Annotated in this window: 60 protein-coding genes and 2 pseudogenes (1 of these 62 running past the window's edge); 12 read left to right on the top strand and 50 right to left on the bottom strand. The window is 40.5% G+C overall.

Annotated features, from left to right (window positions below; genetic code table 11):
* The 3 genes from ACFWE9_RS02700 to ACFWE9_RS02690 form a co-directional block, all read right to left on the bottom strand.
* A protein-coding gene (locus ACFWE9_RS02700) for an AraC family transcriptional regulator (protein ID WP_230154574.1) crosses the window boundary here: on the bottom strand, positions 1 to 305 show its start. It extends 565 nt beyond the left edge of the window; 305 of the gene's 870 nt are visible here — the first part of the coding sequence; the start codon lies at positions 303 to 305; its stop codon lies off the left edge, out of view.
* A 161-nt stretch (positions 306 to 466) separates the two neighbouring features.
* A complete protein-coding gene (locus ACFWE9_RS02695; protein WP_230154568.1) occupies positions 467 to 979 on the bottom strand; it encodes a DUF84 family protein in 513 nt (170 codons plus the stop codon).
* 83 nt (positions 980 to 1,062) lie between these two features.
* Positions 1,063 to 2,136 carry a M42 family metallopeptidase gene (locus ACFWE9_RS02690; RefSeq protein WP_230154559.1) on the bottom strand — a complete coding sequence of 358 codons (1,074 nt, stop codon included), beginning with the start codon at positions 2,134 to 2,136 and terminating at the stop codon, positions 1,063 to 1,065.
* A 176-nt stretch (positions 2,137 to 2,312) separates the two neighbouring features.
* Here ACFWE9_RS02690 and ACFWE9_RS02685 point away from each other — a divergent pair, with 176 nt between their 5' ends.
* Positions 2,313 to 2,630, top strand: coding sequence for a PepSY domain-containing protein (locus tag ACFWE9_RS02685; RefSeq protein ID WP_230154556.1), 318 nt, complete (start codon positions 2,313 to 2,315; stop codon positions 2,628 to 2,630).
* Between the two features lie 47 nt (positions 2,631 to 2,677).
* On the opposite strand, the gene ACFWE9_RS02680 is transcribed toward ACFWE9_RS02685, so the two are convergent.
* Both ACFWE9_RS02680 and trmB read right to left on the bottom strand, forming a co-directional pair.
* Positions 2,678 to 3,523: a YtnP family quorum-quenching lactonase gene (locus ACFWE9_RS02680; protein WP_230154547.1), complete on the bottom strand. Its 846-nt coding sequence runs from the start codon at positions 3,521 to 3,523 to the stop codon at positions 2,678 to 2,680.
* Positions 3,524 to 3,864: 341 nt separating this feature from the next.
* Entirely contained in the window at positions 3,865 to 4,503 is a 639-nt protein-coding gene (gene trmB / locus ACFWE9_RS02675) for a tRNA (guanosine(46)-N7)-methyltransferase TrmB (protein ID WP_230154539.1), read from the bottom strand.
* Between the two features lie 254 nt (positions 4,504 to 4,757).
* Here trmB and ACFWE9_RS02670 point away from each other — a divergent pair, with 254 nt between their 5' ends.
* Positions 4,758 to 5,048 (top strand): YtzH-like family protein, encoded by a 291-nt coding sequence (locus ACFWE9_RS02670; RefSeq protein ID WP_230154537.1) that lies wholly within the window; start codon positions 4,758 to 4,760, stop codon positions 5,046 to 5,048.
* On the opposite strand, the gene ACFWE9_RS02665 is transcribed toward ACFWE9_RS02670, so the two are convergent.
* The 8 genes from ACFWE9_RS02665 to ACFWE9_RS02630 form a co-directional block, all read right to left on the bottom strand.
* On the bottom strand, positions 5,034 to 5,816 hold the full coding sequence (locus ACFWE9_RS02665) for a phosphotransferase family protein (protein ID WP_230154535.1): 783 nt from the start codon (positions 5,814 to 5,816) through the stop codon (positions 5,034 to 5,036). The genes ACFWE9_RS02670 and ACFWE9_RS02665 overlap by 15 nt on opposite strands.
* A gap of 310 nt (positions 5,817 to 6,126) precedes the next feature.
* On the bottom strand, positions 6,127 to 7,065 hold the full coding sequence (locus ACFWE9_RS02660; RefSeq protein WP_230154533.1) for a diacylglycerol/lipid kinase family protein: 939 nt from the start codon (positions 7,063 to 7,065) through the stop codon (positions 6,127 to 6,129).
* Positions 7,052 to 8,062 (bottom strand): NERD domain-containing protein, encoded by a 1,011-nt coding sequence (locus ACFWE9_RS02655; RefSeq protein WP_230154531.1) that lies wholly within the window; start codon positions 8,060 to 8,062, stop codon positions 7,052 to 7,054. Before ACFWE9_RS02655 ends, ACFWE9_RS02660 begins: the two co-directional genes overlap by 14 nt.
* Before the next feature lie 28 nt (positions 8,063 to 8,090).
* A complete protein-coding gene (thpR, locus tag ACFWE9_RS02650; protein WP_377355465.1) occupies positions 8,091 to 8,645 on the bottom strand; it encodes an RNA 2',3'-cyclic phosphodiesterase in 555 nt (184 codons plus the stop codon).
* Positions 8,646 to 9,087: 442 nt separating this feature from the next.
* Positions 9,088 to 10,326 carry an Nramp family divalent metal transporter gene (locus ACFWE9_RS02645; protein ID WP_290370496.1) on the bottom strand — a complete coding sequence of 413 codons (1,239 nt, stop codon included), beginning with the start codon at positions 10,324 to 10,326 and terminating at the stop codon, positions 9,088 to 9,090.
* 277 nt (positions 10,327 to 10,603) lie between these two features.
* A complete protein-coding gene (gene dat, locus ACFWE9_RS02640) occupies positions 10,604 to 11,458 on the bottom strand; it encodes a D-amino-acid transaminase (RefSeq protein ID WP_230154529.1) in 855 nt (284 codons plus the stop codon).
* 21 nt (positions 11,459 to 11,479) lie between these two features.
* Positions 11,480 to 12,892: a dipeptidase PepV gene (pepV, locus tag ACFWE9_RS02635; protein WP_230154527.1), complete on the bottom strand. Its 1,413-nt coding sequence runs from the start codon at positions 12,890 to 12,892 to the stop codon at positions 11,480 to 11,482.
* Positions 12,893 to 13,038: 146 nt separating this feature from the next.
* Positions 13,039 to 14,376: an MATE family efflux transporter gene (locus ACFWE9_RS02630; protein ID WP_230154526.1), complete on the bottom strand. Its 1,338-nt coding sequence runs from the start codon at positions 14,374 to 14,376 to the stop codon at positions 13,039 to 13,041.
* A gap of 506 nt (positions 14,377 to 14,882) precedes the next feature.
* Here ACFWE9_RS02630 and ACFWE9_RS02625 point away from each other — a divergent pair.
* Positions 14,883 to 15,617 carry an SDR family NAD(P)-dependent oxidoreductase gene (locus ACFWE9_RS02625; protein ID WP_377355443.1) on the top strand — a complete coding sequence of 245 codons (735 nt, stop codon included), beginning with the start codon at positions 14,883 to 14,885 and terminating at the stop codon, positions 15,615 to 15,617.
* An 81-nt stretch (positions 15,618 to 15,698) separates the two neighbouring features.
* Here ACFWE9_RS02625 and ACFWE9_RS02620 read toward each other — a convergent pair whose 3' ends face one another.
* The 14 genes from ACFWE9_RS02620 to ACFWE9_RS02555 form a co-directional block, all read right to left on the bottom strand.
* Positions 15,699 to 16,184, bottom strand: a complete 486-nt coding sequence (locus ACFWE9_RS02620; RefSeq protein ID WP_230154524.1) for a DedA family protein — start codon at positions 16,182 to 16,184, stop codon at positions 15,699 to 15,701.
* Between the two features lie 235 nt (positions 16,185 to 16,419).
* Positions 16,420 to 16,998 carry a signal peptidase I gene (gene lepB, locus ACFWE9_RS02615; RefSeq protein WP_230154523.1) on the bottom strand — a complete coding sequence of 193 codons (579 nt, stop codon included), beginning with the start codon at positions 16,996 to 16,998 and terminating at the stop codon, positions 16,420 to 16,422.
* 64 nt (positions 16,999 to 17,062) lie between these two features.
* A complete protein-coding gene (locus tag ACFWE9_RS02610) occupies positions 17,063 to 17,446 on the bottom strand; it encodes a DnaJ family domain-containing protein (RefSeq protein WP_230154521.1) in 384 nt (127 codons plus the stop codon).
* Between the two features lie 187 nt (positions 17,447 to 17,633).
* Positions 17,634 to 19,298: an immunoglobulin-like domain-containing protein gene (locus tag ACFWE9_RS02605; RefSeq protein ID WP_230154519.1), complete on the bottom strand. Its 1,665-nt coding sequence runs from the start codon at positions 19,296 to 19,298 to the stop codon at positions 17,634 to 17,636.
* Positions 19,299 to 19,490: 192 nt separating this feature from the next.
* Complete coding sequence (locus ACFWE9_RS02600; protein WP_230154516.1) at positions 19,491 to 19,901, bottom strand: DUF4064 domain-containing protein; 411 nt, start codon at positions 19,899 to 19,901, stop codon at positions 19,491 to 19,493.
* Between the two features lie 261 nt (positions 19,902 to 20,162).
* Entirely contained in the window at positions 20,163 to 21,611 is a 1,449-nt protein-coding gene (cobA, locus tag ACFWE9_RS02595; RefSeq protein ID WP_230154514.1) for a uroporphyrinogen-III C-methyltransferase, read from the bottom strand.
* A 13-nt stretch (positions 21,612 to 21,624) separates the two neighbouring features.
* Positions 21,625 to 22,440 (bottom strand): uroporphyrinogen-III synthase, encoded by an 816-nt coding sequence (locus ACFWE9_RS02590; protein WP_230154513.1) that lies wholly within the window; start codon positions 22,438 to 22,440, stop codon positions 21,625 to 21,627.
* 179 nt (positions 22,441 to 22,619) lie between these two features.
* Positions 22,620 to 23,162: a hypothetical protein gene (locus ACFWE9_RS02585; protein ID WP_230154512.1), complete on the bottom strand. Its 543-nt coding sequence runs from the start codon at positions 23,160 to 23,162 to the stop codon at positions 22,620 to 22,622.
* 126 nt (positions 23,163 to 23,288) lie between these two features.
* Positions 23,289 to 23,570: a hypothetical protein gene (locus ACFWE9_RS02580; protein ID WP_230154511.1), complete on the bottom strand. Its 282-nt coding sequence runs from the start codon at positions 23,568 to 23,570 to the stop codon at positions 23,289 to 23,291.
* A 164-nt stretch (positions 23,571 to 23,734) separates the two neighbouring features.
* Entirely contained in the window at positions 23,735 to 24,445 is a 711-nt protein-coding gene (locus ACFWE9_RS02575; RefSeq protein ID WP_230154510.1) for a DsbA family oxidoreductase, read from the bottom strand.
* Positions 24,446 to 24,519: 74 nt separating this feature from the next.
* On the bottom strand, positions 24,520 to 24,975 hold the full coding sequence (locus ACFWE9_RS02570) for an RrF2 family transcriptional regulator (RefSeq protein ID WP_377355439.1): 456 nt from the start codon (positions 24,973 to 24,975) through the stop codon (positions 24,520 to 24,522).
* 225 nt (positions 24,976 to 25,200) lie between these two features.
* Positions 25,201 to 25,959 carry a TIGR03943 family putative permease subunit gene (locus ACFWE9_RS02565; RefSeq protein WP_377355437.1) on the bottom strand — a complete coding sequence of 253 codons (759 nt, stop codon included), beginning with the start codon at positions 25,957 to 25,959 and terminating at the stop codon, positions 25,201 to 25,203.
* Positions 25,959 to 26,969 carry a permease gene (locus ACFWE9_RS02560; protein WP_230154507.1) on the bottom strand — a complete coding sequence of 337 codons (1,011 nt, stop codon included), beginning with the start codon at positions 26,967 to 26,969 and terminating at the stop codon, positions 25,959 to 25,961. The genes ACFWE9_RS02565 and ACFWE9_RS02560 overlap by 1 nt, the downstream gene beginning before the upstream one ends.
* A 120-nt stretch (positions 26,970 to 27,089) precedes the next feature.
* Positions 27,090 to 27,758, bottom strand: a complete 669-nt coding sequence (locus tag ACFWE9_RS02555) for a YdeI/OmpD-associated family protein (protein ID WP_230154505.1) — start codon at positions 27,756 to 27,758, stop codon at positions 27,090 to 27,092.
* 784 nt (positions 27,759 to 28,542) lie between these two features.
* On the opposite strand from ACFWE9_RS02555, the gene ACFWE9_RS02550 reads away from it, so the two are divergent.
* A complete protein-coding gene (locus tag ACFWE9_RS02550) occupies positions 28,543 to 29,046 on the top strand; it encodes a DinB family protein (protein WP_230154503.1) in 504 nt (167 codons plus the stop codon).
* A 226-nt stretch (positions 29,047 to 29,272) separates the two neighbouring features.
* On the opposite strand, the gene ACFWE9_RS02545 is transcribed toward ACFWE9_RS02550, so the two are convergent.
* From ACFWE9_RS02545 to phnG, 11 genes are all read right to left on the bottom strand, one after another.
* Positions 29,273 to 30,145 (bottom strand): PhnE/PtxC family ABC transporter permease, encoded by an 873-nt coding sequence (locus ACFWE9_RS02545; RefSeq protein WP_377355434.1) that lies wholly within the window; start codon positions 30,143 to 30,145, stop codon positions 29,273 to 29,275.
* Complete coding sequence (locus tag ACFWE9_RS02540; protein WP_230154501.1) at positions 30,145 to 30,930, bottom strand: PhnE/PtxC family ABC transporter permease; 786 nt, start codon at positions 30,928 to 30,930, stop codon at positions 30,145 to 30,147. The genes ACFWE9_RS02545 and ACFWE9_RS02540 overlap by 1 nt, the downstream gene beginning before the upstream one ends.
* Complete coding sequence (phnC, locus tag ACFWE9_RS02535; protein ID WP_098369895.1) at positions 30,920 to 31,708, bottom strand: phosphonate ABC transporter ATP-binding protein; 789 nt, start codon at positions 31,706 to 31,708, stop codon at positions 30,920 to 30,922. Before phnC ends, ACFWE9_RS02540 begins: the two co-directional genes overlap by 11 nt.
* Before the next feature lie 27 nt (positions 31,709 to 31,735).
* Positions 31,736 to 32,770 (bottom strand): phosphate/phosphite/phosphonate ABC transporter substrate-binding protein, encoded by a 1,035-nt coding sequence (phnD, locus tag ACFWE9_RS02530; protein ID WP_230154499.1) that lies wholly within the window; start codon positions 32,768 to 32,770, stop codon positions 31,736 to 31,738.
* Between the two features lie 134 nt (positions 32,771 to 32,904).
* The gene (locus ACFWE9_RS02525) at positions 32,905 to 33,612 is read right to left on the bottom strand and encodes a phosphonate C-P lyase system protein PhnL (RefSeq protein WP_230154490.1); all 708 of its coding nucleotides are present in this window, start codon (positions 33,610 to 33,612) and stop codon (positions 32,905 to 32,907) included.
* Between the two features lie 22 nt (positions 33,613 to 33,634).
* Complete coding sequence (gene phnM, locus ACFWE9_RS02520) at positions 33,635 to 34,813, bottom strand: phosphonate metabolism protein PhnM (RefSeq protein WP_230154488.1); 1,179 nt, start codon at positions 34,811 to 34,813, stop codon at positions 33,635 to 33,637.
* 31 nt (positions 34,814 to 34,844) lie between these two features.
* Positions 34,845 to 35,690 carry an ATP-binding cassette domain-containing protein gene (locus ACFWE9_RS02515; RefSeq protein WP_230154486.1) on the bottom strand — a complete coding sequence of 282 codons (846 nt, stop codon included), beginning with the start codon at positions 35,688 to 35,690 and terminating at the stop codon, positions 34,845 to 34,847.
* A complete protein-coding gene (locus tag ACFWE9_RS02510; protein ID WP_230154484.1) occupies positions 35,691 to 36,545 on the bottom strand; it encodes an alpha-D-ribose 1-methylphosphonate 5-phosphate C-P-lyase PhnJ in 855 nt (284 codons plus the stop codon).
* Positions 36,538 to 37,674: a carbon-phosphorus lyase complex subunit PhnI gene (locus tag ACFWE9_RS02505; protein ID WP_230154482.1), complete on the bottom strand. Its 1,137-nt coding sequence runs from the start codon at positions 37,672 to 37,674 to the stop codon at positions 36,538 to 36,540. The genes ACFWE9_RS02510 and ACFWE9_RS02505 overlap by 8 nt, the downstream gene beginning before the upstream one ends.
* On the bottom strand, positions 37,656 to 38,273 hold the full coding sequence (gene phnH / locus ACFWE9_RS02500) for a phosphonate C-P lyase system protein PhnH (RefSeq protein ID WP_230154480.1): 618 nt from the start codon (positions 38,271 to 38,273) through the stop codon (positions 37,656 to 37,658). The genes ACFWE9_RS02505 and phnH overlap by 19 nt, the downstream gene beginning before the upstream one ends.
* Positions 38,274 to 38,285: 12 nt before the next feature.
* On the bottom strand, positions 38,286 to 38,711 hold the full coding sequence (phnG, locus tag ACFWE9_RS02495; protein ID WP_230154479.1) for a phosphonate C-P lyase system protein PhnG: 426 nt from the start codon (positions 38,709 to 38,711) through the stop codon (positions 38,286 to 38,288).
* A 164-nt stretch (positions 38,712 to 38,875) separates the two neighbouring features.
* Here phnG and ACFWE9_RS02490 point away from each other — a divergent pair, with 164 nt between their 5' ends.
* Positions 38,876 to 39,025 carry a hypothetical protein gene (locus ACFWE9_RS02490; protein WP_230154478.1) on the top strand — a complete coding sequence of 50 codons (150 nt, stop codon included), beginning with the start codon at positions 38,876 to 38,878 and terminating at the stop codon, positions 39,023 to 39,025.
* On the opposite strand, the gene ACFWE9_RS02485 is transcribed toward ACFWE9_RS02490, so the two are convergent.
* Both ACFWE9_RS02485 and ACFWE9_RS02480 read right to left on the bottom strand, forming a co-directional pair.
* Entirely contained in the window at positions 38,992 to 39,693 is a 702-nt protein-coding gene (locus ACFWE9_RS02485; protein ID WP_230154477.1) for a GntR family transcriptional regulator, read from the bottom strand. The two genes, ACFWE9_RS02490 and ACFWE9_RS02485, sit on opposite strands and share 34 nt — an antisense overlap.
* A 247-nt stretch (positions 39,694 to 39,940) precedes the next feature.
* Positions 39,941 to 40,798: a PHP domain-containing protein gene (locus ACFWE9_RS02480; protein ID WP_377355430.1), complete on the bottom strand. Its 858-nt coding sequence runs from the start codon at positions 40,796 to 40,798 to the stop codon at positions 39,941 to 39,943.
* A 739-nt stretch (positions 40,799 to 41,537) separates the two neighbouring features.
* Between ACFWE9_RS02480 and guaC the strand changes: the two genes are divergently transcribed.
* A complete protein-coding gene (gene guaC, locus ACFWE9_RS02475; RefSeq protein WP_230154475.1) occupies positions 41,538 to 42,521 on the top strand; it encodes a GMP reductase in 984 nt (327 codons plus the stop codon).
* Positions 42,522 to 42,588: 67 nt separating this feature from the next.
* Here guaC and ACFWE9_RS02470 read toward each other — a convergent pair whose 3' ends face one another.
* The gene (locus tag ACFWE9_RS02470; protein WP_230154474.1) at positions 42,589 to 42,927 is read right to left on the bottom strand and encodes a zinc ribbon domain-containing protein YjdM; all 339 of its coding nucleotides are present in this window, start codon (positions 42,925 to 42,927) and stop codon (positions 42,589 to 42,591) included.
* Between the two features lie 186 nt (positions 42,928 to 43,113).
* Here ACFWE9_RS02470 and ACFWE9_RS02465 point away from each other — a divergent pair, with 186 nt between their 5' ends.
* From ACFWE9_RS02465 to ACFWE9_RS02450, 4 genes are all read left to right on the top strand, one after another.
* Positions 43,114 to 43,803 carry a response regulator transcription factor gene (locus ACFWE9_RS02465; protein ID WP_230155327.1) on the top strand — a complete coding sequence of 230 codons (690 nt, stop codon included), beginning with the start codon at positions 43,114 to 43,116 and terminating at the stop codon, positions 43,801 to 43,803.
* The gene (locus ACFWE9_RS02460; RefSeq protein ID WP_377355427.1) at positions 43,800 to 44,804 is read left to right on the top strand and encodes a sensor histidine kinase; all 1,005 of its coding nucleotides are present in this window, start codon (positions 43,800 to 43,802) and stop codon (positions 44,802 to 44,804) included. The genes ACFWE9_RS02465 and ACFWE9_RS02460 overlap by 4 nt, the downstream gene beginning before the upstream one ends.
* A gap of 100 nt (positions 44,805 to 44,904) precedes the next feature.
* The gene (locus ACFWE9_RS02455) at positions 44,905 to 45,666 is read left to right on the top strand and encodes an ABC transporter ATP-binding protein (protein WP_377355425.1); all 762 of its coding nucleotides are present in this window, start codon (positions 44,905 to 44,907) and stop codon (positions 45,664 to 45,666) included.
* Entirely contained in the window at positions 45,656 to 47,602 is a 1,947-nt protein-coding gene (locus ACFWE9_RS02450) for an FtsX-like permease family protein (protein WP_230154462.1), read from the top strand. The genes ACFWE9_RS02455 and ACFWE9_RS02450 overlap by 11 nt, the downstream gene beginning before the upstream one ends.
* 60 nt (positions 47,603 to 47,662) lie before the next feature.
* On the opposite strand, the gene ACFWE9_RS02445 is transcribed toward ACFWE9_RS02450, so the two are convergent.
* Positions 47,663 to 48,727, bottom strand: a complete 1,065-nt coding sequence (locus ACFWE9_RS02445; protein WP_377355423.1) for an NAD(P)/FAD-dependent oxidoreductase — start codon at positions 48,725 to 48,727, stop codon at positions 47,663 to 47,665.
* Between the two features lie 306 nt (positions 48,728 to 49,033).
* The gene (locus ACFWE9_RS02440; protein WP_377355421.1) at positions 49,034 to 50,674 is read right to left on the bottom strand and encodes a PucR family transcriptional regulator; all 1,641 of its coding nucleotides are present in this window, start codon (positions 50,672 to 50,674) and stop codon (positions 49,034 to 49,036) included.
* 436 nt (positions 50,675 to 51,110) lie between these two features.
* Between ACFWE9_RS02440 and ACFWE9_RS02435 the strand changes: the two genes are divergently transcribed.
* Both ACFWE9_RS02435 and ACFWE9_RS02430 read left to right on the top strand, forming a co-directional pair.
* Positions 51,111 to 52,232: an alanine dehydrogenase gene (locus tag ACFWE9_RS02435; RefSeq protein WP_230154450.1), complete on the top strand. Its 1,122-nt coding sequence runs from the start codon at positions 51,111 to 51,113 to the stop codon at positions 52,230 to 52,232.
* Between the two features lie 350 nt (positions 52,233 to 52,582).
* Positions 52,583 to 53,938: an APC family permease gene (locus tag ACFWE9_RS02430; protein WP_377355419.1), complete on the top strand. Its 1,356-nt coding sequence runs from the start codon at positions 52,583 to 52,585 to the stop codon at positions 53,936 to 53,938.
* A 199-nt stretch (positions 53,939 to 54,137) separates the two neighbouring features.
* Here ACFWE9_RS02430 and phnX read toward each other — a convergent pair.
* The 7 genes and pseudogenes from phnX to ACFWE9_RS02395 form a co-directional block, all read right to left on the bottom strand.
* Positions 54,138 to 54,950: pseudogene (phnX, locus tag ACFWE9_RS02425) on the bottom strand (phosphonoacetaldehyde hydrolase).
* Complete coding sequence (locus tag ACFWE9_RS02420; protein WP_253074190.1) at positions 54,947 to 55,150, bottom strand: hypothetical protein; 204 nt, start codon at positions 55,148 to 55,150, stop codon at positions 54,947 to 54,949. The pseudogene phnX and the gene ACFWE9_RS02420 overlap by 4 nt, the downstream one beginning before the upstream one ends.
* A 104-nt stretch (positions 55,151 to 55,254) precedes the next feature.
* The gene (locus ACFWE9_RS02415) at positions 55,255 to 55,725 is read right to left on the bottom strand and encodes a methylated-DNA--[protein]-cysteine S-methyltransferase (protein WP_230154447.1); all 471 of its coding nucleotides are present in this window, start codon (positions 55,723 to 55,725) and stop codon (positions 55,255 to 55,257) included.
* Positions 55,726 to 55,784: 59 nt separating this feature from the next.
* Positions 55,785 to 56,019: pseudogene (locus ACFWE9_RS02410) on the bottom strand (Ada metal-binding domain-containing protein); the annotation flags it as partial.
* Between the two features lie 22 nt (positions 56,020 to 56,041).
* Positions 56,042 to 56,809: an isocitrate lyase/PEP mutase family protein gene (locus tag ACFWE9_RS02405; RefSeq protein WP_377355417.1), complete on the bottom strand. Its 768-nt coding sequence runs from the start codon at positions 56,807 to 56,809 to the stop codon at positions 56,042 to 56,044.
* A gap of 177 nt (positions 56,810 to 56,986) precedes the next feature.
* Complete coding sequence (locus ACFWE9_RS02400; RefSeq protein ID WP_098372038.1) at positions 56,987 to 57,337, bottom strand: hypothetical protein; 351 nt, start codon at positions 57,335 to 57,337, stop codon at positions 56,987 to 56,989.
* A gap of 146 nt (positions 57,338 to 57,483) precedes the next feature.
* The coding region (locus ACFWE9_RS02395) for a hypothetical protein (RefSeq protein WP_377355415.1) at positions 57,484 to 57,671 on the bottom strand (188 nt) is incomplete at its 5' end.

Raw genomic sequence — 57,671 nt, 5'->3', positions numbered from 1 at the left:
TCACTTGGAGATACTCCATGCTGCCTTCGAAAAGCTTTTGAGAAGGCCTCGGGAGTGTCGTAGCCATACTTGTAGGCTAAATCAATAACCTTGCCATTTGTGCTTGATATCTCCTGCGCCGCCAAGGTCAATCTTCGGCGCCGGATATATTCACCAACGGATATATCCGTTAAGATGGTGAACGTCCGTTGAAAGTGAAAAGCGGAGGCATTCGCTTCCCAGGAAATATTCTCGATTGTCAGGTCATCCAATAAGTGCTCCTCGATATAGTCAAGGGCCTTTTGGATCGATTCAATCCACCCCATCCCACTCACTCCTTGTCATCTATACTAGCAACCCGACAAATTTAAATCCTGTCAAATCTTGCTCTGTTGTGGCAGTATTCCATTAAATCGCTCGTAGAATTGATATCGTACTGCTGAAATATCAAAATGAAGCATACACTCATGCCAGTAATTCAAACATTCTACTTTTTCATTTTCAGCTTATACTCGTGTTGACCTGCAAGCATCCTCATGATATGAAGGAACATATCTCCTCTGGTGATTCGCTCATTAGTAAACACGCCAATCGCTCCTTCTTTTTTGCTTATATTCTCTTGCTTTGTGAAGTTGTCCATCACCGGTCCCAGTTCTTCGCCGCCCAGCAGCCTCTCAGCTACAATTTCGGGGAGTGGAACTCTCGCACCGCCTGCAACATAGACCGCGCCGTCTCTCGTTGCCATCGCACCCCAATTACACAGAAATAGGCCTTGCTCCATTTTCACGACGCCGCCTTCAAGTCCAATACCGATTTCGGCATCACTGTGAATCAAGCAGTTCAGGGCACGCGTCTTTGCCCCATCCATCGTTTCTTCATCTGAAAATGGCTGTTCCGAAACCCCGCTTTCCACTTGGAGTGATATGATATCAGCTTTTTCATATACGCCCAGCACAGCCTTTACCTTCGCCGGATTTTTACTGCCCACTGCTATTTTCATAATAGTTACCTTCCTTCTATGCAAAAAAAAAGCTGCTGGAAAAGGATATCTGACTGTATCCCTTTCCATTTCAGCTTCCTCTATCAGCCGTTATTTATCAATGTTTCAAATGTCGTTTTATCACAGGAACGAACCAATTTTCCAATCAATTCACGTGCAGCGGCATAATCATCAATATGAATCATGGATGCATGTGTATGAATATAGCGTGAACAAATACCAATCACACCACTTGGAATGCCCTCATTTGCAATATGGACCTTGCCTGCATCCGTGCCGCCTTGGGATACGAAATATTGATACGGAATATCATTAGACTCTGCTGTATCAAGGATGAACTCCCTCATGCCGCGATGTGTAACCATCGAACGATCAAGAATGCGGAGCAGTGCCCCTTTCCCAAGCTGGCCAAATTCACTTTTACTGCCTGACATATCGTTTGCCGGGCTTGCATCCAAAGCGAAGAAAATATCCGGTTTGATCATATGAGCCGCCGTTTGCGCCCCCCGTAATCCCACTTCCTCCTGCACGGTTGCTCCGGAATATAAGACATTCGGTAATGTTTCATCTTTCAGATCTTTTAACAACTCGATTGCCAGTCCGCAGCCGTAGCGATTATCCCAGGCTTTTGCGAGAATCTTTTTCTCATTGGCCATTGGCGTGAATGGACAAATCGGCACAATCTGCTGACCAGGCTTAATACCGATTCTCTTCACATCTTCCTTATCATCCGCACCAATATCAATAAGCATATTTTTGATATCCATTGGTTTTGAGCGTTGTGATTCATCAAGTAAATGAGGCGGAATCGAACCGATGACACCAATGACAGGACCATTATCGGTAATGATTTCCACTCTTTGTGCCAAAAGCACCTGACTCCACCAGCCTCCTAGAGTCTGAAAGCGAATCATTCCATTTTCCGTTACGGAGGTGACCATGAAGCCTACTTCATCCATATGACCGGCAACAAGTATCGTGGGTCCTTCTTCATACCCTCTTTTTACGCCAAAAATTCCACCAAGCCGGTCTTGGACGATTTCATCTGAATATTTTTCAAGCTCACTCCTCATGAAACTCCGAACTGCATGTTCATTTCCCGAGGCACCTGGTAATTCCGTCAATGTCTTAAAAAGTTCTAAAGTCTCATGATTCATCTTTTTACCCCTAACCTATGTATTGTTTCTTACTATTTTACAGAACTTAGCATCATATTACACTAGATAGTTCTAATTTATCAGTTAATGGTTAAAATTTCAAATTGTTAGTCAAATAAAGCGTTCTTCTGTATACTAGAAGAAGTGATTGAAAAAAAGCAATGGAGGAGAAATCAATGAATTGGAAAACGTTTTTACTAGGTACTGTAGCCGGATTCGCTGCTGGCTATGCGACAAAACAAATATTGGATCAATCTAGCAGACCTTCTCCGGATAAAGTGTTAGCCCAAGTTAAGGAAACAGTCAAAAAAGATGGAAATATATATGGCTCATGGATCTTGATGAAGCCGGAAATCTATACAAAAAATGATTTGGACTATGAAGTGTATAAAGGCGGGATCACTAGAAACACAGAGGGAAAACGCGAGCAATTCGAATTTGTTGCAGATGCCTCTACAGGAACGATCTTGGAGCTAAATGCGCAAAATGATTGAAACAAGAGGAGGACCGTCAAAATGACGTCCTCCTTTCGCTATCCCACTTACCGCTTCCGTTTCAATTCGGCTATTATCCCCTTACCTGTTGCATCCCATTTGATTGCACGGTAATGGGCATCATGGTAAAAGCTATACCAAGACCCATTTTCCAGTCCGGATTTCATCCACTTTTCCTTCGCCTCGATGGAAGTCATCGGATAATCATCATAAGCGAGTACCCAGAGGACATTCGCATGTGCATGCGTCGGCATGATATCTGCCATATGGATCAACCTATCCTCACCATCCTCAAGGATAATGATTGCATGTCCGTCACTATGCCCACCTGTATGGATCATTTTAATACCGTCCGTAATTTCTTTCTCTCCTTCAAAAGGACGCACAAGAGAAGCTACCGCTTCCCAGTTTTCAGACCAATATGTACTTTTTGAACGAATATTGGGGTTTTGCATTTCTTTCCATTCAGTTTGTGTCGTAATAATTTCTGCACGCTCGAAAACAGGCACCCAAGCATCACCTTCACGTTTCGTCAAGCCACATGCATGGTCGAAATGCAGATGGGTCATTAAAATGTAATCGATTTCATTTGGCCCTATCCCAAGACTGTCAAGATCCTCGACAAGATTGGATTCCTCCGCCACCCCAAAATTCCGTCTTTGCTTATCATTCATCTTCCCATTACCAATCCCTGAATCGATTAGCATGTTCAACCCATTTGCCTGCACTAAAATTGGATCCGTACGTAACTCGATCTGGTTATTTTCGTTAACAGGATACTTCTTGGACCAGAGCGGTTTCGGTACAACACCAAACATTGCACCACCATCCAAGTGAGTCACACCGCCATTCAGCCATGTTAATTTAATTTCCCCGATTTGCAAAGTTTCCATTTTACCCCTCCTCTCCCTTTAGTTTAACATCCACTTCCAATTATTGAAATTGATAACGGTCATCACGTTCGTAGGAATAAAAAAACACACTTATTTATCCTTTACGATTTACCCAATGAAAATCTTTCGTATCGGCTTAAGGTTTTATAATATCTCATCCATAACTTAGTATTCTGAAAATACCCGTCATCAAGTATCGACCATTGAAGTATGTTTTGCTTTGATAAAGTTTTATTGAGAGGTTCACGGCAGCCTTATTGCTTCTGCGCGCAAAGAGCGCATTGATCTATTCTTAAACCACATAAAAACCAGATGCAGTGCACCTGGTTTCTAATCGAACATTATTGGAACATTGCTTCCAATCGGTATATCCGGTTTCCTTTACTCGAGAACTTCTCTTCATATTCAGTCATGATATTACCTTCAAAGCTGCTGTTATGCAGATCAAGGCTTACATATTTCAAGAGCAGGCCGTATTCGGATATACTCTTCAATGAAGATTCGAATAATCCTTGGTTATCCGTCTTGAAGTGAATCTCTCCCTGGTCTGGCAGGATGCCTTCATAAACTTCAAGGAAGGTCTTATACGTTAACCGACGTTTAGCATGACGTGATTTCGGCCATGGATCAGAGAAATTCAAGTAGACGCGATCAACGTCACCTTTTTCAAAATATTCCCCTAAGTTCGCAGCATCGACATTCAACAGCTTTAAATTTGGCACTTCCGCCTCAATCAGCAAGTCCAGTGCAGCTACAATGACGCTTCTATATACTTCTATTCCAATGAAATTCACATCAGGATGGGCCTTCGCCATTTCTGTAATGAAACGGCCTTTCCCTGTACCCACTTCAATATATAACGGATTATCGTTACCGAAAACTTCATGCCATTTACCTTTATGGCTCACTGGTTGCTGAATTACATATTGTGGAAAATCATTCAAACGGTCTTCAGCCCAAGGTTTATTTCTTAAACGCATGATGACACCCCTATTTATAAATATAATCGTTCAAACCATAACACGAGTGGATGGATTCCTGCAAGTTGATTTTTTCAGGAAAAGCCTGCATGTACCCACTGAATCAACAAAAAAACCACCGTCCATCCAGGCGGCAGTCTCTGTAGTTTTCATGTATAAAACTTTCCGCAAAACACACCATAAATAAGTGAAGGGCAGGCGAAAACAACCTGAGAATCCCTTAGATCCATATTTAAGAAAGGAGAGAAATTATAATGCCACTTTCCCATGAACATCAAATGTCACTATTGAAAGATATATTAACCAATCATCAATCAGACTGCTGCGGATCCGTTTCTGAATGTGAGCAGGTTGAAAGGCTCGTCAAATCCTTAATGGTCAATATGGATATTGATAGCAATGTGAAAACGATACTGACAGAGATTTACGAATACAGTCAGACAGGCATCGGTGCCGCTGATTTAGATGCACATATTACAACCCACCAGAACGACTTATCCCAGTGGGTGGATGACATGGATCAATACGGATCAGTCAACCGTTAATAATGCTTCAAGTTTTTGCAGTAAATCATTTCTTTCCTCGTACCGCTTTCTACGATGATGCCATTGGATGGAAAGCACAAGTTGTGAAACCGTGTGCCATTTCATCCTCATCTCCAGGCCTGCGTCAAGCTTCTTGCCATATCGGGCAAGCCACTGCTTCCATTCATTCCTTGGGACGTAAGAATACAGAAGTATGCCGAGGTCAATGGCCGGATCGCCAATGACCGCTCCGTCCCAATCAATTAGGAACAATCCGTCGGTTTCCGTCATAAGCCAATTATTATGGTTCACATCACAATGACAGACGACTTTTTCGTCACATTCAATCAACAGGAGATTGTTCTGTAAAAAATGAATGGCTTGCTTGATAATCGGGATTTCCGTAACATCCGAAGTTAACCCGGTTTCTATGTCTGTAAGTATACTTTCAGGTCGTAAAGGGGATTTCCCAAGCCTTTTGAGCATGCTTAACAAAGGATCGGATTGATGAATTTTTTGAAGCAGCTTTGCGACTCTTATATTGTTCATTTCCTGCTGAGATAGCTCCCTGCCTTCCATCCAATGCTGGGCCGTAATTACATCCCCATTTTCCAGGCGTTTTGTCCACATTAACTTTGGAACAATGCCCTCAGCTGATAGAACAGCTAAAAATGGCGATGAATTTCGTTTAAGGAAGAGCTTCTGCCCATCTTTTTCGGCAATAAAGGCTTCTCCCGTAGCTCCTCCAGCAGGGGATATATCCCACTCCTGACCTAATAAATGTTCCAACTGGTTCACCTTCGATTTCCTCGCTTAATCATACAAATGTGGGTACGTTCACCTAGTGTATGTATTACCACTACTTTGAGTCCATGTTTAATAAAAAATCCGCCTGCTGGCGAAGCTGCATATATACGTGCATCGGGATGACACCCGCAATTAAAAACATCCTCATTTTTGAGAAATAAAAAAATAGCTATTGAGCAATTTAACAATAGCCATAAATTAAATTTTAGTTGAAAAACGGTTTCTTCGTCAAGTACTATAAAACGATTATACGCATAAAACAAAAACAAATAAATCATTTCATATTTTTGTATCAACTATCATCCTTGAACATGACGCGGATTTTCTCCTTCAGAACCTCTACAGCTACTTCATCCATTCCAACAATTTCTCCATCCGATTGGATTTTTACTGACCCGTAATTCTTCATTTTCATCGTTTCTCCAGAAAAAGCATCAACGTTTTTAATGTGCAGGTGACCGCCCCATAAAACGGTGATGAATACGCTCAATAATTTCAACCATGAAATATCATGGACCGCAATCACATTCAACCTGCCATCATCCGGCTTTGACATCGGTGAAATCTTCATTCCGCCGCCAAAGTACGGCTGATTCGCAATGACGATGAACCAAACCTTTTTCAATAGATGCCGATTTCCATCAACGATCAATTCCATGCAGCTAGGCTCATATTTGAATAACTTTTTTAAAAATATGAACAGATAAATTAATTTACCCGCTTTGACAAAATTAAACCATTTTTTCAAAAGCGAACGGTCGGATTCAAAGGAAATTTCCGCATCAATCCCCATACCCAGGCTATTCATAAAATAACCAACCCTACCATCCGTCTCAAACTGTCCAATGTCAACGAACCTGCAGGCGTTCTCCTGAAATAAAGAAAGGGCTTCTTCCACACTCTTTGTTTTTTGAACGCCCCTTACATAATCATTGCCAGATCCAGCCGCAAGTGCTCCGATGATTGCATGAGGAAAACGAATGGCGCCATTTACCATTTCATTTATCGTACCATCTCCCCCGACAGCGATCACCCTTGTTTCCTGATTCGTCCCTGATAGGATTTCCTTCGTCAATCTTAATGCATGCCCCTTTTCTCTCGTAAAAAACACTTCATAAGGAACACCTTGTGATTTCAACATTTCCTCGGCTTTTTTCCAAACCTTCATACTTTCTTCATTTCCAGCCATTGGATTGACAATGAAATACAGTGTTTCGTTAAGGTGCGGCATGCTCATTTCCCTCTGTTTGGTTATTATATTCCGAATCCCATTCCGGTCGCAGGCTGGATGTAGTTTGGCAATATTCCAGCAATGCCTGAGCTCCTTTTAATTGCTGTGCCTTAAGCGGAGATGAAATGGAACGCATTTTTTCAAACCATTCCGGGAAGGTCCGCTTATCCAATATGGTCATATCATATGGAGTTTCAAGATAATCCACATAACCATTTCGCGATAGAATCACCTTTTTTATCGGCACATTCACTTCATATAGCTCAAATAACTGGGAGACGATGTTCCCCATCCGATTTGCACCCAATAAAGGATTGAGCACTTTTTTATCAGGATGCTTATGATGCCTGCGGACCCAGAACCGATCGCTTGAACCGATGAAAGCTGCATCTTCTTCCGCTTCCAGAAAAGTGATGCACCAAGCGTCAATAGGGGTCAATAAAATGACATCGACTTCAACAGGGGCGTTTTTCAATAGAAAGATAGGTTTATATAATACGAGAAACGTATCCGGAAAACGCTGCAGAAAAAAGCGGAGCCTTTCATCCAAAAAGAATGTTTGGTCCACAAATGACTTTTCACGAAGCGTCGAACTCCCCCATTTCATTTGAAAGCGGAGCAATTGATTTAAAAAATTCTGCTTTAATTCATCCACACTAGCTGGACGGTTCGGAAATCTCAATGAAAATATATTGGGATTTTCAACCTGGTTCGATATTAGCAACTCTTCTGCCTCTGCCTCCTGTTTATCCGTTCGGTGAAATATGCCTTTCACTTTTTTGAATAAGCCCTTTGACTCTTCGTGAGGCGCGTCAATTTTGACCTCGATTTCACCCGCGTCATATTCGCTATACAATCGATCTAGCTCGCCCGCATCATATGCAGCCTTCAATTTATCCCATTGCTGCTTTTTCAGTCGTGCAAATTGTGTTGGATATCGATAAATATCCTGCTCATACCGGGAAATATAATCCTGCATCTTTATGAGCTGTGCCATTCGACCACCACCCATCTTTCTTTCTCTATTATTGAAAGTTTATCGTGAATATCTTTTCGTATGAAGGGAAAGCTCCGAGATGTGTTTGATAAAGCGCAACCTGGACTGCTTCAAAATGCTCACCCTCCAAATTGGCTATCTGTCGGACGCCCTCCAGCGAAAAGGGACTTTCCCCCTCGTATTTTCTTGCTAGCGTTATATGGGGCTTAAACGGCTTTTTATCAAGTTCAAAACCCGCCTCTACACATGAGTCATAGATTTTCTTTTGAATGGTAAAAAGCCTTTCTTGCTTTTGGACACCTGCCCAAAGAATTCTTGGACTTTCATTCTTGCCAAAACCACCGATACCGTCAAGTTTCAGCTCGAATGAGGTCTCATCGGCAAGCTCCCTTTCGACACGCTCCAAAGCATCCTTTTTCAATGAATCGGGAGCATTACCCAAAAACGCCATCGTAATATGATAATCGGCTGGATGCAGCCATTTCTTAAATGGAAACTCTGACTTCAGTTGTTCCGTTACAGCATATAAGTATGCCTTTATATCATCAGGTAACACTAAAGCAAAGAAAAAATGAGTATTCATGGTCACGAACATTCCTTCCTGTTTTCCCTATAATTTTACCATAATTCCCATTGGATATACCCCCACTCGTACTTGTCTTCATGATATTCCGACTGGGAAAATCAATCCGTAAACAAGGGTTTAGAAGGGCCGAATTGTTCATGTTCTAGGTCGGATTTTCATCGTTGACGGACGATTTGTTCATGCATTAGGTCGGATTTCCCCGGTGACGGACGATTTGTTCATGCATTAGGTCGGATCCCCGCTGAGAAGGACGATTTGTTCATGCATTAGGTCGGATCCCCGCTGAGAAGGACGATTTGTTCATGCATTAGGTCGGATTTTCCGCATTGACGGACGATTTGCTCATGCATTAGGTCGGATTTCCCCGGTGACGGACGATCTATTCAAAGAACAAATGATAAGCAAAGAAAAAAGGACCAAAAATTGGTCCTTCTCCCCTTTAGCTGAACAGTGTTTCATAAAGCAGGAATAAGTTCAGCCCGATGATAAGTATTGCAATAAGCCAGGCAACGCTCGTGGTGATTTTATGATTAACCAGGTTGCCCATGATGTTTTTATTGCTAGTAAACATGATCAATGGCACTAAGGCAAACGCGATTCCAAACGAGAGTATCACTTGACTCATCACAAGAGCTTTAGATGGATTCACTCCCCATAATATGATGATCAGTGGTGGAACGGTTGTAATGACCCTTCTCAAATAAATCGGTATATGCCTTTTAATGAATCCCTGCATGACTACGTCACCGGTCATTACACCAACGGAAGAGCTTGATAAACCGGCAAATAATAATCCTATTCCAAAAAACATCGCGACAGATGGTCCAAGCATGGCACCAAATTGGTGGTAAGCCACATCCAAGTCTTCTACAAGTATTCCGTTCTTATGAAATAGGGCAGCTGAAACAATGACCATGGCAGCATTGATACCACCTGCAATCAACATGGCAATGACAATATCAATTAGTTCAAAACGGAAAATCCGCTTTCTTTCCAAATCATTTTTACCGACTATTCTCTTCTGAGTTAAAGAGGAATGAAGGTAAATTGCATGTGGCATAACGGTCGCTCCAAGCATACCCGCTGATAGTAAAATACTGTCCACCCCTTCGAATTTTGGAGTGAAGAGTCCTAAAACAACAGCCGAAGTGTCAGGTTGTGCATAAAAAACTTGAGCACCAAAGGCAAGCACTACAACAAAAATCATGACCGTGATCAAGGCTTCGAATGTACGATACCCTCTACGCTGGATTTCCAAAATGGCAAAGGAGCCAATTGCGGCTATAATGGCCGATGTGATAAGCGGCAAATCAAAGAGCAAATAGATTCCAAGTGCAGCTCCTATGAATTCTGCTAAGTCTGTTGCCATGATAACGGCTTCGGCCTGAATCCATAATAAGAATGAGGTCTTTTTCGAAAATTTCTCCCTGCATAATTCAGGAAGATTTTTCCCAGTTGCTATCCCTAGTTTAGCTGACAGTGATTGAATTAATACAGCCATTAAATTAGAAGCGAAGATAACCCATAATAACGTATAGCCATATTTTGATCCGGCTGTAATATTGGTGGCATAATTCCCCGGATCAATATAGGCCACAGCCGCTATAAATGCCGGTCCTAGATAAGGAAGCAGTTTTTTAAATCCTCTGGAAGAAGATTGATGCAATACATCAGACATATCTATCTCAACTCCTTTTACACGCAACTCAAAATGTTGCAATGGGTAAACTTTTTAGGTTATTAGCAAGTATATTCCTGAATCTTGAAAATGTCAAAAAGGACAAACTTAAATTTTCAAAGGTTTTCTACCGCATAAGGAGGATGTTATAAACGTTAAAAACACAGGCGGGTAAAAAGGATTCGGACATGTTTTCCTTCCCTTCCGGCATACACCTCAGAGATTGCTGAAAAATAAAAAAAACCCCTTGCCAGTTATGGCAAGGGGATGAACACATTTATTTAACCGGACCGCATTGCCTCTCGATTTCCTCAGAAAACAGTTTCTGCAGTCTTTGGGTTATCGGACCGGGTTCTCCGGAACCAATCGATTGGCCATCGATATTAATAATTGGTGTCACTTCAACGCTTGTGCTCGTATAAAGGACTTCGTCGGCTGCCATCATGTCCTCGACTGTGAAGGCTTCTTCGACATAGGGAATTCCATGATCAGCGCAAAGCTTCAGCATCACTTGACGGGTAATTCCATTCAGGATCAAGTTTGTGGCCGGATGCGTTTTAAGTAATCCATCCACCACGATTGAGACATTGGACGAACTTCCCTCCGTCACCGTGCCATCACGATGCTGAATCGCTTCGTCACAGCCAGCTTCCACCGCTTGCTGTTTAGCCATTATATTACCCAGTAGATTTAAACTCTTGATATTACAGCGCAGCCAGCGAATATCCTCGGTCGTAACTCCCTTGACCCCTGGCTTCATTTTTCCTGTATAAGGAGTTTCCTTCGTATAGGCAACAAAGACCGGTTCCACCTCTGCACTTGGAAACGCGTGTGTACGCAGAGATACTCCTCTCGTCAACTGCATATAGACGATACCGTCCTTCAGTTGGTCTTCAGTGATCAGCTCTTTCATACGGGTCTTGATTTCCCCTACAGTATAGGGAACTTTCATCTTAATCAACTTCGCGCTGTCCATCAGCCTGTTCAGATGCATGTCCCCCGCAAATAATTCGCCATTATAAACCCGGATGACTTCATAGACTCCATCACCGAATTGATATCCCCGGTCTTCAATATCAACCTTTACTTCCGACCTGCTTTTAAGGTCGCTGTTAAAAATGATTTTTCCCATATTTTCTCCCTCTTTAGCCTCTTATTTAGCCAATTCATGAATGGCACGTGCATAAATGGACGTAGCCTTAAGCATATCCTCAATATCAATATATTCATCTTTCTGATGCGCAATGTCTTCGCTGCCAGGGAAAAGCGGGCCGAATGCAACGCCTTCCTTCAACGAACGGGCGTAGGTGCCTCCCCCAATGGAAAGGAGTTCAGCTTTATCACCTGTCTCCGCTTCATAAACTTTCTGCAACGTCTTAATCAAAAAGCTTTCACTGTCCACAAAATGCGGCGTTGAATGCGAATTGGTCTTCACTTTCAAATTATATGCCGCAAGCCTATCTTCTAATGCCGCCTTTTCCTTGTCCCATTCGAACGTCACCGGATATCGCATACTGAAACCAATCGAGCTGTCCCCCTGTTTGGAATAATTGAAAACGCCGGCATTGACCGTCAATTCACCCGTTTGCTCATCCGAATATGCCACACCTAAATTATTTCCGCGGGAATCTTCAAACAAACGATCTTTGATGAAAGAGAAGTAAGCTTTCGCATGCGGATCAAGAGTATGATCAGCTAAAAATACGGCTAAATGCAGACCTGCATTCTTACCATTTTTCGGTTCCATCGCGTGCGCCGAGACACCGTTCAATTCCAGAAGCACTTGATTTTTTTGCGGAACAGCTTGGCCCTTCAATGAGTATTTTTGCAAATAATCCTGGTAGTTTGCCACTACTTCAGCAGGGTTAGCCGCCTCCACAAGTGCCGTTGCAAAATCCGGTACCATATTCGTCCTTCGACCTGAAGAAAATTCCATTACGTTCACTTCAGAGTTCGTACCATTTCCTACATCGGCTGGTTGTATAACAGAGAAATCCCAGATTCCTTTTTCCGCACTGATGATCGGGAAGTCAGCATCTGGTGCGAAGCCCATCGTGGGCATTTCCTCCACTTCAAAGTACCGGTCAACGCAGCGCCAGTTCGATTCTTCATCGGTTCCAATAATCATCCTCACGCGTTTGTTCAAAGGCTCCCCTAGCTCCCGTACCAGCTTCATCGCATGATAGGCAGCCATCGTCGGCCCTTTATCATCGATTGCCCCACGAGCATATATGCGGCCATTGCGGATTTCAGCTCCAAACGGATCCGAACTCCAGCCATCCCCTTCAGGTACTACGTCGACATGGCATAATATCCCGATTAACTCCTCGCCTTCACCCATTTCAATATGACCAGCGACATTATCAACATTTTTCACGGTAAAACCGTCTTTTTCGGCTAATTGAAGCATGAAATCAAGCGCTTCCTTCACCCCTTTACCGAATGGGGCCTCCTTAGTCGGATGTTCTTCATCCAGTACACTTTTTATTTTCAATAAATTTTGTGTGTCCAGTAACAGGTCCATTTTCCGTTTTTCAACTTCTTCTCGCCAATTCAATTCATTCAAAATCGACAACTCCTCTTTTATATATATTTTTCATTTTATCACTTTTACTATCTTATTCGCCAAATGTTGCTACCTTTTCTTCGTATTCCCGTATTATCGCTAACGTCTAACTACCGATAAAGTTCCCTACACAAACCCTCTTTTCATTAAAAAGAAGATGATTTCATTAGACGATCGTCATCCATCAGCTTTGTTACTTTTCGGTTCAGTCTTGGGATGTATAATGCTAAAAACACTGAACGCCCTAAACTGAAAGCCAGGAATGCAAGCCATAATCCATGATTGCCATGATGCGGGACTGCTGAAAATTGGACAAATAGAAAAGCCAATAGGGCAAGGAGCATCGAGTTCCTTACAGGAACGGCTTCAGTCGCACCGGTAAACACTCCATAGAAAATGAGTCCGATAAAGGCACTGAAAGGGAATAAAACAATCCAAAGTCCGTATTCATGGGCCAGTTCGATGACTCCTGGAATATTCGTGAAAAGCAGGATAATCTCATCGCTAAATAGATAGTATGATACGGCAAGTATGAAAGAAGCATACAAGCCCCACTGCGCCGATAGTGAGAGAGTTTTGTTATAAAGGTGTATATTTCTTGAACCGATGGCCTTCCCGACAAGGAGACTCGAAGCGTTAGCGAATCCATCAAAGCAATAGGCCATCAGATAATGGATTTGAATGAGTACGGCATTGGCCGCCAGTGTCTCTGTCCCGAAAGTGGCTCCCTTGGCCGTAAAAAAATTGAAAACCGTGATCAGACAAATGGTCCTGATGAATAAATCCCTGTTGACCACCATCATTTTTTTCAGGGAAGCCCGATCGAACCCCTCCAGTAATGAAAATGCATCCGGGACGTTAACCGCTTTCCGGATCACCCACAAGCCCAGTAAAAAAGCGGCAATTTCTGATATCAATGAAGCGGCAGCAACGCCTGATACAGACCATGAAAAGCCATTTACAAAAACCAGGCATAAGACAATATTGATCACGTTCATGAAAACTTGTATGAACAAAGATGTTTTGATCTTCGATTTCCCGATTAACCAGCCTAAGATGACATAGTTCAATAATGCAAAAGGCGCACCCCATATCCGGATGCCGAAATAATCTGCAGCAAAGGCGGATACTTCCGATCCCGGACCAATTGCGCCTAACGAAACATGCAAAATGGGTTTTTGGATCACGATAAAAAGAAGACCTATAATCGCCGCTATGAAAAAAGGCCGAATCAAGGCCATCAGGCTTTGCTTTTCATCCCTTGCACCCTCTGCTTGTGCAGCGAAGGCAGATGTACTGACCCGAAGAAAACCAAAAAGCCAATACATCGTATTAAAGATAATCGTTCCGACAGCTACGCCGCCAATATAAGCGGGATCACTCAACCTTCCAACCACAGCCGTATCAACCGCACCGAGCAAGGGCGTACTCATCGTTGAAATCGTAAGCGGAATGGCCAAGGAAAGATACGTTCTGTTATTCATACATGGATGATCTCCTTTTTACATTAAATTTCAGAAAAAACCAAAATTGGAATGACGTTATAAAAATTTGTATTAAAAGTACAAAAAGATTGCAGTATTCAATTTTACTCACTAGAATTGAACTTATCGTGCTCCCCGACAACAGTTGCCAGGAATTCGAGGACCCTAATTGCATGCAATGCCTCTACAAGATTACTTGTGAATCGTTTCAAATAGAACGGGTTAAGCATTTAGATTTTGCCAATCTATGGGATCAATATTTGAATATTAAATGATTGATAACGTTTTCAACTTACAGCGATTATGGGCAGTCCATTTAAATATATCAACTATTGCAAACATGCATCCACTTTTTATCCAGCAAGAAAAAGTAAAGGCGCAAGCCGGAAAATAAAATGCTTGACGGATTCATCCAGAAGGAATAGTATTGCTCGTTGATAATATAACTTTTGAACTAGCTTTGACATATATTCATGGTTATAACAAACTAATTGGGAGTGATCATGATGGGAAGATTGACTGATAAAGTAGCCATTATCACTGGCGGAGCATCTGGCATGGGCAGGGAAATGGTAGACCTATTCACAAAGGAAGGAGCACAAGTCATTGCGGCTGATATCAATGAAAAAGCTGTAGCTGTTGTAAATGAATTGGATAACGTCCATGGAACTGTACTTGATGTATCTTCAGATGAAAGCTGGAAAAAGGTGACGGATGAAGTGATCGCTAAATTTGGCAAAATCGACATTTTGGTTAACAATGCCGGGATATCAACAGAAAAAGGCATTAACGATACGACATTGGCTGATTGGCAGCTAATGTTAAGCATTAATGGATTTGGACCTTTCCTTGGAATGAAACACGTTGTTCCTTACATGGCTAAAGAAGGTAAAGGCGCAGTTGTGAACATTTCTTCCTTTACAGCTCAAATCGGTATGGGCTTAAACTCTTATTCAGCTTCCAAAGGTGCCGTTCGTGCTATCTCCAAGGCAGCTGCAACACAATATGGCCGCATGGGCGTCCGTGTCAATGCCGTATTCCCTGGTATCATCGAAACACCAATGACACAAAAATTAGAAGAGTCAAAAGAGTTAGTGAACCAAATGATCAAGGCAACTCCATTACAACGTTTGGGTCAGCCGGCGGATATTGCAAATGCCGTGCTTTATCTAGCATCCGATGACGCTTCATACGTAACTGGTGCCGAGCTGGTCATCGACGGTGGATACTCCGCTCAATAATAAAAGGCAGAAATGGAAAATCCCATTTCCGGAATCCAGAAACGGGATTTTTAACCTTGGAATAGCTATTGGAGTAATAAATTAAGTCAACACACCAATGAAATAGCCAAAAGACGTAAATACCAAACACCAACTAAATGCTCCTGCACCTGCAAAAATGAAATACTTCCGTTTCTCCATTCCGTTCATTCCGGAAAAATAACTAGCGAAGTGGCGAACACCCGGGATGAAATAAGCAATGATAAGGGTCCATGGACCGTATTTATTGAACCAACTCTCCAGCTTTTCCACCCTTGCAGGAGTCATTTTGATCCACTTACCATACTTTCTCAAAAAAGGCTTACCCACCTTTTTCCCAATGAAATAACTGATCAGCATCCCAGAAATCGAACCAAGAAAACTTACGAGGAATGCCCCTTGGACATTCAAAACAGAAATGGATGACAAATAGCCGACAAAAGTCATCATAAACTCATCAGGTACAGGCAAGCCAATAATCCCAATGGCCAGCAGTGCATATATCGCAAAATAACCATAGTTTGATATTAGTTCTTTTACCATGTCCATCTTTAGTACTCCATCTCAGTCACCCTTTTTACAAAGTAATCCAATTAATAATGCGGGCCTGGTTAACGTGATTACTTCTTTTTAATAGGATAACCTAATTTAACCTAAAATGAGTTGATTTTCATAAAAAAAGTAAAAAAAAGTAGAATAAACACGTTTTATGTTGAAAAACTTGAATGCGAAATGAATATTTGCCAATGATAAAGCGGACTCGATGACCGAGTCCGCTTACGTCTTAATTCACGATTTTTATTTCCTTGATTGGCCAGTACACTAGATTCGCCTTGCCGACGATTTCATCAACGGAAATCGTACCGATTTCACGGCTATCCAAACTATTTTGGCGATTGTCCCCCATAAGGAACAGCTGATCGTCCGGCACTGTCATACTGCCTGTAATATCCTCGAGCTTGAAGGATTCGGTCAGCGGCATTCCTGCCATCTCATTCTTATATTTGTCCAGGTATGGTTCTTTATAAGCTTTCCCATTAATATAAAGCGTATCATCTTTATATTCGATATGGTCACCTGGCAGACCGATAACCCTTTTTATATAATCTTTATCTGCCGTTGCATGAAAAACGACAATATCAAACCGGTCGATGCTATCGATATCGGTTCCAAACTTGGTAAGTACAATTCGTTCGTGGTCTTGCAGAGTTGGCATCATTGACTCACCGTCCACGACAATGGGAGCAAAAATATACGTTCGAATTAAAAAAGCTAGAATGACTGCAATCACAATCGCTTTAATCCATGAAAAAACTTCTTTTCTGTTTTCCAATCGAAGTCCCTCTCTCTGTTTTTTATTCATGCCATTATATCATAATCCTTTCATAATCACGTCATACAAATACCCACATTTTGTACATTATCAATTACTTCCATTTTCCATACTGGATTTCAACGCTTTCCAACTCTATTTCCCTACGTTGCATTTTGGGCGGACAAATCCCATTATATGTACGTACTTTCTCATTAATATCTTCAATTCGATTGTTTAATTCAGATTCTTCTTCATTCATTTTTCTCAAGCGAACCACCTCGGCTAGTGCTTCCCGAATTTCTTTTTGCCATTTTATCCAAAGCGGAAGAAAGCCGGCATCTTTGGCCTTCGCCAAGAAGTTATCATACATATTTCCCGAGAGCGCCGACTCCGGAAGTGGTTTTCCAAAGCCAGGATTATTCTTTAGACCGCCGTTCTTTTCATAATCGAGGAAAATCTGATCCATCCAGTTTACATGCCCCTGCTCTTTGCCCATAAACAATCCCCCTTCAGATCATTTTTACATCTTTTTACAATCATAACATTTTTTATCAACATTCACTCACCTGAAATATCATTCAACACACACTTTCTACTATTATATATGCCTTGCTTTCCGCAAACCATATTCATTCATTCCAATAAAAAAGGATTCCAATATTAACGGAATCCCTTTTTGCCATCTATTTAACAGTGATTTTCCTTGTTACAACTGCCTTATTCTTCGATATATCCGTCACTGTGTAAGTCAATGTATAGGAACCTTTTTTCTTCGTATTTACAGTCCCTGTTATTTTGATCTTACTTGTCAAACTTCCATCCAGATTATCTTTCGCGGATACACCGGATTTGGAATTGAATGTCGAGTTATAGGCAATGGTTTTACTTTTGGCTCCGGAAATGACGGGCTTGGTGCTGTCTATCGTAATCTTTCTGGTGACAGTACCTATATTTTTCGATTGGTCTGTGACTGTATACTTTAATGTATACGTTCCCTTTTTCTTCGTATTTACCGTACCCGTCACCTTGATTTTACTAGTCACGTTGCCATCCAGATTATCTTTCGCCGTTACGCCTGATTTAGGATTGAATGTCGAGTTATAAGCGATGGTCTTACTATTGGCTCCGGAGATGACGGGTTTGGTGCCATCTATGGTGATTTTTCTGGTGACTGTCGCAGTATTTTTCGATTGATCGGTGACCGTATACTTCAATGTATAGGTGCCCTTTTTCTTCGTGTTCACTGTACCCGTCACTTTTAATTTACTAGTCATGTTGCCATCGGCATTATCCTTGGCACTCACGTTTGTTTTGGGATTGAATGAAGAATTAAGTTTGATGGTTTTATTCCCGGCACCTGAAATCACTGGCTTAATCGTATCCTTTATAGGAACCACTGGACTTGATAGCCTATTGGAGATGTAAGCCGATGAAACATACCCCTTCATACTCTTGTCTTCCGTTTGTACGGGATACCAGACAAATTTATTTTCCTTAGACTTGTCATAGACAAATTCACCCGTGATGATCAAGATGGTATCCTTTGACACTGTTTTGTAGCCAGACGAGGTACTTGCTTGTTCCCGTATTTTCACGCTGGACGACGTCACCACTTTGTCTCCTGCCTTGAACCAATAAACAGAGTCATGCGTTTGATCAGCCAGTGTGTATACAAGATTTTTAAAGATGATATTTTCAGTGCTTTCCCGATCATATTGAAAGTCCGTTGTTTTGAATGGATATTTTGCTAGTATTGTATCATTCAAATAGCTTTGGTTTTCTATCTCGGCAAAAACTTCCTCTTGGTAGGCATTCACATTTATTTTCCCGTTTTCCTGGTAAAGTGGACTGTTAACCGGTTTTGTCCCATTGTATGCCATGACAGGGAAATACCAATTTTCGATGACCCTGCGTCCCGCGCCTGTTATTTTCGGCAGATCATAATCATTTCTTGAATACATACCGCTCAGGACCTCGACGCCAGCCTCGATATTGTAGACTATATCATTTTCCAGCTTTTTCTGGTCATACCCAGTTTTATTGGTAAGCTGCATTAGACCGATACCGCCATCGGCGGATATAATCGGTTTACCGTCATCATTAAATTGTCTCCAATCCCCATTTTCCTGTGTAGCCACAGCTTTTACCACTTCAGGGGGGATTTCAGCCTTAATTGCCGCATTCGTCAGTAAGCAGTTAATCTTCTCATGGGAAGGGTTTTCATTCGGTTGGATTTCACCAAATGATGAGCACGCATTGGTTAATCCAGACTCAGCAAAAGCCTGTCCATTGAACATGCTGAATGTTAAACTGGTCAAGATTCCAACCTTCATTATAGATATCTTCATCAATCGTAAACTCCAGTCTATTTATATTTAAATCTATAATTATAGTAACATGATAAACTGGTCATTGCAGGCATAAAAAGGTATATTACCCTAAATTATCTTGTATCTGCCAATTCTCAGAACAAAGGAGCTTACCCATATTTTCGGGAAGCTCCTTTGTTTTCAAATCACAAAACTATGTATGGTGCAAGATCATACGATTACTTCCACCGGTTCTCTTGGTTTCCTTACCAAACACATGATACCCGGTACGATGAAGAAGATAAGCGGCCATACATGAAAGATCGTCAGTATACCTGTAATGATCAATAAGATTCCTGCTGGCTTCGCTTTACCTCCTTTTAATAGAAAGATAGCGATCAAGCCGCCTGCTAAGGCAAGGAACAATGATATGATACCCGCCCATAGTATGCCCATGAATAACTTGATAGACATATCAACCTCAGACGTTGAAAACTGTGAATCTGTTATGGATGAGTAGTCCACCATTTCCGTCAAATTGATACTGTTGATATAAATTGCCGCTAAAATCGTCACGATCAAAGAAATCGCAGCGATACTCACGCCAATGATACTTAATACGAATTCCCATGTGCGTTTCAATTGCTTCGCCCCCCTAGAAAAGTCACTTATATATAATACCCAATCCGGGAAGGAATAAAAGTCTTTTATACCTTCATCGACAAAATCCTGATAAGTTCATTTGGCATTATCATCAATAAGACAAATGATCGTAAAATTAATCCGATGAAAGGACCAATCTGAGCTTGACTCTTCTCAAAAAAAAGACAGGTGATAATCAAAAAAAAACACCCATCCATCCTTAAAAAGCTGCAAAATGGAAAACGGCCTGGATAACAGAGGCTAAAATACGTTCCTCTTCGCAATCAGCGCCACCATTTGTTCGACAGAAGGTTCTTTGGGCATCATATCCAGTGAAAATCCTAATTCTTCAAGTCTCTGGCCAGTACTTTTCCCGATTACCCCGATGGAGGCGTGATTTAGCAACGCTTCAACATCCACGTCAGCCTTGTTCCCGTATTGCATCAGCACATCGACTGAATGCCGATTCGAAAAAAGTACCGTATCAACAGCTTTCTCGACTAGCATTCTCGGAAGAATTTCAAGGAATCTTTCATCGACAAATTTATCGATGGATTGAAAATAATCCCCGTCCCCGTAAGCAGGATCTCTTTGGTCCTTGCTGCGATCTCCAATGACCAATAAGGTTCCGGCTTCTTCCATCTCGGATTTGAGCTCGGCCATTAGTCCACGTTGCTGTATAACCATCTTCGATTTTCTTGATATTACATAAAGTTTTGAAGAAATACGGCGGAAATCAATAGCATATTCAGTGAGTAAATCCAAGAATCCATGGACACTTTCAGGTGAAGTGAAGAGAATGCGATCATATAAAAGAAAAGAGAGCAGCTGACTTTCATCTATTTTCACTTTTGCAGTCATCCATTTAGGAAACTCGATGACATCGCCCCCAAGTTCAAGCAGGGCTTCGGCCATGGAACTCTTTGCCGTTCCGGTTCGGGCCACTAAAAATTGTTGTCCGTATAGTGGCTTCTTTTCGAACCATTGCAGTTTTCCCCTAAGTGAAATGATATCTCCGACCAAGGTAATTGCAGGGTTTTGAAGCGACCTTTCATTTACCCTTTCGACGATATCGTCCAATGTCCCCTCGACCGTTTCTTGTCTTCCATATGTACCCCATTGAATGACGAGCACCGGCGTGTTCCCGGCCTTTCCATTACTAATCAAATTTTCGCGGATATAGGGAAGGTTGGTCACTCCCATATAAAATGCTACAGTATCTATACTATGTACAAGACCTTTCCAATCTATATCCTTCTTCGTACGGTCATGGCCTGTCACCATCGCAAAGGAACGTCCGTAATCCCGATGCGTAACGGGGACTCCTGCATACATGGCCGCGGCAATGCCTGAGGTGACCCCCGGAATGATTTCAAATGGGATCCCTTTATCTTTTAACGTTTCCGCTTCCTCCCCAACTCTTCCAAAAACGGCAGGGTCGCCGCCTTTCAAACGGACGACGCGATGTCCTGCCGATGCATTGGACACAAGCAGTTCATTGATTTCCCCTTGACTGATGCCATTCGTATATGGTGTCTTTCCGCAATATATCAACTCACAATCAAGAGTGGCAGCCTCCAATAGTTTGGGATTTAGCAGCCTATCATATAATATGATATCCGCTTTTTCAATCGCCTTTTGACCTTTTACGGTAATCAGGCCCTCATCACCCGGCCCTGCCCCGACAAAATAGACCTTGCCTTTGGTCATACCACTCTTCCCCCTATCTGCTTGCAATTCCCTGATAATACTTCACCAGCTCCACCATTGCACTGCCCATCCGTTGGTCTTCAGGATAAATGACCCGCTCAATTCCTTCATCGATTACGACCTGCGCCGTCACTTTTCCGACTGCAAGAGCAATTACCTCGGATGTAAACAAGTCGATTATTTTATCCTCCACACCTTGCTCACGGACAAACTTCATTAAGTTACGCGGCTGCGGTGCACTTGTGAACACAACGGAATCAATTTTTCCTTCAAGGATTTCTTGGGTCAGCTGTTGCATCGTTTCTTTTTCGGGCGGTATATGTTCGTATGGAAGGATTTCATTATGTTCCACTTTTTGTTCATCCAACCAGTTCATCAAAAGAGGCGCTGGATCGCCGTGAAGCTGCAAAGCGACCTTTACATCTCCAGACAGATGGCCTTCCAGATTGCGAACGAGCCCTGCCGTACTGCCATCATCATCACGGATTAATGGCTGCAGTCCGAGTTTTTTTAGCATATTCACCGTTTTATAGCCCCGAGCAGCTATCTTCATAGACATCAAAGCTTCTATGAAACGATCTCCCGCTTCCATCTTCACTGCCGTTTTATATAATAGTTCCGTCCCCACTCCCGTCGTGAGGATGATCCAATCGAACTCCCCTGCCATCAATCGGGTGACATCTTCTTCTAAATGGGAATCATCAAGGAATACCGTCCCCTGTGCCGGACGAACAAGCGGGACTCCCCCAAGATTATGAACAATCTTACTAAGTTCTTCCGTCTTCCTCGCTCCCAATAAAGCAATGGTCTTGCCATTAAGCTTACTCATCCATGTTCCTCCTATATGTACATTCAATTAAATCTATCTCACCCATTATACAAATTTTCAGTCTTTGAAACTATGGAAAACATATGACACTTCAAAACCCATGTCTTTTCTTTTATCTTATTTAAAACCATTGAACCCCATACAGCCAGTTTAAGTACCCCTACAAATAATCTCAATGATCATTTCCTCATATCCGAATATACAAGCATTAAATCGGCTACCTCTTCACCATCACACGAGATGCAATGTATGGCAGCCGACTTAATGAATGCTTCACCATCAAGTTTCCCCACTTCGTTCACCATTGAAATTACAAATATATCATCTTCCAGGTATTTAATAAAACCTTGAACATCCCCGTAACCACTATTGAAAAGTTCAACAGAAACCATGAAGTTATTTTCATGTGCAAAATCCAGAAAACTCAAAAGTAAATCTTCATTTCCATCAACGAATTCAATATGATTTTGTTTTTTTTCCAAATATAATTTCTTGATTTTCTTAATGTATTTCGTATTGACATTCATTTGGTGGATGCTGTCCATATAAAGCAAACTGTAACCATCATACATCCCTGTTGAAGCAATATTAGCTACCACGACAAAGACATCCGACACTTTTAAGATCATAGCCACACCGAATTTCCTTACATCATTTGCATCCGAGTATAATTCGACAAGTTCTTCTCTTTCCGCTATCTTAAGCAAATGTTTTTTCATCATTTAATTCCCTTTCTCCAAAATGTTATATATTCCCCTTTCTCCATGAAACGTCCATTTCCTCCCTTAACTTTTTTACCCAGTAAAAAAGACTGCCACCAGGACAGCCAGATTCAAGATTTTCACTTATTAATTTTTGTGCAAGGCCCTTAGGGCAATTTGCTCATGTTCCTTTTTCACAAAAACATCATATTGAGCAGTTTCATGGCGATTTTGAATGTGCTCGGAACCTAAATTCATAGGCGTTTTCGTTTTGAAATGTATCCCTTCGCTTTCCAATTTCGCTATCACCTTAAAATAATTATCATGTCCGAATGCCGTATAGATACACGTCCAATATTTATAGGAAATTAATTTAGCAGTTAATACACATGCAAACGCGACAACAAGTATTCCAATTATGATAAACACTTTTTTAGCTCCTTTTCATTTCGGATCTTTCGGTATTGTCATCCATTACACTATATTCTTTGCCCTATACACTATTTCCTTTTTAAACTGAACTTCTCTTTAACCAGACCAATCTCCCATAAAAAAGAGACCCCAGTTTCAGGTCTCCATCTACACATCAACTTTTATTTTTCCGGCACGTTACAAGAACCGTCCGTACATGCTTCGCCTGCTGCTGGATCATTCACCATTTGAAGCGGATTTTCCTCAGCCCAAACCTTTTTCAGCGTATCCAGGAACGCCTCTGTTGGCTGAGCGCCGGAGATGCCATACTTTCGGTTAATGACAAAGAATGGAACACCTGTAATTCCCAGCTGACTTCCTTCTTGCTCATCCCCTCTTACTTCCGCCGTGAATGCTTTCCCTGCCAGCATGGCTTCCGCCTCAGATTTTTCAAGGCCGGCTTCTTCAGCCAAACTGGCCAATGTAGCATGATCGCCAATATGTTTGCCTTCCGTAAAGTATGCTTGGAATAGGCGTTCATTCATTTCATTCGCTTTACCTTTTGATTCAGCAAAATGCATCAAGCGGTGGGCATCAAACGAATTCGTTAAGACCACCTTGTCCAAATGATAATTAAGTCCCAATTCTTTTGCCTGTTGGGTCAGGTTTTGGCTGCTCGCTTCCACGTCGGCTTGCGACATGCCGTATTTCTTCATAAGCATTTCAGTTTGGGTCATATTGATATCCCGTTTTGCCTCTGGATCCAACTCAAAACTGCGGAACGTAACCTCTACCTGATCTTTATTTTCAAATTGTTTTAAAGCCTCTGCAAATCGATGCTTCCCTATATAACAAAACGGACATTGATAATCCGACCAAATTTCTACCTTCATGTGAATACCCCCTCATTTTAAATGCAATCGCATTAAGCACATTATATATTTTAGGGTATCCTCTTGCAAGGATATTACCCTAGACACTCATTTTCAAAATTGGTGAAGTCGACCTTTTTCATGAATTCTTCTAATGTATAGCCCTTTAATAGGCGCAATGTTTCCTTTTCGGCTTCGTTCATGATTTCCTCCAAAGCCGTATCCAACTGCTTCACGACTTCACCGCATTCGCTCGTCTCCATACACACAAGACATTCCGGCCGTACCGTTTGATACACATCGGCCAAAGTAAGCTGTGACGCAGGCACCTTCAAGCTATACCCGCCATCCCTGCCTTCCTTAGTTTCGACGATCCCCGCAGATGCTAGCTGAGCCATCACCTTTCTTAAAAAAGTGGCATGTGAATTCACCTTTAAGGCGATTGCCGAACTTGTCAGGAGCCTTTCGCTTTGTGCGAGCCAAACCAATGAGTGAATGGCAATAGCAAACCGCGGCGGTCCAATTTGATTGTTGCGATTACCTGAAGACATGCTTATCCCCCCTTATACCACAGTCCATAGTAAGCCCATTATACTATGTTACGTTCTCTTAGAACAAATGGACTCTTTGACTTAATAAGCCAGGGATATTCCTTGGCTTATTTTTTCAAGCTTTAAATCGATTATTTTGACCGTTTAGCAGCATTTTTCGGCCTTTACCTGGAAATTCCGGCCGATACGCAGCTTTATTCGACCGTTTCACGGGATATTTCGATACTACTGGATGATTTGCACAATCTCATATAAATAAGCTTCTTCCGGTGCCTTTATTTTCTTCGACTCTTTCAAGTCGATCACCGGCACGGGTTCACCTTTATAGCTTCCTTTTTTTAATGTACCAGTAATGGTGTACCAATCATTCGTCTTCATCCCTTCCACATTTCCGTTGACCATATATCCGTATAACGTTGCATCCACTACACAGCAGGACATGGAGAGGCGGGAGATGGCCATTTGTTTTTTCGTAAATGTATCCTCACGATATATGAAACCCGAAAGTTCTATTTCCTTCCCCTCGATCGTATCGAGGTTATTCAGTAAATCATCCAGTACTTCAAAATAATTATCATCCGTTACGGAGATTTTCTCCTCATTCGCATGTTTCCCTGAATCATACGAACTTACCTTCTGTGCCTGCTGCTTCGCCATCCCTCTATTTTCCAGCACTTCCCCGCTTAATGTAAAGTCAGTCAGGATGAAGCCAAGAAGAATCGGAACAAAGAACAAACTATATTTCAGGACCAACGATGAAGACTCTCCATTCGATTCGCAGTCACAATGATGTACACCGTGTTTTTGTTTTTTCAGCCGGAGTAGACTGATGACTAAAAATGCAAAAAGCGCCGCCAATGCATAGGGAACCATTTTAGGTGCAATCAATTTCGTTAAATGACCAGAAACATACAATTTAAAAATCATGAGACCCAATCCAAGCAGCAGTAAGCCCTCAAGTTTTTGGATAAAATATCGTTTCATCACACTCCCCCCTTACTGATCAATCCGCCAGCAATCAGGCATAGGCTAAAGACAACGGCGAAAACAAGCAATACATATGTGATGACAAAGCTCCGTTTAAAGCAGGACATCATGATCAGGACATTTTTCAAATCCAGCATGGGCCCAAATACAAGGAAACCGAGTATGGAGCCTGGCAGAAAACTATGGGAAAAGGAAGCGGCAACGAATGCATCAGCTGACGAGCAGAGCGAAAGCACAAAAGCTATTCCCATCATCAACGCCGTCCCTTTTATCGGCGCCTGCCCTATATCGGCCATTACTGTTCGATCCATAAGCACTTGAAATAGGCTGGCAAACAAGGCACCGATGATAAAGTATCTGCCGACCATAAAAAATTCCTGTGAGGTATGAACGATGAAGCTTGTCCACTTACTGGAGGGAATATCGTGGTGATGATCGTGAACTGGTACTATCTTCTCCTCTTTGACCACATCTTTATTGCTGAATATATAAATGAATAAACCTACGATCACGGCCGTTAAGACACAGAGAATGATTCTCCCGTATAGAATGGACGGATTATTTTGAAACGCATAATAAGTTGAGCCGAACACTATGACATTCAATATTGGGGCCGTTACGAGTAAGACAACACCTGCATGTACCGGAATACCCTTTTGAACGAGCCTCCTCACGACCGGAATGATGGCACATTCGCAAACTGGAATGATCAACGCTGCCCCGATTGCAGCAAAAATGGCCGTCAAGGGGCTTTTTGGTATCATCCGCTGAATGACTTCTTCACTGATGAACAGCTGGATGAACGAAGATGCAATGGCACCGAGGAACAGGAATGGAATCGATTCTAAAAACAACCCCAAAAATACGACGCACACAGAATGCAGCATCGGGTAGCCCGAGAAATCAATTACTTTTGGCATAAACACATCGCCTAGAAAAAAGAATGCCAGCAGCAAAAACAACAGCGTCCATAACAGCAAATTGACCGTGTATCGTTTCAATAGCATGTTCAACCACCTCGCAAATCATAATTATTACGATTTAAGTTTTGATTCGGTCTAGTCTATGCTTTTGATAGGATGAACATGACAAAAAACAGAAGAAGAATGGAAGACAATCTTCCACCCTCACTTATTTCTTCGATATAGATCCCTAGTCTTGTAGCCCTCTCCTAGAATCATTTTCATTTCCTGGCGCCGCTTTACTTGGGTCGCCTCTTGTTTTGCACTATAAACGTAGCGAGCCCAATCTTTACGATATCCTGGTGTAAGGGATTGATAGAACGCAAGTAAATCAGGGGAATCCTGCAAATCTTTCTCAATCTCCTGAATCATTTCGATATAATCATCAACTGATTGGCTTGCTTTGGTAGATGAACGGTTTCTATTTTTCGAATCTTCTTTTAGCCCGACTACGGTAAAGACTTCATCCAATCCAACCATACGTGCAAACTTTATGTCACTTGAGCCAACATAACCGTTTTCATCCGCACCAAGGCCCTGCATCAAATCATCACGATGAATATATGTAGCATATTCCTTATTCCCCTTCTTGGGATATGCCACATACATATAACCGTTTTTACTCAAATGATTTTTCTCTATCACCTTATTCACGATTCTTTTTAAAGAATCCATATCTAATACAAAGGTAAATATAAGATCATACGCACCTTCTTTAAGCTCTGTATCGTAATTCGGCAGCTCCGCTAAATAATCCGCCCCGGATGGTATATCCAAGACTGCCACCCGTTTATATCTATGTAAATTCAGTTTTCCGACTATTGTTTTAGTCATCGCATTCACCCGACCATTTCGTTCAGTTTATCTTCAGTTTAAAAGTTTCCCATTTGGTCCGCAACTTTTGATAGTCTATCCTATTTAAAACGGCAAAAAAAAGACGAAGAGTAAACCCTCCGTCTTTTTTATTACAGGGCATAGATTTAGAATTCCCCCAGCTGTAAGCATATAAATTTTTTTACCCTTCTCTTTTCAGTAATGAAGTTACTTTTAATAAAAAACATCTCTATTTTTTATGATAAACTTATATGGTAGAGTGTTATGAAAAGAAGAAACTCCTGCCTGCTCTTTTTTTTGACTCACCTTATATGAACATTCGTGATTTCTGTTAACCACGTAATGGGGTCAATTACAGGCATAAACCTAAGTTATGCGCATAGCATGATAGGGTATCGCTGCTCAAGAAAAATCAAATACCTGGAAATGCAGACCTGACTTCAGATCTATTTCATCCGTTAACAAGCAGAAGAGCCGATCTTTGAATCCTGGTCTTACCAATGAAACAAACCTTTTCGAGGTATCTCTTAACACTCTCACTCAATAGAAGCCTTCCTTACAAGCATGATGTCGCACCCCTACAATCATGAATCACACATATCCCAGCAATGAATCGAAATCATGAATCCATTTGTTCTCCAGATCGGTTTAGAGTGTTTTTTAATAATTCACCATCTTCTTAGTTTTTTATGCATTCGTCATGCAGTCCGATATCCCTTTATTTTTCCTATATCAAAAAATCAGTGATGCTTTCAAATGGGGTGTCACAAATGGGGGAGTTCATATGAATTTTATCGAGTATGATTTGCTATTTGCATCAAGAAACCAATTAATAGAGGAAATTACGGATTTGGATGAAAATATGCTGCACCATAGGCCTGTGCCTGAAGTATGGAACGTCGCCCAAATTTGTCATCACTTATATCTCACGGAACAGGTATTTACTGAAGCTATAGCTCATGGCCTTGGCGAAAGGGATTTTCATAATATCATTCAAAAAAACATTTACTTCGTTACTGATAGAACAAGGAAATTCACATCCCCTGATATCATTTCACCCTCTCCAAACCCATTTCAATTATCGAACCTCATGGATTTACTGGGAGAATCAAGGGATCGATTATTACAGGTTCTTTATGATATGGATACAGATACCGTCTTAAATAGAAAGAAGGCCAAGCATCCGCTGTTCGGGGACCTATCTTTGGATCAATGGATTGAATTATTATCCTTACATGAACAAAGGCATGTCAAACAAATACAAGAAATAAAGGCCGCCCTTATTTAAGCCTTCAATGACAATATCGGCCATAATTATTCGTAATCAGCGGTCGACAAGCTAAATGGAGCATACGCTTTGTTAGTCATACCTATCGATTTTCAAACAAATAAAGAGACCACTTCATTTTGTGGTCTTCTTTCATGCATACTATAGAATCGAACGCAACTGTCATGGGCTACATAGAGTGCTCGAAAAATCAAATGGATAGATAGACAGAACCCATATTTATCTATCAAGATAATACTTTTAGTTTCCTTTTGATCTGTGTTGCGAAGATTTCAAGACAGATTGCAATTATCAGGATAAAATAAGTGATTGCTCCAATTTCACTCAAGTCAAAGTAAAATCCACTTGCCATGAACATATCGAAGCCGATTCCTCCTGCGCCTGCAGCTGCCCCCATTGCTACCGCCACTGCAAAATTGATTTCAAAGCGCATGAAAGTCCATGAAATGATGTAAGTGATCGAAGATGGAATGATGACTTGGAACACGATCTGCCACCAATTCGCACCGCTTGCTTGCAGAGCTTCTATAGCACCTTTATCAATTTCCTCGAAGGATTCCGAGTAGGCCTTTACAAGGTAACTTATGGAGTGAAACGTCATCCCTATAACTGCCGCAACACTGCCCAATCCTGCTGCGACTGCAAAAATGAGTACCCATAACACGGTAGGAACGGCTCTAATCAGGGCAACCGATCCCTTTATGATAACCGATAATGGCTTGGACGAGATATTTCCAGCCGCTAATAGTCCCAACAACATGGCGATGATTGCACCAAATAGTGTCGTTAAGAAAGCTAAACCTAATGTAATCGACACTTGATAAAGCGCTTGAGTAAAGGTAAAGTGCTTCAAATGCGGCTCAAGAAACATGGTCTTCAAATTGTCGACGGTCAATAATAGCGCGTCCCATAGTTTAACATCCTTATAATCAAAACTGGCAAATGCATAAATAGTCAAAACTGCAAGTACCAGCACACTCAACCTAATGGCGATTGAAGATTTCGAGAAGGGCTTTTTGGATAATCGTTCAAGTAGCATTTTATCTAACTCCTGGCCAGTAGGAGAAGGAAATGGTTTGATTGGACCCTCTGCCTGCATTATAAAATCACCCTCCTCACATAATTTGAGATCAATTCAATACTTAATATCGAAATGATGATCGTAATGACGACAAGACTGGCAATGTCATAACTCAAGTTTTTATAATAAAGATTAAACGTAAAACCAATACCCGATCCTGTAAGCAGTCCGACCAATGTTGCATTCCTGATATTCGTTTCAATCATAAAAAGTACCCAGCTGATCATTTGCGGAATTGTTGAAGGGATAACAGACTGCGAAATGACGGTTAGATAACTTGCGCCGGTTGTCTGCAATGCTTCTACGGAACTGCAGCTCACTTCATCGATCGTTTCGATGAAAGCTCTTGTTAAAAAACCGAAAGATCCAAAAAACAAGGCAAAATAACCGGTCAAGGAACTTTGTCCAAATGAAAATAACAGAACCAACGCCCATATTGAGACATCAATATTCCTAAATAAAACCGCTACCCCACGGCTAAAACCTCCGAAAAAAGCATTCACTCTTGTCGTATTGGAACCCAATATTGCAAATACAAAGGCCAATATTCCCGCGAATGTTGTTGCAGCAACGGATATTAAAAGTGTTTCTTTCAGCTTTATCAAAATATCTGGCAGTTTGGTAAGCGACTCTTTTGTTGGATAAAAATTCGATAACGACCATTGTATGGCCTTAGGAACGGAAGTAACCCCTTTTGCGATGCTGAATTCTGTAATGATAATGGAAACAGCCGTCACAGCTCCAATAAGCAAAAACAATACAAGTGAATTTCTTCTCTTTTTTGCAAAAACATCAGCCGACATGGGAACCTCCCAAATCAAAAATCAACTTCCCTTCATCTGATCCATAAATCTGATGGATATCATTCGAGGTTATATTTTGAGTTGTGCCATTGAAAACAACCTTGCCACCATTCACACCGATGATTCGATCCGAATATTTCAGGGCAACATCGACTTGATGCAGGTTGACTACTACCGTGATTCCCATGGAAGTGCAGATATTCCTTAAATGATCCATAATCACTTTGGAAGAATTCGGGTCAAGAGAGGCAATCGGTTCATCGCACAATAGCAATTTAGGATTTTGGATAAGTGCCCGAGCAATTCCAACCCGCTGTTTCTGGCCTCCGCTCAACTGATCGGACCTTTTATAGATTTGATCTTCCAGACCGAGAATTTGGAGAACTTTAGCTGCCTGAAGTTTCTCCTCTTCGCTATAAAGGCCAAGGATTCCAGCCAGTGTAGATTTATAGCCTAATCGTCCATGCAGGGTATTTTCAATCACACTTAGTCTATTTACAAGATTATAATGTTGAAAAACCATCCCTATTTTCCTGCGTACCTTCTTTAACTCCCTTTTATTCACCTTGTATACATGATCATTATCAAAAATGATTTCTCCGCTAGAAGCATCGATCATCCTATTGATGCATCGAAGAAGAGTTGATTTCCCTGCCCCAGATGGCCCTATGATCGAAACGAACTCTCCTTCTTTCACAGTGAAGTCAATATTGGATAACGCCTTTGTACCATTTCCAAAATGTTTTGAGACATTTTTCACTTCCAATAATGTTTTCATGTATGATCCTCCTACATTCTACTGCCCTTATTTAGATAATTCCCGAATTGGATTGAACCAGTCATCCTCAACTTCTACCAATCTTTCTTTTCCGCTCACCCGTTTAAATAGACCTGATAACTTAGAATCTTCTGGTACAAAAACTTTCTCGTTATTTGCTATTTCATCAGACATCAACGTTTCAAGAATTTTTTCACGTGTTTCCTCACTGACTAATTCGGTGTTAACAACGAAAGGTGCATTCAAAACTGGAGTCACTGAAATGAGTGAGAATGTCTTATCTACAACTGTGTTGAAGGGTTCAGCTGCATCCTTCTTTACTTTATACACGGCACCTGCTTTATTTTCTTCCCCATCAGCCAGCTCCACATAATTATTGACACATGTGTCACAAAAAGCTGCCACTTCCGCTTTCCCGGTTAAAAGATTTACAGCGGATCCTTGGTGTGAACCGCCATAAAGCACTTCACTGAAGAATTTATCTTTCCCGCCTTCCAATAAATCCTCGGCCTTTAATTCCTTAAACTTATCTTGCTGCGAAAAATAATCAACGATTCCTGTGGAAGGAACTTTGAAGCCAGATGTAGAGCTATTTGATACGAAGGAGAACTTTTTCCCTTGGATACCGTCTATCTTGTATTCGCCGTTAATTTTATAGTCATCTGCATTTTGAACAGCCAGCCAGCTTTTATAGACTGCATCATCCAACGTACCTGATTCACCGCTTGGAACAACTAGAGGTTGAACCTTATCGTTTTTGTTATTTGCTTCAATATAGCCTTGTGCCCCCAGGAAAGCTAAATCTGCGTTTCCATTAGCAATTGCCTCGATTGCAATGTTATAATCCGTAGTGGTCTTATGTTCGACTTTCTTTCCTGTGGCATCCTCTAAGATCTTCCCGATTTCATCGCGGGCTTCCCCTAAATCTTCCCCGGATTCATTTGGCAGCCATGCTATGGTTAATGTATCATCTTCATTTGCACCTGTTGAACTACTAGAAGAACAGCCTGTAAACACCAGTAACATAACTAACATCAATATGGACATCATCGATTTTTTCACGTTAAATTTCCCCTCCAGTTTAAAAGATCTTTTCTTATTTCGGTCACTTCCCATATAACAATACCGGTACAATACTAACCTGTTGTTAAGAGGGCTGAATATTCAGTAAAATTTATGTGAATCAATCGTTAAATTTATTGAACAGCTTGAGTAAAGCATCCATTCTGTATGCTGTATTCTTTATTTACTAACCGATTCATGAACTCCAAGTCATGAAAAATGCCCAGCATGGTCGTTCCTTCGTTCATTAGCTGTTCCAGCAGGGTTTTTACCTTCACTTTAGAATCGTGATCCAAACTTGCTGTCGGTTCATCCAACAGGAGGAGCCTCGGCCTTTTCACCATTGCTCTTGCTATATTTAACCTTAGCTTCTCTCCTCCTGAAAAGGTAGCAGGGTAACTGTCCCATAGCTCTGTTCCTATTTCAAAGTGGTCGAGGATTTTTTCTGTTTCAATATTGGCCATTTCCCTGGTTTGTCCCATTTCAAGGATGGCCCCGGTAACGAGCTCCCTTGCTGTAGTCCTTGGCATGACATTTAAAAATTGGGACACATAGCCTATCTCATGCTTACGCAGGTAAATCATTTCCCTTTCAGTAGCTTTTGCTAGATTAATCGCACCATAGTGGGAAGATTCATACCAGATGTCTCCTTCTTGAACCTGATAGGTACCATAAATCGATTTTAAGATCGTTGATTTTCCGCTGCCGCTCTTGCCTGTAATGCCGATAAATTCCCCTTTTTTCACTGTGATCGTAATGTTGCTAACCGCATGGATATGCTTGCGTTGATTATGTAAAATAAAAGACTTGGATAAATCTTTGATCTCCAATATGTTCTCCACTTTGCCACCCGCTTTCTAAAATTTAAATCCTGTAATTCGTTTTTTGAATCAATTTCCCATCTACGATCACAGTTGTTATGACAGGGAAATCACCAGAAATTTTTTCAATAATAAGTATGTCAGCCTTTTTCCCTTCGTGAATCGATCCAATTTCGTCTTCCATCTTGACTGCCTTTGCGGGATTAATCGTAACTAGCTTAAACATATCGACAAGGTCCATCCCATGGTTTTCAACTAATTCAAACATTGAATGGAGCAGGGCTGCAGGGTAATAATCACTGCATAATATGTCTATACTTCCATCTTGAATAGCTTCAGAAGCACTTAAGTTCCCGCTGTGAGAACCTCCCAAAAGCACATTGGGTGCACCGGCTATGGTATACATCCCCATATCATGGGCCTTACGGGCAATCTCAAGTGTGATTGGAAATTCACTTATACTCGTTCCAAAGCTGTGAACCAATTCAAGCTTCTCTATTGAATCATCATCATGTGAGGCAACGGCAATATTGTTTTCTCTTGCTAGCAGTGCAATTTCCTTCATTCTTTCAATCGTCAGCTTTTCTTTCACTTGATGAGTCCGGATCATCACATCAATGGCTTCATCACTATAATCGTTATATCCTCTTAAAGTGTTTCGATAAATCTCTAGATGCCGATACTGCCCTTGTCCTGGAGTGTGGTCCATGAATGAGACCAGATGCACCTTCTTTTCCGAAACATATTCTTTTAAACTATCAATATCCTCCAAATTATCGATTTCATAACGGGCATGAAACCGATGACGGACCAGGTGCTTCATCTTATGTGTTTGATCAATTAAGTCAATAAGCTTTCTTACATTCTCAGGCTCCCGAATTGGCTTATATGCGTATTCAGTAGATTTATAGAGAGATAGAGAGTGAAACATGGTCGTAATCCCATGCGTAATCAGTTCCTTTTCCGTTTCCCTTAAGCTCAAATGAAAATTCATTAAAGAAGTGGGGCGCGGCGCAGTCATATGTTCAATATAATCCGAATGGAGATCAATAAAACCAGGTGTAACATATCCCCCCAAAGCGTCCAGCACCTCCATCTCAGGACTCGTTTCGATTTCTCCCACAGGTGCAATCCGGCTAATTCTATCATCCTTAATTAAGAGATCATGGTCCATCAATATCGAGTCTTCCGTTATTATTTTTCCATTTTTAATCAGCAACATTGTCTTTTCCCCCATTTTCCTTTAGTTTCTTTTACAGCAGTGAGTGTACTAATTGCTGGGTATAAGAATGCTGCGGATCTTCGAGAATTTGATCTGTCAAACCCTGCTCGATTACTTTACCCTCCAGCATAACGAGCGTACGGTCTGCAAGCATTCGGATTACGCCCAAATCATGGGATACCAATACAATGCTAATATTCAAATCTCTTTGGAGGCCTTTAATTAAGTCCAATACACTTGCTTGAACTGATAAATCCAAACCTGTGGTGACCTCATCCAAAAGCAGTATCGGTGGATTGTTGGACAATGCTTTTGCTATCTGGACCCGTTGCTGCATTCCGCCTGAGAAATTCCTTGGTTCTTCTTTCATTCGATGAATGGGAATATTGACTGCTTCAAGAAGCTCGGCCCCTCTTGTTTCCATGCTACCAACATGTCTGTTCCCAGCTGAAATTAACTTCTCAGCAATATTGCCTATCGAGGAGAAATTCATTTTCAATCCTAGAATAGGGTTTTGATAAACCTTCCCCATTAGATGGTTTCGAACGAATCTTTTTTTCTGGGCAGACTCCATGAATAAATTCTTTTTTCCATCCTCAAAGCCAGCCACATACATGTCTCCGTCGGTTACTTCTTCATCAAAATACAAACTTTTCATTAAAGTGGATTTGCCACTGCCGCTTTCCCCTACAATTCCGAGAACTTCTCCGTGATGCAAATCGAACGTAACACCTCTACAGGCATATACCGTCCCGCATTCGTGACAATAGTTTTTCGTCACTTTTCCTAATTTCATATAATTGCATGTTGAACATCCGTTTCCATACTGTTTGTTCAGCTGTTTAACTGATAATACAGGTACCTCAAGCACAGACATTTATTTCACTCCCGATATTTGTTTTTGATTGACCATTTCAAGACAATTGCTTGTATCATTGCATTGGAAATACGTTTCCCCTGATTCCCCATCAACAAGTTCATCCAAAAACAAATCATTGGAACCACAGAGAATGCAAGCATGATTTGTAAAGGACTCAATTTCAAATGCATAATCATCAAATGCTAAAGATGATACATTTGTATATGGAGGTAATGCATATACCTTTTTCTCCCTACCTGCACCTAACAAAATGAGCGCTTCACTATCGTCTAGCTTGGCATTATCGAATCTTGGTATTGGACTTGGTGCCATGACATACCTGTCGTGCACCATTACCGGATGGTCTGCATCCGTCGCCATTATTCCGTACTTCATAATTTGTTCAAATAACATCAGCCATGCTCCGCTATACTCTCTCTCAGCATGCAGCTTTTTCGTTTCTTGTTCGCTCGGTTCAAAATTCCTTAAAGGTTCTGGTAACGGAACTTGAAGAATTAAAATTTGGTCTCGTTGTAGCGGCACTTCCGGCACCCTATGTCTAGACTGGATTAAAGAGGCATCTGCTGTGCTTTCCGTTGTCCTTACCCCAGTGGTGTCAGATACGAGTTTTTTTATGTTAACGGCATTAACGGATTCATCCGAGCCTTGGTCGATCACCTTAAGGACGTCATCCTTTCCGATCAATGACAATGTCAACTGCAGTCCGCCCGTTCCCCAACCACGCCCAATCGGCATTTCCCTTGAAGCGAATGGGACTTGATAACCGGGAATGGCAATCGCCTTCAGTGTTGCTCTTCTAATTTCCCGTTTCGACCCTTCATCAAAGAATGCGAAATTATAGGTTTTATTCATGCAATCCAACCTCCTGCTCTGTAGTCTTATCTTTCGACTTCCGAATGCTATCAAGCTTGGATTGGAACGTAACATAATGAGGCATCTTCAAATGGGAGATAAAGCCCGTTGATTCCACTGAATCTATATGATAAAGAACGAATTCCTCGTTGTGACTTGGAAACTCCTTGTTTGGTTTTTCCAGGCAATTATCCAAGATGCCCATTGCAATTGCTTTTGTTTCATTTTGTCCCATGCACATGCCATAACCAACTTCAAACTCTATTTCTTTTTTGCCTTGGTCTTTCTCTACCGTAAGCGGAATGAGCATCTCTACCTCCGTTGCTGTGAAGTCTCCAATATAATAGCTATCTTCCTCTTGCCCTTCGTCCAGCAGCGGGTGATCGAGATGGACAGGCAGCTGCCCTACGCGTAGCTCCCCTACTGTCGGGTGCAGTGCACCATATCCTCGAATGACTGCATAAGCAAGTGATGTCACTGCACCGGTTTGGCCTCTTGTTAAAATTTGCAGGCGTTCACTCCGCATTGAAGGAAACTCTAGACTTTTCCTTGTAACATCCCCAGGCTGCAAATCATTGTTTTCACAGCCTGCTAATAAGCCTTCACTTCTTAAGTAGTCCAAAACTTTAGGCAAATGGTTTAAATCACCCATATGGTCCTGATTTTCGATTGAATGATTCTCATCCTGAAAAGCTCGTAACCAATCTTGAATGCTTATATCCGATTCTTGCTCTAACTCCGAATCTAGTAACCGATGTGTATAATCGGTCGTAGCACCTAAAATCTGGCCGCCAGGTACATCCTTAAAACTAGCTGATATCCGCCGTTCCACTTTCATATTTTCAGAACTGATCACTCGTGAAACATGTTTTCGCGGCAAAGTAGATCGATAGGCCCTTAAAAGGAAAACAGCTTCTTCCGGATTGCCTTCAGCCTGTTTAATAGCAAGTGCAGCCAGTGTTTGATCATACAAACTGCTTTCTGACATTACCTGATCAATCAACCCTCTCATCCCAGCTTCTATCTTATGAAGCTCTATAGCCGTCCCTTTTTTGACCCGTTCATACTTTAAGCGTTTAATGGATTCCTCAATCGCCTTTGTTCCGCCCTTTACTGCAACATATCCCATATAATCTCACCCCCATTTCCTTTGATTTGCGTCGTTCTCGGTAAAGCTATTAAACGATCTTGTTGATCCACAAAATACATATCGATTCCTAACGGGAATTCTCTGTTTTTTTCGTTCCTTGCACCCAGCCAAGAGGTAGCATTCGGGAGTGTTATAATTGATTCCTGTTGAATTCCTGGTCCTGAAAGGATCATTGAGTCCCCTTTTGTTACATCCGGTACTTCTAAAATAATCATTGCCGATTCATGAGGGTTCAACAGATTACCTACCTTTGCATGATTTAAAGCTTCCTTCAGTTGCTCTTCGGAAGCATCATGTAAAATAAAGATGAAATCTGCTTCTGGCAATTCGACAGGCTTTGAATATGTAAGCTGATTAATCATTCTTGACACTGCCTCCTCCTCCTTTGCAATGACCTTGAAAGTCACTTCAGGGTCAAGTACCGTGCGTGCAAGCAGGATAGTAGAAGATAAGCATTCTATTTGAACCCCCAAAGTCTTGGCTTCCCTCTCCAAAACCACTAAAGTTCCAGGTCTTGAAGTCGCCGTTACAAGCTTTCTATAAACAGTTTGTATATCATGAACTACATCCAGATTCATTGCTTTCCCCCCTTATTGAACATCCATTGTCTCAAAGTTAACCTTGGTTCTAAGAATTGATCGATTCAGCTCTTGAAGGTTTTTCTGTATATTCTTCTTCTCATTTTCTAAAACAAGTGACCATAATCTTGTTTCGCCAAGATCTGCCTGATAAGCGGCATCAATGATAGCTAAACTATGTGCCAGCTCTTCCCGATGTCCCTTCACGATACCAATCCCGATTGAATCCTGGATTTGGACCGTGCATTCAGTCACCAGCATTTCCCCAAGATAAAACAAGCTCTTTTTTGCCGTTTCCCTTGTCTTTAGCAACACAAGAGCACTCTCTGGCTTTTGAATGACGGTAACTTTATATATCATTTCTATTTCCTTGGCAAATTCCTTCGCAATGGCCTCAGAGCCTTGAATCAAAATCTCGGTTCTTTCCCTTCTTCTCATTCCATTGGCCTCCAAATGTTTTAGTTTCCCGCTACATCTTCAATGTATCTTGTTGCCAAGTGAACGTACGTTAAGAAAGAGTAAATCTTTGTATGAAATTTGTTAAAGTCGGGTCTACACTACTCAAGATTTCGTGCTTTTACTCATGAATTCGAGGGTTACTCGTGAGTTTTGTACTTTTACTCGTGAGTTCGGAGCATTTACTCGTGAGTTTCGTACTTTTACTCGTGAATTCGGAGCATTTACTCGTAAATTCGAACGATATCTGGAATGGAAGTTTTTATATAACATATGTGAAACAATCGCTTCTATAGATTATGACCGTGTGCTCAAGGACTTGATTGCTCCTCTTATCCCGGCATAATGATTCCACTTGTAAAAGTGGAATTAAACTAGAACACTGCAAAATATCCCGTTCGAAAAGAGTAGGAAAAATCACTTTCAGTGTGCTGCTGCTGGATCCGAATTCTACATAACCGCGCTGCCTATAATATTGAAACATAGAGGTAATGTCAGGACCGTCATTTTCTATTTCAGGAAATGCTGTTTTTGCTACAAAAGATGTATGAAGAGCAATCGGGAAATCGTCCATTAACCTAAGCCTGCCAATTTTAAAGACCTTGTCATCACTTCCCACGCCGAGGCTTTGAAAAATCTTCTGATCATAAGAAATTTCTTCGCAATAAATAGTACTCGTTTGAAAGGAAAACTGGAATTCTTTCATTTTCTCGGTGAAACTAACATCTCCAGATAGAATTAACGGAATTTGCTTCTTACTTTCCTGGACATAACTTCCCTTACCTTGCTTCGAATAGATAAAGCCTAAATCTTGAAGCTGTTCATATGCCTTCCTGACAACCATTCTGGGAACATTAAATTGATCAGCGAGTATATGCTCTGAAGGTAACTTTTTATCCAATTGATAGGTCCCGCTCTTAATTTCAGATATCAAATGATCCACTAGAAAGTTTTTTTCCGCCAACAGAAATCCCCCTTTAAACGATCCGATCTGCCTAATACTATTTTTCCTTGCTAAAGTCAGTGTAATGAGAAAATATGAAGCTACCATGATTTTCTTGTAAAAAAAAAGTCCTGGTCAATTACCAGAACAAAAGAATACTTATTTTATGAATCTTTTCTACACCATCCTGCCTTGTTCAGTCTTTCAAATTGCTCATCCAGCATATGAGCAGGCCACTCTCATAGCAAAATTCCTTTTTTCATGAACATCATTTAATGGCCATGCTTTTTTTCCTTAATTCCAAAGCATCCACACATTCCGTTCCAGGGCTCATACTGCCAAGCAGATTCGGTTTATCCCCATACTCCCCATGAAAATCTGAACCTCCTGTCTTAATGAGATTATATTGATCTGCATATTGAATCGCCCTTTCCTCTTCTGCATGACCATGATGTGGGTGAAGAACTTCAATCCCTTCAAGTCCTGCTTCTACAAGATCAGGAATCATTTCAAAGCTCTCGTATTGTCCAGGATGAGCAAGGACCGGAACGCCTCCGGCAGCACGAATCGCCTTCACAGCTAGAATAGCATCTACATACTCCATTGGAATAAAAGCAATGCCTGGCTCTTCTCCATTTTGGCCGCGACTGAAAATTTTCTTATACAAAGCGCCATAGATAGAATTCGTATACCCCGCTTCCTGCAGCGCTAGCATGATATGTTGCTTATAAACACCAGTTCCCCCCCTAAACTTAGAAACCTGATTCCAAGTTATTTGATATCCTGCATTGATTAGCCGCTCCACCATTTTTTCTGAAGCTGCATTCCTCTTTTCAATCAATGGATTACATAGCTCCTCAAGCGCCTTATGTCCATGCTCAACAAAATAGCCCAAAATATGTACACGCCGGCCTCTTGCAAAATCATAACCAGAAACCTCTATACCAGGGATGATTTCAATTCCTTGATCTTTTCCCATTTCCACCATCTCCTGCAATCCCATCGTTGTATCGTGATTCGTAATCGCTAAATGACCAATGTTCTCCCTTTTCGCAATCTCCAATAGTTCTACAAAAGAACTGGACCCATCCGAAATGTTCGTATGACAATGTAATTCAACCTTCATGCCAATCCCCCATTCTTATTCGTCACCTATTATCATTCTAACCTAGTGCCAAGTCGGTCAACGTTAAGAAAATGTAAAAAAACGTAAAAGTGTAAAAGTCGAACAGATTGGTGAAAATATATAAGTATTTCTGGCTGCAGACAAATAAAAACGTTCGAGTTGATTTAAGAAATCCACTCCCTTTCCGCCTCCCCTTTTTATCAACAAAATGGTTTTTATCTAAGATTTAAAACAAAAGTTGATTGGAACGGGTGTGCAAGACTCCTCCGGGAACAGCACGTCCCAGGGAGACCCCACAGGCGCAAATACCGCCGAGAGGGCTACTGGACCGCCCGCAGAAAGCGAGTTCCTGAAGTGGAAATCCAACCATTTGAATTTTACAACCATCAAAAAAGTAGACAAAAGGGGTAATTGCTAAATTTTAAAACAAAGTGATTGGAAAACGGAAGGTACGAGACTCCTGCGGGAATACGCGTCCAAGGGAGACCCCGCAGGCGCAAAGAGCGCCGAGGAGGCTTCCGGACCGCCCGTGGAAAGCGAGTGCCTGGAGTCGACAAACTGAAATACATGAGTATTCTTCAGTTTCCTTCCCTGTAATGGATTTTCGATCTATCTGAAATAAAAACAAAATAAAACCATTAAAATTTTTGACTTACTGTCAAAAATGATGTACATTACCTAGTGGGCGAACAATTTTTATATAAAAAGACAAAAATATTCGTATATAGAGGTGCATAACATGGAAAACGTGTTTGATTATGAAGATATTCAATTAATTCCTGCAAAATGTGTAGTAAATAGCCGTTCAGAGTGTGATACTTCCGTTACTTTAGGTAAACATACATTCAAGTTACCTGTAGTACCTGCCAATATGCAAACAATCATTGATGAAAAGATTGCCATCTACTTGGCTGAAAACGGTTACTTTTATGTAATGCATCGCTTTGAGCCAGAAAAACGACTGACCTTCATTAAAGATATGCATTCACGAGAATTAATCGCATCCATCAGTGTCGGCGTTAAAGAAGAAGAATACGGATTCATTGAACAATTATCAAATGACAACATTGTCCCTGAATATATTACGATAGATATTGCACACGGCCATTCCAATGCCGTGATAAAGATGATACAACATATTAAAAAACATTTACCTGAAAGTTTTGTCATTGCAGGAAATGTGGGAACTCCGGAAGCGGTACGGGAATTGGAACATGCCGGTGCCGATGCTACAAAGGTAGGGATTGGACCAGGGAAAGTATGCATCACTAAAATCAAGACTGGATTTGGAACGGGTGGCTGGCAATTGGCTGCACTTCGCTGGTGTGCAAAAGCGGCAAGCAAGCCAATCATAGCTGACGGCGGCATTCGCACGAACGGTGATATCGCTAAATCAGTTCGATTCGGTGCTTCCATGGTCATGATCGGTTCATTATTTGCTGGACATGAAGAATCTCCAGGTCAAACGATCGAGAAAGATGGAAAGGCCTTTAAAGAATACTTTGGTTCTGCTTCTGAATTCCAAAAAGGTGAAAAGAAAAACGTTGAAGGCAAAAAGATGTTTGTCGAACACAAAGGATCTTTGGAAGATACGTTGAAGGAAATGGAACAAGATCTTCAGTCTTCCATTTCATACTCCGGAGGAAACAAGTTAGAAGCAATCAGGAATGTGGATTATGTGGTCGTTAAGAATTCAATCTTTAACGGTGACAAAGTTTATTAATGAGTATCCATTCTCGTAAAAAAGAACGGCCTATTAGGCCGTTCTTTTATTTATTGGCTAAGTTCACTTATACCTTTTTAACAAATTGGGATTTTAATTTCATAGCACCAAAACCATCAATTTTGCAATCAATATCGTGATCCCCATCGACTAAGCGGATACTTTTGACTTTTGTACCCATTTTTAAGACGGAAGAGCTTCCCTTCACTTTAAGATCTTTGATGATTGTAACGGTATCACCATCGTTCAAGGCATTTCCATTTGCATCTTTAATAGTCTTTTGTTCACTATTATCAGTTATTACTTCTGTCGTCCACTCATGAGCGCACTCCGGGCAAACAAAAAGACTACCATCTTCATATGTATATTCTGAATTACATGCAGGACAATTGGGAAAATCGGACATACATTCACTTCCTCCATTCGTTATTGTCAATTCTAATATAATAGTGGTTTACATACAACCCGTAATAGCCTTCTGGTTGTTCCTCTAGCAGAAGAAATTCAGCTCCCATTTCCTCCCTCCTCTAGTACCTTAAAAGGTTTTACTATATAATTCTAAGGAAAAGCAGAAAAAAGTGTGGTGAAACCTTTGTTTAAACTCTTATTGATAGAAGATGATACGACGTTATTCAATGAGATTAAAGATAGATTGGCACAATGGTCTTATGATATTTACGGGATTAGTGATTTTAGTAAAGTGGTTCAGGAATTCACGGATATTAAACCTGATTTGGTCATCATTGATATACAGCTGCCGAAGTTCGATGGGTTTCATTGGTGCAGGATGATCCGGTCCCACTCCAATGTTCCCATCATCTTTTTATCATCACGTGATCATCCTACCGACATGGTGATGTCCATGCAGCTTGGCGCTGATGATTTTATCCAGAAGCCGTTTCATTTCGACGTACTCATTGCAAAAATACAGGCCACGCTTCGCCGTGTCTATAATTACAATACTGAAAAGATTGAATTGAAGACTTGGTGCGGTGCTACAGTGGATTATGAGAAGAATACTGTGTCCGCTGAAACGGGCTCTATCGAATTGACAAAAAATGAAATTTTCATCTTGAAAAAGCTCATTGAACAAAAAAACAAAATCGTTAGCCGGGAAGAATTGATCAACAGCTTATGGGATGACAAGCGTTTCATAAGCGATAACACCCTTACCGTAAACGTGAACCGTTTACGAAAAAGATTGGATGAACTGGGTTTGGGGCATTTTATCGAAACGAAAGTTGGCCAGGGTTATATCGCAGTAGAAGAGGCAAATGCATGATTGGAAAATATTTCGCGGAAAGGATCAGCTGGATCACATTCTACATCTTTCTTCATTTATTCATTATCTTTGTCGCTTTTCTTGATTCAGCCATTCCGTTAAAACCAATCCTATATATTGTCTTTTTATCGTTGATACTGTTCAGTATCTTTTTGATTTTCCGCTATAAAAAAGAAACGTTTTTCTATAAAAGTTTAGAAGCGCGGGAAGGCAATCTGGATATAACGAATATAGCCGGACCAGAAAGCCCTTTCGAAAAAATCATAGAAAACAGCATCATTAACCAAACCGAATTATTGAAGCAATCCGCTTCAATTGGTCGAATGACTTTAGAGCAGGAGAAGGATGAATTATTATCTTGGATTCATGAAGTGAAGACACCATTGACAGCGATGCATTTAATGATTGACCGCTTGGATGATGACTTGCTGAAATCCCATTTGACGTATGAGTGGCTGCGCATTCATCTTCTCCTTGATCAACAGCTCCATCAACGGCGCATGCCTTTCATCGAAAATGATTTGTATATCGAGAATGCGGATTTGGAAATCATAATCTTTGATGAAATCAAAACGCTGCAATCATGGTGCATTCAAAAAGGAATTGGCTTCGACATACAATTGGATGTAACCGAAGTGCTCAGTGATGCCAAATGGCTGGCTTTCATCATGAGGCAGATCTTAACCAACTCCATTAAATACAGCGAAAATGCCGATATTACGATAAATAGCTATATCCAAGACGAACAAACGATTCTTGAAGTGAAGGATTCCGGACGAGGCATCGACCCAAAAGACTTACCCCGCATTTTTGATAAAGGATTTACATCCACGACAAATCATCGTGACAATGCCGCAACTGGCATGGGTTTATATTTAACCAAGAACGCGGCAGCGTCCCTATTGATCACCATTGACGTAAAATCAGAGCTTGGAGTGGGAACGATCATGACCTTGACCTTCCCAAAAAGAAATGAATTCGTGAATATCACAAGCATGTGACAAAAGTGTCACATGCTTTTATTCTTTGTTCGGCCAAACGAAGGAAAAGAAATACATCGCCTTTTATAATGAGGATATAGAAAAAAAGGAGTGTATCGTTATGAATATATTAGAAGCGAAAAAAATCCATAAAAGCTATGGTAATAAGTTCAATAAACAAGAAGTATTAAAGGGTCTCGATATAAGCATACAAGAGGGTGAATTCGTAAGTATCATGGGTGCTTCCGGTTCAGGAAAAACGACTTTGCTGAATGTCCTTTCCTCGATCGATAAAATCAGCAACGGCACGATTACCATTGATGGTAAAGAAATTTCCGACATGAAAGAAAAGAAGCTGGCCGAATTCCGAAAGAACCATCTGGGCTTCATTTTCCAAGAATATAACTTATTGGACACACTGACTGTCAAAGAAAATATCCTTCTGCCCTTATCCATTACAAAAACACCAAAGAACGATGTGGCACAAAAGTTTGATGCTGTAGCGAAAGAACTGGGTATATATGAAGTGAAGGATAAATATCCAAATGAAATTTCCGGAGGTCAAAAACAGCGTACATCTGCAGCACGGGCTTTCATCCATGAGCCAAGCATCATTTTTGCGGATGAACCGACTGGGGCGCTTGACTCTAAATCCGCTTCCGATTTATTGAACAAACTGAGCGAAATGAATCAAAAGCGCAAAGCGACCATCATCATGGTAACCCATGATCCAGTAGCCGCCAGTTATTGCAGCAGAGTCATTTTTATTAAAGATGGGCAAATATATACACAATTGAATAAAGGCGAAGAAACCAGACAAACCTTCTTCAAGGACATCATGAGAACACAAGGTGTATTGGGCGGGGTGCAAAATGAGCATTAATCAACTCATCTTTCGAAATTTGAAAAAAAATCTGAAGAACTATTATCTGTATGTGTTTGCCCTAGTCTTCAGCGCTTCCCTTTATTTTGCTTTTGTCACCTTGCAATATGACCCAGCGATGGATAAAGCGGAAGGTACGATCAAAGGGGCCGCCTCCATCAAGGCTGCATCGATCCTGCTTGTTGCGATTGTTTCCATATTCCTTTTATACGCCAATAGCATTTTCATTAAACGACGCAGTAAAGAAATCGGATTATTCCAATTGATAGGCATGACCAAGAACAGAATTTTCCGTATCCTGAGTGTGGAAAACTTAATCCTGTACTTCTGTTCTGTATTTCTAGGAATCTTCGTTGGGTTTGCCGCTTCCAAATTGATCATCATGATTTTATTTAAAATTACCGGGGTTCAAGCGATCGCTACCCTCCAGTTTTCTTTTCAGCCGCTTGTTCAAACCGTGCTCGTTTTTAGCGCCATCTATCTTTTCATCATGTTGATGAATTATGCCTTCATTAAAAGGCAAACCATTCTATCATTATTTAGAGTGACTTCAATGACGGAAGGAAAAGTGAAAAAGGTTTCGATGTTCGAAATGATTCTTGGGATATTCGGGATCATCCTAATCATTGCCGGTTATGTCGTTTCATCCAAATTATTCGATGGAGCTTTTACACAGATGACCGAGCTTTTTATGGCCATGATATTCATTTTGGCAACCGTCATCATCGGTACCTACCTATTCTATAAAGGATCCGTAAGCTTCATCTTTAATATCATCCGTAAAAAGAAAAATGGCTATTTGAATATCAATGAAGTATTGTCCCTTTCATCCATCATGTTCCGGATGAAATCGAATGCGGTATTATTGACGATCATCACGACCGTTTCCGCTTTGGCGATCGGGTTATTATCATTAAGCTATATCTCCTACTACTCAGCGGAGAAAATGGCACAAAGCAGTATCCCTACCGATTTTTCGATGACGGATAAGGGAGATGCGGATAAATTCAAAGAAGCTTTATCCGACAGTAAAATTGATTATGACGAAAAGGTGATAGATGTCATTCAAGTGGATGTCAATGTAAAGGAAATAATGGAAACCAGCCTGGAAGGAGTGAACTTTGATCCGGACATCATGACCGTTCCCGTCATCAGTGATGAATCCGTTAAAGGAATCAACCTCGCTGAAGATGAGACCCTTTTCAGCGGATACAGTAATATGATGGAGAAAGTCATGTCCTTGAAGGATTCCGGAAAGATTGAGCTGAAAGGCAAACATGAAGTGATTCCGCAGACATATATGGGATTGAAAGATGATACATTCGTGTCTTATTACTTCACGAATGGCGGATTGCCCGTTGCCATTGTAGACCAAACGATATTCGACCGTTTGAAAAAGGATGTCGACCCCAAAATCCAAAAAGTATCATCCGTTAATATCGGCATTGATGTGAAGGATGAAGCTGAAGTTGAAAAAGCGAATGATTTCTTCAATAAAATGAGTTTTAAAGAAGAACATGTGAATGATTCTCAATTTGAAATGTCCAACAACCAGAAGAAGAATATGGGTCTTATCATGTTCATCGTCGGCTTTTTGGGATTAACCTTCCTCGTCACATCCGGTTGTATCCTGTATTTCAAACAAATGGATGAAAGTGAAAATGAAAAATCTAATTATACCATTTTAAGAAAACTGGGATTCACACAAGGTAACTTACTAAAAGGAATCCAAGCAAAGCAAGTTTTCAATTTCGGTATTCCTTTAGTCGTCGGGTTATTTCATAGTTATTTTGCAGTTCAATCAGGATGGTTCTTATTCGGGACCGAGGTTTGGACACCGATGATCATCGTTATGGCACTATACACGGCATTGTACTCGATCTTCGGGATTCTATCCGTTTTTCATTACAAAAAAGTCATTAAGGAATCGCTATAATAATGAAGATAAAAAAAGCTCCAGGGCACATGTGGCACTGGAGCTTTTTTTCCATGAGTATTATTGGACTGTAGCTGGTTTCATCATTTGCCTGATCAATTCCCTATTGCGCTTTTTAAAGATTTCATTATGGGAAGAGACCATTCCCACTCCGTGAGCGTCAGGCTGGATATATTGCTTCGCCTTGTTTACGGCGTTTGCTGCATCTTGAAAAGTACCTGCTATCAGGTTCAATTTACCTTCATGCTTTAAGATATCACCGGCAGCGTATATCCCCTCCATCGAGGATTCACTGGCAGCAGTACCTTCAATATAATAATTATCCACTATGGCAATATCCACTTTACTATTTTGTAGCAGAGATGTATCGCGTTCGTATCCATGATTGATGATGACTTCTTCGATCGGCAGGTAAGAAACCTCTCCCGTTTCATGATTCGTCAGTTCAACATGCTCGATTGATGCATGATCATCACATGCGATCAGTTTTGTAATCGTCGTATTCAAGTAACAAACAGCAGAGCTTTCCATCAATTGCCTTGCTTGTGATTCATGACCAGCTAAACTATCTTTCCTGTATGTCAGATACACCTTTTTGGCGATGGTCTCCAATTCATTTGCCCAGTCTATTGCAGAATTCCCGCCGCCTGAAATGATCACCGTTTTATCCTTGAAACGATTGAATGACTTCACAGTATAGTTTAAATTGGAAACCTCAAACCTTTCAGCCCCGTCTATTTCCAACTTTTGCGGATTCAGAATTCCCCCGCCAACCGCGACAATGATCGTTTTGGAAAAGTGCATTTGCCCTGAGGCGGTATGTAAAACGAAGATACCTTCTTCATTACGTGTGATTGATTCCACTTTTTCATTCAAGACGACTGTTGGATTGAATGTTAAACCTTGCTCCACCAGCTGCTCAATTAATTTTTCCCCAGTAGTGGGTGTCAGCCCTCCTACATCCCAAATCATTTTCTCCGGATAGACATGAATTTTCCCGCCTAGCCGTGGCTGGTATTCAATCAGTTTAACTTTCATTTCTCTAAGTCCGCTATAAAAAGTGGAGTAAAGGCCTGCTGGCCCTCCCCCAATAACCGTTACATCAAATAAATCTTGCTGTTCCATAACGTCCACTCCCCGGTAATCAAATGTGATTGATTATCATTCTCATTTAATCGTACACTCTTTTCTCACTTTTTACAATATGGATTTATTAAAAAACTCTGTTCATTTAAAAAATGAACAGAGTTTTTTATTTCCAATCACGCAAACTTACCATTCATTAAGAATGAATGATAAATGGAGTATTAGAATGAATGTTAGGTTAAAAATGGAATGAGGGTATGGGACGTCAATGAATATTATTGTTAAATAATTTTTATCCTCGGTCTTAATCTTGTTACCTATGCGCCCGTGGTTGGCTGTTGATAACTACTTCGTAGGAACTCCCACTTGTTGTATGAGTTGATATGCTTTCAAAGCCATTTCAACGTTTAATCTGTTCTCTGGCATATCAAAATCAAAATCAAGAATCTTTTTTATTTTTTCCAGCCGATGATAGAGTGTTTGTCTTACAACATGTAATTTTTGAGCAGTAAGCTTCTTTGATCGATCAAGCTCAAAGTATTTTGCTAAAGTCAGAAGCAATTCCGTTCCATATTCCTTATCATAGGATATTAAAGGAGAAAGATAGTCCTCAATAAAATGGGCGGTATCTTGATCATGCTGAATTAATTGTATCAACCGAAAGATGCCAAGGTCTTCGTAAAAGGCACTTGTTGAAAACGCACGATAATTTAAAGCTAACTGCGCTTCTCGATACCCAGTATGAGCATCCAAAAGTAACTGGTATTGTCGCCCAATGCCTATACGGATTTGGCTAGATTCACCTTCTTTAACATATAGCAAGGCATTGATCACTTTCAAGAAGCGTGCCTTAGAGGAATCGGCAGTTCCGAGATCAATAGCTAATACAATAATCTGATTTCTTATAGATGTGATATAAGGTGTAAAAGAATATTTTGCGAACCCAGATCGAATTTTTAAAGAATAATGATAAATAGCAGATTCATTTTCTTCATTCGATAAACTTAATAAAGACGGATGAAGAGCATCTTCGATATCAACGATTGCAACTCGATAATGTATAGAAGCACGCTTAGATTTTAACGAAATAAATCCCCTTGCTTGTTCTTCATTATTGATGCGTCTATAAAGTAAATCATTTAGCCATGTAGATTCTAAACGTAATCGTTTTTCATCCAAATAATGTTTGCGCAGTAAGTCTTGTGAGATTGCTAGAGAAGCACGATCAAGGATTAGGAAATCAAATTCATCCGATTCACGATCTAAAACCATAACAAGGTACGCCCAGATTTGATCCATTGCTCCGATCGGTTGGAGAAGAATAGTATGGTTTAATGCCTTCCATTCAACGGGCGAATCATTTGTAATCCGGTCATGCCAGTGTTCTTTATCTTCATAAATGGTTTGAAGTAGCTGCTCCATAAATTCATTTTTCAATCCTGGAATCGAAAAAGGTGTTCCTTCTATAGGAAGATAGATAATTGGTGCTTCTGTCTTCTGTTGCAACAACTTTAAAATATTTGATAACCCATGAGTAGTGAGTGACAATGAATGGAACTTTCTTGATATCGAATCTAATGTAACCAACTTCTCATGATGAACATTAATGATAAACGAATGTAGATCCTGTGCTATTTCAACGAAATTTATGAATTCTTTGAAAATAATAATCGGAAAGTTATACTCATTTGCCATCTCGATCATTTCATTAGGGACCTTTTCGAAGTAGTGTCCAAGTTCTATACATAAACATGAGGCATTGCGTTCGATAAGATTTAACAAAAATGAAGTATTAGAGGAGTCTCTCCATTCAAACCCAAATCCGGTGGAGAGTATCAGTTCCCCTCCCTGAAAGATGGTATCATCAAAAAACGGAATTTCAAGGACATGTGTCCATTTGACTTGACGGTGCAACCCGTTTGCCCCCGCAACTACCTCCGTTTTTGAAAAGAGTGAGCGCTTAAGAACATCTTGTACTGTAAGCATGTGTACCTCCTCATTTAATAATTGTTAGCTGTATCATTTTATTATAACTATACTAGAAAGTCTAAGCCCATAAAATATGGATCCCTATCTCTGTTTAACCCCAAATAATGTTCTTTTACGTGCTTTGATGAAATACCTTAATCAACCTGAGAATCTTTCATACTGGTATCCATTTACACCATTTTTCATCAGTTATATGTGTGCATGAACGGTGGAGTATTGAAACTTAAAACGACCAAAACAATTAGATATACAATGGAAAAATTATCACTTACTCACCAATGCTGTATTCATAAAAGTTCAAGATAACCAAAAGCGCTTGGTTAAAAAAAAACTAATATACATTTAACCTCGTGTCTAATGAAAGGGTTATCATTTCCCTGTAAGATTTTAGAATGTTCAATAAATTAAATGCAATTAAAAAGGAGAATGAACAATGATAGTAGGGGTTCCTAAAGAATTAAAAACCGCAGAGACTAGAGTGGGATTAAATCCATCATGGGTAAAAAAATTAACAGCTTTCGGTCACGAAGTACTAATACAAAGCATGGCAGGTGAAGCTAGTGGTTTTTGTGACGAGAAATATATTTTGGCTGGAGCAAAAATAGTAAACACGATTGACGAAATTTATGAGAAGGCAGAATTTGTTGTTAAGGTGAAGGAACTTCAACCCTATGAATACGGCCTTCTTAAAGAAAATCAAATGATAATGGCATGGTTTCATTTGGCGGAAGATGTAAATCATGAGATGACACAGGCCTTACTAGATAAAAAAGCTATTTCAATATCAATGGAATTAATCGTTTTACCTGATGGGACAAGACCTACGATTAAACCAATGAGTGAAATTGCAGGAACATTAGCAATGCTTGAAGCAGTCAAATATGCTCAATATGGTTATGGTGGAAAAGGAATACTTCTCCGGAAACTGGCAGGTTTACCGTCGAGCAAAGTATTCATACTTGGTGGTGGCAATGCTGGACTCAATACTGCGCAAGTTGCTGTGGGCCTTGGATTGAATGTAACAATCATGGAAGCATCAATGAAACGCATCGATTATTTGAACAATCAGTTGCCACAGGTGGACATTTTGTGTTGGGATAAAGATATAATGTTCGAAGAACTTATTCAAAGTGATGTTTTAATTAATACAATTTATCCGATGCCAGGGGTAACCGAACCTATCATAACACGAGAGATGGTCAGTAAGATGAAACCCCATTCTATTATTATTGATATTGCAGGAACGGGTATAATTGAAACCTCACGTTATACGACTTTAGAAGATCCAGTTTACTACGAACAAGATGTCCTACATTACTGTGTCCCGAATATGCCGGCTCTATGTCCACAAACCTCGACAAACATGATGTTGATGACAACGGGCCCATATATTATGGACATTGCGAATAATGGTTTGAAAGAGGTTGTAGAAAATGATGTAATAATAAGAAATTGTATCAGCACTTTGAACGGTGAAATTGTTCATCACGAAGTTGGGATCAATCATAACATGCCTTATACAGATATAAAAAATGAGTTACTATTGTCAAAATAATAAAGCGTCTTTAGAGTTATCTCATATTCTACGTTTCATTTCTATTGATTAGAAATCAGTATACACGTTATTGAACAAGTCGCTACTAAAGAAATTCCAGGAGTCAGTAAAGATGCCAGCGAGAAGATTTTTACAGGAATTATCTTTGTTATTCTGCAGACGAAATTCCTTACGAGGAATGGGGAAATAAGACAACAAATTCATGGATAATTCAAAGCAGGCTCCCTAGCATCTTTCTGACTTTTTTATGATTTCTAGAAACCCACCGTATTAAAAAAGCCATGGAAGTAATAATATTGTTCCTATTTCTCACAAAAGGTTAAATCAGGTAAAAGAGGAGAGTATTTTACATGTCAAATATAAGGAAAACGGATAGAACACTGACACTCATTCCAGTTGTATTGTTTGGTTTTTCATTTATGGGGTTAACCACAGCTTTTACTACGTATGGTATTGCGGCCAATATTTCCCACGGTACGGTTCCAGGGGCAATGATAGTTGCTCTAGTGGTAATGATGTTTACTGCTTACAGTTATGGGAAAATGGCAATTGCGTTTCCATCTTCCGGTTCTGCCTATGTTTATACGCAAAAATCGCTCAATCCCTCTGTTGGATTTCTTGTCGGATGGGTGATCTTAATGGATTATTTATTTATGCCAATGGTGAATTATTTAGTATTTGGTATTTTTTTCTCAGCTGCCTTTCCTACAATTCCAAGTTACATCTGGATTGCAGGTATGCTGATTCTCGTCACTTTTATTAATATTAAAGGATTGAAGATTGCCACAAATGTAAACGCATTCATAACGATTTTTGCTTTTCTTTTTATCCTTATCTTTATAGGTTTTTCTATTAAGGAAATTTTTATGGGAGAAAGCACGGCAACTCTTTTATCTCTTGAGCCATTCTATAATTCGAAAGAACCCTTTTCTTATACAATAGCTGGAGCAGCATTATTATGCTTTTGTTTCCTTGGGTTTGAATCAGTTACAGCGTTTTCGGAAGAGACAGTGAACCCTAAGAAAACAATTCCACGAGCTGTTATTTTAATTACTCTTGGTGGTGGTTTAATCTTTACAAGTGTCTCATATTTCTCGTATCTTGTATGGCCAGAGTATAACACATTTAATAATCCTGATTCCGCTGCCTACGAAATTATTAAACTTGTTGGTGGAAAGGCGATGTACTCAATATATCTTGCCCTTTACGCATTAGCTGTATTGGGTAGTGCCATGTCTTCCCAGGCAAGTGCATCACGAGTCCTCTATACGATGGGGCGAGACGGACAGTTTCCTGAAAAGTTCTTTGGCACCCTGCATCCGAAATATAGAACACCCGTAAATAATATCCTGATCATTAGTTTTGTCTCTTTGCTTGCTTTATTTTTAAGTTTAGATCTTGTAGCATCATTTATTAATTTTGGGGCGTTTCTTGCGTACACTTGTGTTAATATTTCAGTAATTGCTCATTATTATATTAGAAATAGAGAACGTTCGGTAAAAGGAACTTTCTTATATTTATTTGTTCCCATTATTGGAGCTGCTCTTGATATTTTACTACTTGTGAATCTTGATGCGCACTCAAAAGTACTTGGAGTAAGTTGGTTAATAATAGGCTTCATTTATTTACTTGTATTGACAAAAGGACTAAAAAAACAGCCACCAGTATTGAAAATCGAAGAAAATTATGGTGTAGATTTAAAATAAAGTAACGAAGTTTAAAAGAAAGATGAAAAACATCTTAGACACAATAATTGTCACTTGAAATGATGGAAACCTCTAGGTCGATGAAGTCCCCTACAACCCTTTTTACACAGCCGACAAATAAAAAAGATGCAGCATATACTCTATTCTTTCTCAATCAAGAATAGAGTATATGCTACACTTTTTTTACTATAATTAATGTTTAGTTTGTACGAGGTCTCTTACCATCTGAAATAAGACTATTAATTCTTTCGATAATACCGGGAAGTTCATTCATCGTTTTAATCGTAAAATCAGCCCCATTTTGCATAAAAGAGTTTGCAGTTTTGGAGATTACAATTTCTTTATCAAATTCTGATAGACTCGTATACTCATTCAAACTCACCCCATTTCAGAGCTTCCGACAATGACTCCGACGGACCATACCCCTGCATTCACTCCCTCTTGCATATCGGAAATGGTATCCCCTACCTTCACAACCTTCCATGATGCCGATAACTTCAATTCTTCCATATTACGATAAATCATGTAAGGATAGGGTCTTCCAATCGAATGGGTTGCATCTGGGGTTACATGAAAATCTGGCTGATACCCTTTTTTCAACGCATTTGAAACGACAACATCCATCATGGTATCCGTATAACCCGTTGTCGACCCAATCTTCAGGCCGCGATTTCTTAATGCTTCCACTGTCTCGATAACCCCTGGAATTGGATCTGTATAATCCGCCAATGACATCATTAGTGCCGGTTCGAACTCGGCATACTTTTTCAACGTCTTCCTCATTGAATGACCTTCCATATTCCTCTCTCCATAAAGAAGATATCCTTGGCATGGTCAGCATCGCACGAATATGGTCGATTTTCAGCATGCCCATCGGAGCTCTGGCTTCCTCCATCGTCACTTCCAGTCCAGCATTCTTAAAAATATCCACAAAAACATTCACTGGCGCAAAACATCCAAAATCCACAGCCGTTCCAGCCCAATCCAAAATGATTCCCTCTACCTTATTTATACTGTCACCACTTTCATATATTTTTCTACGATCCTGCCAAGTTCCTCGATATCTTCTTCATGGATTTCGCCAATATTACCGATACGGAATGTATCTATGTCCGTCAGCTTTCCGGGATAGATTACGTAGCCCCTCTCTTTGATATAATTGTAGAATTCCCCAAAATCAAAGGTTTCGGTTGGAAAATGAGATATATGCATGAATGCCCAATTTACCCATCCTTTATTGGGTCAGATCAGGTTATTTTCATGGATTTGACTCTGTTTTAGGTCCCGGCGATTCCCATAAAGTTGCGCCCAGTATCCTACTTAAAATTCCTTTCATGCTGAAGGAGCCATTCCTTTCTCCATAAGCCACCCGCATAACCAGTTAATTTTCCATTTGAACCTATTATCCGATGACAAGGAATCACGATGCTTAACTTATTTCTGCCATTAGCGCTCCCTACTGCCCTAATGGCTTTTTCATTACCGATTGTAACGGCGATGTCTTTATAGGAACCCGTGTTAGCGTACATGATTCCTGTTAAAGCGTTCCACACGTTTTTCTGGAAGATGGTCCCTTCAAGTATATAGGGAAATGTAAATTCCCTGCGTTCACCTTTGAAATACTCATCAAGCTGACTAAAGCACTCCACCAAAATCTTGGGCGTTTGATCTTGCATAATATTTATCTTTATATCCCTTTCAGCAAACATTATCGAACAGATGGCCTCATTCGTTCCTGATATCTCGATAATTCCAATCGGTGATTCATAATCTAATTTATATAACATATATAAGGACCTCCATACTTATAAGGCAGCAGATGCCTTCCACTCACCCGATTTTTTTTCAATAAAGCGATGACATCTTTGACAAGTCCCTTCTGCGGGGAATCATCAACTTCCGGTTGGCATCTTTTGCAAGAACGGAAACCAGCCCTTTCGACTTTTCCTTGACCTACATGAAGGGCGGCAGTATATTTTAGTTGTCTCTACTGCCGTAAAAAATAATCCGTCATATTTAGGGTCGCAGGCAATGATCTTCTCCCACATTTCTTCAAAAGAAAGATTTAAAGCAACAGCCATTATACTCCGCATCCTTTCAGTTTTAGTTCCCATATAAATGTGAGGTGTCATTCAGCTCTACTATTCGTGCTGTATCTTGTTCTAATAAATCAATAATTTTATCGGTTAGGGCATTTCCGAAACTGAAACGTTTCACGCCTATTTCTTCAAGCTCCTTACCATTCGTTAATCCAGGCAAAGATAATACATTAAGGGGAGCACCTATATTCAAAGTGATTTCCTTTATTTCATCATAGTTCGTTATTCCAGGGATGAATATTCCGCTGGCACCATTCTCCACATACGCTTTTGCCCGCTCTACTGTTTCCGGGAAAGGATTTTCTTTTTGAAAATAAGTATCTGTTCTAGCATTGATGTAAAAATCTTCATACCCATTATAATCCAACGCTTCTCTTATTTTTAATAGTAGGCTGCAGTGTTGAGATAGATCTCTTAGCCCTTTTTGTTTTTTGGGCGAATCCTCAATATTGATCCCGGCTACACCGACATCTGCCGTCCTTAACACATTATCGACAATCTTTTCTGCGGTTTCACCATAGCCTGCTTCAATGTCTGCAGTGACGGGAATTTTCACATTATCCGCCATTAGTATGATACCTAAATGTCTTTCAAAATCAATCAATTCGCCATCAGAATAACCCAGGGAGTTGGCAATACCCCAGCTTGTCGTTCCAATCGCCTTGAATCCTGATTTCTCAAGAATCAAGGCCGATAATAGATCCCAGGCGTTCCCCAATATCAACAGGCCCTTCGAAAAGTGTAATTCATTGAATTCCTTAATGTTAGTCAATATAGTTGCTCCTAAAATTTAATTGTCCTCATTTTAACAATCAACCCAGCTCCAAATCGTCCTCATTCTTGCTCTTATGGTCCATTCAAACAATGGTTGTGCTGGATTCCCGTTTAACAGTTCCGGACAAATAAAAAAATGCCCTTTCATACCAGGGCATTTTCATGATCCAATTTATTAATTTACGAATAGATATAACTTTCGATGATACTCCACAAATGCCTGCTGGTCCTTTTCCGTGTAGTCCATCCACTTCACTTTCTTGCATCTTTCCTCTAATCTCTCATTCAGCTCATCTTCTATTTCATTCATGAAACGAATAATTTCCCCATATGGCATATTGAAATGACGGGCTGCGAGCCGGGGTGGAGAGTGCTTTACAAGCAGTCTCATAAATTGATCGACTGTGTCCGCCTTTGAAGCAAGATAATCTTCTTCGTTCACGATGAATTCATACACTTGTTTTTTCACGCCAGAAAGCCTGGTTACTTCATCGCGTAATAAAAACTCCATTAATCTTTCGTTCATATGGCTCTACCTCGAATTTGTATATATTTAAATTCCTTTTAGATTATGTATGAATAGGTTAAACTGCTCAATACCTCATTATGACATCGTTACAGCAAGCCATCAAGCAAATCCTCCAACTATATATAAACCGTAACAATTACGTTTTAAAATCTGTCTTTAGTAAAATAACATGCATATTCCCCATAGTCAACGTTCTTGCTGTTTATCATATTTTTAGATGCATATTTCGCATCGTTTATTGGCAAAATGTGAGTATGAGCAAATGGAGTCATATCTTTATTAATTTTTATACATGTTAAGAGAATATATTTGTTAAAATTTGATATAATAA

The organism is Peribacillus sp. NPDC060253 (assembly GCF_042727425.1).
Classification (GTDB): domain Bacteria; phylum Bacillota; class Bacilli; order Bacillales; family DSM-1321; genus Peribacillus.
Note: the sequence above shows the minus strand (reverse complement) of the source record. Positions and strands in the feature narration are given on the sequence as shown.

Coding starts and splice junctions, on each gene's coding strand:
- ACFWE9_RS02695 (WP_230154568.1), bottom strand. CDS start 979: ATGAAAATAGCAGTGGGCAGTAAAAATCCGGCGAAGGTAAAGGCTGTG.
- ACFWE9_RS02690 (WP_230154559.1), bottom strand. CDS start 2,136: ATGAATCATGAGACTTTAGAACTTTTTAAGACATTGACGGAATTACCA.
- ACFWE9_RS02685 (WP_230154556.1), top strand. CDS start 2,313: ATGAATTGGAAAACGTTTTTACTAGGTACTGTAGCCGGATTCGCTGCT.
- ACFWE9_RS02680 (WP_230154547.1), bottom strand. CDS start 3,523: ATGGAAACTTTGCAAATCGGGGAAATTAAATTAACATGGCTGAATGGC.
- trmB (WP_230154539.1), bottom strand. CDS start 4,503: ATGCGTTTAAGAAATAAACCTTGGGCTGAAGACCGTTTGAATGATTTT.
- ACFWE9_RS02670 (WP_230154537.1), top strand. CDS start 4,758: ATGCCACTTTCCCATGAACATCAAATGTCACTATTGAAAGATATATTA.
- ACFWE9_RS02660 (WP_230154533.1), bottom strand. CDS start 7,065: ATGCCGCACCTTAACGAAACACTGTATTTCATTGTCAATCCAATGGCT.
- ACFWE9_RS02655 (WP_230154531.1), bottom strand. CDS start 8,062: ATGGCACAGCTCATAAAGATGCAGGATTATATTTCCCGGTATGAGCAG.
- thpR (WP_377355465.1), bottom strand. CDS start 8,645: ATGAATACTCATTTTTTCTTTGCTTTAGTGTTACCTGATGATATAAAG.
- ACFWE9_RS02645 (WP_290370496.1), bottom strand. CDS start 10,326: ATGTCTGATGTATTGCATCAATCTTCTTCCAGAGGATTTAAAAAACTG.
- dat (WP_230154529.1), bottom strand. CDS start 11,458: ATGGGAAAAATCATTTTTAACAGCGACCTTAAAAGCAGGTCGGAAGTA.
- ACFWE9_RS02630 (WP_230154526.1), bottom strand. CDS start 14,376: ATGAATAACAGAACGTATCTTTCCTTGGCCATTCCGCTTACGATTTCA.
- ACFWE9_RS02625 (WP_377355443.1), top strand. CDS start 14,883: ATGGGAAGATTGACTGATAAAGTAGCCATTATCACTGGCGGAGCATCT.
- ACFWE9_RS02620 (WP_230154524.1), bottom strand. CDS start 16,184: ATGGACATGGTAAAAGAACTAATATCAAACTATGGTTATTTTGCGATA.
- lepB (WP_230154523.1), bottom strand. CDS start 16,998: ATGAATAAAAAACAGAGAGAGGGACTTCGATTGGAAAACAGAAAAGAA.
- ACFWE9_RS02610 (WP_230154521.1), bottom strand. CDS start 17,446: ATGGGCAAAGAGCAGGGGCATGTAAACTGGATGGATCAGATTTTCCTC.
- ACFWE9_RS02605 (WP_230154519.1), bottom strand. CDS start 19,298: ATGAAGATATCTATAATGAAGGTTGGAATCTTGACCAGTTTAACATTC.
- cobA (WP_230154514.1), bottom strand. CDS start 21,611: ATGACCAAAGGCAAGGTCTATTTTGTCGGGGCAGGGCCGGGTGATGAG.
- ACFWE9_RS02590 (WP_230154513.1), bottom strand. CDS start 22,440: ATGAGTAAGCTTAATGGCAAGACCATTGCTTTATTGGGAGCGAGGAAG.
- ACFWE9_RS02585 (WP_230154512.1), bottom strand. CDS start 23,162: ATGATGAAAAAACATTTGCTTAAGATAGCGGAAAGAGAAGAACTTGTC.
- ACFWE9_RS02575 (WP_230154510.1), bottom strand. CDS start 24,445: ATGAAGGTAGAAATTTGGTCGGATTATCAATGTCCGTTTTGTTATATA.
- ACFWE9_RS02570 (WP_377355439.1), bottom strand. CDS start 24,975: ATGTCTTCAGGTAATCGCAACAATCAAATTGGACCGCCGCGGTTTGCT.
- ACFWE9_RS02565 (WP_377355437.1), bottom strand. CDS start 25,959: ATGAAACGATATTTTATCCAAAAACTTGAGGGCTTACTGCTGCTTGGA.
- ACFWE9_RS02560 (WP_230154507.1), bottom strand. CDS start 26,969: ATGCTATTGAAACGATACACGGTCAATTTGCTGTTATGGACGCTGTTG.
- ACFWE9_RS02555 (WP_230154505.1), bottom strand. CDS start 27,758: ATGACTAAAACAATAGTCGGAAAACTGAATTTACATAGATATAAACGG.
- ACFWE9_RS02550 (WP_230154503.1), top strand. CDS start 28,543: ATGAATTTTATCGAGTATGATTTGCTATTTGCATCAAGAAACCAATTA.
- ACFWE9_RS02545 (WP_377355434.1), bottom strand. CDS start 30,145: ATGCAGGCAGAGGGTCCAATCAAACCATTTCCTTCTCCTACTGGCCAG.
- ACFWE9_RS02540 (WP_230154501.1), bottom strand. CDS start 30,930: ATGTCGGCTGATGTTTTTGCAAAAAAGAGAAGAAATTCACTTGTATTG.
- phnC (WP_098369895.1), bottom strand. CDS start 31,708: ATGAAAACATTATTGGAAGTGAAAAATGTCTCAAAACATTTTGGAAAT.
- phnM (WP_230154488.1), bottom strand. CDS start 34,813: ATGTTGCTGATTAAAAATGGAAAAATAATAACGGAAGACTCGATATTG.
- ACFWE9_RS02515 (WP_230154486.1), bottom strand. CDS start 35,690: ATGTCTGTGCTTGAGGTACCTGTATTATCAGTTAAACAGCTGAACAAA.
- ACFWE9_RS02510 (WP_230154484.1), bottom strand. CDS start 36,545: ATGAATAAAACCTATAATTTCGCATTCTTTGATGAAGGGTCGAAACGG.
- ACFWE9_RS02505 (WP_230154482.1), bottom strand. CDS start 37,674: ATGGGATATGTTGCAGTAAAGGGCGGAACAAAGGCGATTGAGGAATCC.
- phnH (WP_230154480.1), bottom strand. CDS start 38,273: ATGAATCTGGATGTAGTTCATGATATACAAACTGTTTATAGAAAGCTT.
- phnG (WP_230154479.1), bottom strand. CDS start 38,711: ATGAGAAGAAGGGAAAGAACCGAGATTTTGATTCAAGGCTCTGAGGCC.
- ACFWE9_RS02480 (WP_377355430.1), bottom strand. CDS start 40,798: ATGAAGGTTGAATTACATTGTCATACGAACATTTCGGATGGGTCCAGT.
- guaC (WP_230154475.1), top strand. CDS start 41,538: ATGGAAAACGTGTTTGATTATGAAGATATTCAATTAATTCCTGCAAAA.
- ACFWE9_RS02470 (WP_230154474.1), bottom strand. CDS start 42,927: ATGTCCGATTTTCCCAATTGTCCTGCATGTAATTCAGAATATACATAT.
- ACFWE9_RS02460 (WP_377355427.1), top strand. CDS start 43,800: ATGATTGGAAAATATTTCGCGGAAAGGATCAGCTGGATCACATTCTAC.
- ACFWE9_RS02455 (WP_377355425.1), top strand. CDS start 44,905: ATGAATATATTAGAAGCGAAAAAAATCCATAAAAGCTATGGTAATAAG.
- ACFWE9_RS02450 (WP_230154462.1), top strand. CDS start 45,656: ATGAGCATTAATCAACTCATCTTTCGAAATTTGAAAAAAAATCTGAAG.
- ACFWE9_RS02445 (WP_377355423.1), bottom strand. CDS start 48,727: ATGGAACAGCAAGATTTATTTGATGTAACGGTTATTGGGGGAGGGCCA.
- ACFWE9_RS02440 (WP_377355421.1), bottom strand. CDS start 50,674: ATGCTTACAGTACAAGATGTTCTTAAGCGCTCACTCTTTTCAAAAACG.
- ACFWE9_RS02435 (WP_230154450.1), top strand. CDS start 51,111: ATGATAGTAGGGGTTCCTAAAGAATTAAAAACCGCAGAGACTAGAGTG.
- ACFWE9_RS02430 (WP_377355419.1), top strand. CDS start 52,583: ATGTCAAATATAAGGAAAACGGATAGAACACTGACACTCATTCCAGTT.
- ACFWE9_RS02420 (WP_253074190.1), bottom strand. CDS start 55,150: ATGCATATATCTCATTTTCCAACCGAAACCTTTGATTTTGGGGAATTC.
- ACFWE9_RS02415 (WP_230154447.1), bottom strand. CDS start 55,725: ATGTTATATAAATTAGATTATGAATCACCGATTGGAATTATCGAGATA.
- ACFWE9_RS02400 (WP_098372038.1), bottom strand. CDS start 57,337: ATGAACGAAAGATTAATGGAGTTTTTATTACGCGATGAAGTAACCAGG.